At 64.5% G+C, this 57,328-nt stretch carries 45 protein-coding genes and 1 pseudogene (1 of these 46 running past the window's edge); 24 read left to right on the top strand and 22 right to left on the bottom strand.

What is annotated here, in order from left to right:
• The 6 genes from ccoO (ACIPZ5_RS18915) to ccoN (ACIPZ5_RS18890) form a co-directional block, all read right to left on the bottom strand.
• Positions 1-212 carry the 5' end (the start) of a cytochrome-c oxidase, cbb3-type subunit II gene (gene ccoO / locus ACIPZ5_RS18915; RefSeq protein WP_054884105.1) on the bottom strand. It extends 397 nt beyond the left edge of the window, so the window shows 212 of its 609 coding nt (coding positions 1-212); the start codon lies at positions 210-212; the stop codon falls past the left edge of the window.
• Complete coding sequence (ccoN, locus tag ACIPZ5_RS18910) at positions 212-1,654, bottom strand: cytochrome-c oxidase, cbb3-type subunit I (RefSeq protein WP_085677877.1); 1,443 nt, start codon at positions 1,652-1,654, stop codon at positions 212-214. The genes ccoO (ACIPZ5_RS18915) and ccoN (ACIPZ5_RS18910) overlap by 1 nt, the downstream gene beginning before the upstream one ends.
• Positions 1,655-2,145: 491 nt before the next feature.
• Positions 2,146-3,087 (bottom strand): cytochrome-c oxidase, cbb3-type subunit III, encoded by a 942-nt coding sequence (gene ccoP / locus ACIPZ5_RS18905; protein ID WP_343595927.1) that lies wholly within the window; start codon positions 3,085-3,087, stop codon positions 2,146-2,148.
• Complete coding sequence (locus ACIPZ5_RS18900; protein WP_054884102.1) at positions 3,084-3,290, bottom strand: CcoQ/FixQ family Cbb3-type cytochrome c oxidase assembly chaperone; 207 nt, start codon at positions 3,288-3,290, stop codon at positions 3,084-3,086. The genes ccoP and ACIPZ5_RS18900 overlap by 4 nt, the downstream gene beginning before the upstream one ends.
• A gap of 5 nt (positions 3,291-3,295) precedes the next feature.
• Positions 3,296-3,904, bottom strand: a complete 609-nt coding sequence (gene ccoO / locus ACIPZ5_RS18895; protein ID WP_054884101.1) for a cytochrome-c oxidase, cbb3-type subunit II — start codon at positions 3,902-3,904, stop codon at positions 3,296-3,298.
• A gap of 13 nt (positions 3,905-3,917) precedes the next feature.
• Positions 3,918-5,342, bottom strand: coding sequence for a cytochrome-c oxidase, cbb3-type subunit I (ccoN, locus tag ACIPZ5_RS18890; RefSeq protein WP_261943296.1), 1,425 nt, complete (start codon positions 5,340-5,342; stop codon positions 3,918-3,920).
• Positions 5,343-5,393: 51 nt separating this feature from the next.
• On the opposite strand from ccoN (ACIPZ5_RS18890), the gene ACIPZ5_RS18885 reads away from it, so the two are divergent.
• Positions 5,394-6,086, top strand: a complete 693-nt coding sequence (locus tag ACIPZ5_RS18885; RefSeq protein WP_343595910.1) for an alpha/beta family hydrolase — start codon at positions 5,394-5,396, stop codon at positions 6,084-6,086.
• Between the two features lie 113 nt (positions 6,087-6,199).
• Here the strand turns inward: ACIPZ5_RS18885 and ACIPZ5_RS18880 are convergent, their stop codons facing one another.
• Both ACIPZ5_RS18880 and ACIPZ5_RS18875 read right to left on the bottom strand, forming a co-directional pair.
• Positions 6,200-6,484, bottom strand: coding sequence for a pyrimidine/purine nucleoside phosphorylase (locus ACIPZ5_RS18880; RefSeq protein ID WP_013973489.1), 285 nt, complete (start codon positions 6,482-6,484; stop codon positions 6,200-6,202).
• Between the two features lie 75 nt (positions 6,485-6,559).
• Positions 6,560-7,111, bottom strand: coding sequence for an exonuclease domain-containing protein (locus tag ACIPZ5_RS18875; protein WP_060508201.1), 552 nt, complete (start codon positions 7,109-7,111; stop codon positions 6,560-6,562).
• A gap of 163 nt (positions 7,112-7,274) precedes the next feature.
• Between ACIPZ5_RS18875 and ACIPZ5_RS18870 the strand changes: the two genes are divergently transcribed.
• Both ACIPZ5_RS18870 and ACIPZ5_RS18865 read left to right on the top strand, forming a co-directional pair.
• Complete coding sequence (locus tag ACIPZ5_RS18870; RefSeq protein WP_400810148.1) at positions 7,275-8,075, top strand: substrate-binding periplasmic protein; 801 nt, start codon at positions 7,275-7,277, stop codon at positions 8,073-8,075.
• 64 nt (positions 8,076-8,139) lie between these two features.
• Positions 8,140-9,153 carry a GNAT family N-acetyltransferase gene (locus tag ACIPZ5_RS18865; protein WP_400810090.1) on the top strand — a complete coding sequence of 338 codons (1,014 nt, stop codon included), beginning with the start codon at positions 8,140-8,142 and terminating at the stop codon, positions 9,151-9,153.
• Positions 9,154-9,257: 104 nt separating this feature from the next.
• Here ACIPZ5_RS18865 and ACIPZ5_RS18860 read toward each other — a convergent pair whose 3' ends face one another.
• Positions 9,258-9,788: an RNA polymerase factor sigma-70 gene (locus ACIPZ5_RS18860; protein WP_343595901.1), complete on the bottom strand. Its 531-nt coding sequence runs from the start codon at positions 9,786-9,788 to the stop codon at positions 9,258-9,260.
• A gap of 299 nt (positions 9,789-10,087) precedes the next feature.
• On the opposite strand from ACIPZ5_RS18860, the gene ACIPZ5_RS18855 reads away from it, so the two are divergent.
• Entirely contained in the window at positions 10,088-23,029 is a 12,942-nt protein-coding gene (locus ACIPZ5_RS18855) for a non-ribosomal peptide synthetase (protein ID WP_400810088.1), read from the top strand.
• Positions 23,030-23,161: 132 nt separating this feature from the next.
• On the opposite strand, the gene dsbG is transcribed toward ACIPZ5_RS18855, so the two are convergent.
• The 3 genes from dsbG to dsbD are packed head-to-tail and all read right to left on the bottom strand — an operon-like array spanning position 23,162 to position 26,470.
• Complete coding sequence (dsbG, locus tag ACIPZ5_RS18850) at positions 23,162-23,920, bottom strand: thiol:disulfide interchange protein DsbG (protein ID WP_343595897.1); 759 nt, start codon at positions 23,918-23,920, stop codon at positions 23,162-23,164.
• Position 23,921: 1 nt separating this feature from the next.
• The gene (locus tag ACIPZ5_RS18845) at positions 23,922-24,758 is read right to left on the bottom strand and encodes a TlpA family protein disulfide reductase (RefSeq protein WP_261943302.1); all 837 of its coding nucleotides are present in this window, start codon (positions 24,756-24,758) and stop codon (positions 23,922-23,924) included.
• Positions 24,758-26,470 (bottom strand): protein-disulfide reductase DsbD, encoded by a 1,713-nt coding sequence (dsbD, locus tag ACIPZ5_RS18840; protein ID WP_400810085.1) that lies wholly within the window; start codon positions 26,468-26,470, stop codon positions 24,758-24,760. Before dsbD ends, ACIPZ5_RS18845 begins: the two co-directional genes overlap by 1 nt.
• Positions 26,471-26,752: 282 nt before the next feature.
• Between dsbD and ACIPZ5_RS18835 the strand changes: the two genes are divergently transcribed.
• The 5 genes from ACIPZ5_RS18835 to ACIPZ5_RS18815 are packed head-to-tail and all read left to right on the top strand — an operon-like array spanning position 26,753 to position 32,865.
• Positions 26,753-29,584 (top strand): xanthine dehydrogenase family protein molybdopterin-binding subunit, encoded by a 2,832-nt coding sequence (locus tag ACIPZ5_RS18835; RefSeq protein WP_261943304.1) that lies wholly within the window; start codon positions 26,753-26,755, stop codon positions 29,582-29,584.
• Positions 29,577-30,113, top strand: a complete 537-nt coding sequence (locus ACIPZ5_RS18830; RefSeq protein ID WP_400810083.1) for a (2Fe-2S)-binding protein — start codon at positions 29,577-29,579, stop codon at positions 30,111-30,113. Before ACIPZ5_RS18835 ends, ACIPZ5_RS18830 begins: the two co-directional genes overlap by 8 nt.
• A gap of 2 nt (positions 30,114-30,115) precedes the next feature.
• A complete protein-coding gene (locus ACIPZ5_RS18825) occupies positions 30,116-31,327 on the top strand; it encodes a cytochrome c (RefSeq protein ID WP_261943306.1) in 1,212 nt (403 codons plus the stop codon).
• A gap of 3 nt (positions 31,328-31,330) precedes the next feature.
• Positions 31,331-32,302 carry an XdhC family protein gene (locus tag ACIPZ5_RS18820; protein WP_400810081.1) on the top strand — a complete coding sequence of 324 codons (972 nt, stop codon included), beginning with the start codon at positions 31,331-31,333 and terminating at the stop codon, positions 32,300-32,302.
• Positions 32,299-32,865 (top strand): nucleotidyltransferase family protein, encoded by a 567-nt coding sequence (locus tag ACIPZ5_RS18815; RefSeq protein WP_343595885.1) that lies wholly within the window; start codon positions 32,299-32,301, stop codon positions 32,863-32,865. Before ACIPZ5_RS18820 ends, ACIPZ5_RS18815 begins: the two co-directional genes overlap by 4 nt.
• 9 nt (positions 32,866-32,874) lie before the next feature.
• Here ACIPZ5_RS18815 and ACIPZ5_RS18810 read toward each other — a convergent pair whose 3' ends face one another.
• From ACIPZ5_RS18810 to ACIPZ5_RS18795, 4 genes and pseudogenes are all read right to left on the bottom strand, one after another.
• Positions 32,875-33,498 carry a GAD-like domain-containing protein gene (locus ACIPZ5_RS18810; RefSeq protein ID WP_400810079.1) on the bottom strand — a complete coding sequence of 208 codons (624 nt, stop codon included), beginning with the start codon at positions 33,496-33,498 and terminating at the stop codon, positions 32,875-32,877.
• A 36-nt stretch (positions 33,499-33,534) separates the two neighbouring features.
• Positions 33,535-34,152 (bottom strand): GAD-like domain-containing protein, encoded by a 618-nt coding sequence (locus ACIPZ5_RS18805; protein WP_400810078.1) that lies wholly within the window; start codon positions 34,150-34,152, stop codon positions 33,535-33,537.
• A 30-nt stretch (positions 34,153-34,182) separates the two neighbouring features.
• Positions 34,183-34,815 carry a GAD-like domain-containing protein gene (locus tag ACIPZ5_RS18800; RefSeq protein ID WP_400810076.1) on the bottom strand — a complete coding sequence of 211 codons (633 nt, stop codon included), beginning with the start codon at positions 34,813-34,815 and terminating at the stop codon, positions 34,183-34,185.
• A gap of 51 nt (positions 34,816-34,866) precedes the next feature.
• A pseudogene (locus ACIPZ5_RS18795) lies at positions 34,867-35,217 on the bottom strand (DUF6861 domain-containing protein); the annotation flags it as partial.
• A gap of 306 nt (positions 35,218-35,523) precedes the next feature.
• On the opposite strand from ACIPZ5_RS18795, the gene ACIPZ5_RS18790 reads away from it, so the two are divergent.
• The 3 genes from ACIPZ5_RS18790 (at position 35,524) to ACIPZ5_RS18780 (ending at position 39,134) form a co-directional block, all read left to right on the top strand.
• A complete protein-coding gene (locus tag ACIPZ5_RS18790) occupies positions 35,524-36,207 on the top strand; it encodes a response regulator transcription factor (RefSeq protein ID WP_085675894.1) in 684 nt (227 codons plus the stop codon).
• Positions 36,204-37,526: an ATP-binding protein gene (locus ACIPZ5_RS18785; RefSeq protein WP_343600015.1), complete on the top strand. Its 1,323-nt coding sequence runs from the start codon at positions 36,204-36,206 to the stop codon at positions 37,524-37,526. Before ACIPZ5_RS18790 ends, ACIPZ5_RS18785 begins: the two co-directional genes overlap by 4 nt.
• A 216-nt stretch (positions 37,527-37,742) precedes the next feature.
• Positions 37,743-39,134: an aspartate aminotransferase family protein gene (locus tag ACIPZ5_RS18780; protein WP_343600017.1), complete on the top strand. Its 1,392-nt coding sequence runs from the start codon at positions 37,743-37,745 to the stop codon at positions 39,132-39,134.
• Positions 39,135-39,173: 39 nt separating this feature from the next.
• Here ACIPZ5_RS18780 and ACIPZ5_RS18775 read toward each other — a convergent pair whose 3' ends face one another.
• From ACIPZ5_RS18775 to ACIPZ5_RS18760, 4 genes are read right to left on the bottom strand one after another with little or no spacing between them, the layout of a single operon-like run.
• A complete protein-coding gene (locus tag ACIPZ5_RS18775; RefSeq protein ID WP_400810075.1) occupies positions 39,174-40,064 on the bottom strand; it encodes a siderophore-interacting protein in 891 nt (296 codons plus the stop codon).
• Between the two features lie 55 nt (positions 40,065-40,119).
• A complete protein-coding gene (locus ACIPZ5_RS18770) occupies positions 40,120-41,535 on the bottom strand; it encodes an efflux transporter outer membrane subunit (protein WP_400810073.1) in 1,416 nt (471 codons plus the stop codon).
• A 3-nt stretch (positions 41,536-41,538) separates the two neighbouring features.
• Positions 41,539-43,503 (bottom strand): MacB family efflux pump subunit, encoded by a 1,965-nt coding sequence (locus ACIPZ5_RS18765; RefSeq protein WP_400810071.1) that lies wholly within the window; start codon positions 43,501-43,503, stop codon positions 41,539-41,541.
• The gene (locus ACIPZ5_RS18760; protein WP_400810069.1) at positions 43,504-44,670 is read right to left on the bottom strand and encodes an efflux RND transporter periplasmic adaptor subunit; all 1,167 of its coding nucleotides are present in this window, start codon (positions 44,668-44,670) and stop codon (positions 43,504-43,506) included.
• 204 nt (positions 44,671-44,874) lie between these two features.
• On the opposite strand from ACIPZ5_RS18760, the gene ACIPZ5_RS18755 reads away from it, so the two are divergent.
• From ACIPZ5_RS18755 to ACIPZ5_RS18745, 3 genes are all read left to right on the top strand, one after another.
• Positions 44,875-45,351 carry a sigma-70 family RNA polymerase sigma factor gene (locus ACIPZ5_RS18755; RefSeq protein ID WP_343600025.1) on the top strand — a complete coding sequence of 159 codons (477 nt, stop codon included), beginning with the start codon at positions 44,875-44,877 and terminating at the stop codon, positions 45,349-45,351.
• A 171-nt stretch (positions 45,352-45,522) separates the two neighbouring features.
• The gene (locus ACIPZ5_RS18750; RefSeq protein ID WP_343600027.1) at positions 45,523-46,002 is read left to right on the top strand and encodes a histidine kinase; all 480 of its coding nucleotides are present in this window, start codon (positions 45,523-45,525) and stop codon (positions 46,000-46,002) included.
• Between the two features lie 70 nt (positions 46,003-46,072).
• Complete coding sequence (locus ACIPZ5_RS18745) at positions 46,073-47,398, top strand: MFS transporter (protein WP_261943319.1); 1,326 nt, start codon at positions 46,073-46,075, stop codon at positions 47,396-47,398.
• A 70-nt stretch (positions 47,399-47,468) separates the two neighbouring features.
• Here ACIPZ5_RS18745 and ACIPZ5_RS18740 read toward each other — a convergent pair whose 3' ends face one another.
• Positions 47,469-49,151: an electron transfer flavoprotein-ubiquinone oxidoreductase gene (locus ACIPZ5_RS18740; RefSeq protein WP_261943320.1), complete on the bottom strand. Its 1,683-nt coding sequence runs from the start codon at positions 49,149-49,151 to the stop codon at positions 47,469-47,471.
• A 531-nt stretch (positions 49,152-49,682) separates the two neighbouring features.
• Between ACIPZ5_RS18740 and ACIPZ5_RS18735 the strand changes: the two genes are divergently transcribed.
• From ACIPZ5_RS18735 to ACIPZ5_RS18695, 9 genes are all read left to right on the top strand, one after another.
• Complete coding sequence (locus ACIPZ5_RS18735) at positions 49,683-50,432, top strand: electron transfer flavoprotein subunit beta/FixA family protein (protein ID WP_051099306.1); 750 nt, start codon at positions 49,683-49,685, stop codon at positions 50,430-50,432.
• Positions 50,433-51,362 (top strand): electron transfer flavoprotein subunit alpha/FixB family protein, encoded by a 930-nt coding sequence (locus ACIPZ5_RS18730; RefSeq protein WP_261943321.1) that lies wholly within the window; start codon positions 50,433-50,435, stop codon positions 51,360-51,362. It begins immediately after the preceding gene.
• A gap of 79 nt (positions 51,363-51,441) precedes the next feature.
• The gene (locus ACIPZ5_RS18725; RefSeq protein ID WP_343600036.1) at positions 51,442-52,263 is read left to right on the top strand and encodes a transporter substrate-binding domain-containing protein; all 822 of its coding nucleotides are present in this window, start codon (positions 51,442-51,444) and stop codon (positions 52,261-52,263) included.
• Between the two features lie 9 nt (positions 52,264-52,272).
• Positions 52,273-52,626 (top strand): DUF4398 domain-containing protein, encoded by a 354-nt coding sequence (locus tag ACIPZ5_RS18720; RefSeq protein ID WP_261943323.1) that lies wholly within the window; start codon positions 52,273-52,275, stop codon positions 52,624-52,626.
• On the top strand, positions 52,623-53,435 hold the full coding sequence (locus ACIPZ5_RS18715; protein ID WP_343600038.1) for an OmpA family protein: 813 nt from the start codon (positions 52,623-52,625) through the stop codon (positions 53,433-53,435). Before ACIPZ5_RS18720 ends, ACIPZ5_RS18715 begins: the two co-directional genes overlap by 4 nt.
• A 192-nt stretch (positions 53,436-53,627) precedes the next feature.
• On the top strand, positions 53,628-55,070 hold the full coding sequence (locus ACIPZ5_RS18710) for a PLP-dependent aminotransferase family protein (protein WP_027921315.1): 1,443 nt from the start codon (positions 53,628-53,630) through the stop codon (positions 55,068-55,070).
• A 67-nt stretch (positions 55,071-55,137) separates the two neighbouring features.
• Complete coding sequence (locus ACIPZ5_RS18705) at positions 55,138-55,605, top strand: hypothetical protein (RefSeq protein WP_400810065.1); 468 nt, start codon at positions 55,138-55,140, stop codon at positions 55,603-55,605.
• Positions 55,606-55,729: 124 nt separating this feature from the next.
• The gene (locus tag ACIPZ5_RS18700) at positions 55,730-55,984 is read left to right on the top strand and encodes a YkgJ family cysteine cluster protein (RefSeq protein ID WP_159411396.1); all 255 of its coding nucleotides are present in this window, start codon (positions 55,730-55,732) and stop codon (positions 55,982-55,984) included.
• Between the two features lie 33 nt (positions 55,985-56,017).
• A complete protein-coding gene (locus tag ACIPZ5_RS18695; protein WP_261943326.1) occupies positions 56,018-56,623 on the top strand; it encodes an START domain-containing protein in 606 nt (201 codons plus the stop codon).
• A 65-nt stretch (positions 56,624-56,688) separates the two neighbouring features.
• Here the strand turns inward: ACIPZ5_RS18695 and ACIPZ5_RS18690 are convergent.
• The coding region (locus ACIPZ5_RS18690) for a citrate/2-methylcitrate synthase (RefSeq protein ID WP_400810063.1) at positions 56,689-57,328 on the bottom strand (640 nt) is incomplete at its 5' end.

Below are 57,328 nucleotides of genomic sequence, written 5' to 3'. Positions count from 1 at the left end.
ATCTGCGAGTGGCAGCCCACGCAGCCTTCGCGGATGTAGATGTCGCGGCCTTCGACTTCCAGCGCGGTGCGCGGCTTCATGCCTTCGACCGGTTTGTTGGTGACGTCCTGGAAAAACAGCGGGACGATCTGGGTCAGGCCACCGACGCTCACGGCGATGACCATGAAGAAGGCCAGCAGGCCTATGTTCTTCTCGACGGCTTCATGCTTCATCAGTGCGCTCCCACGACGACGATCTTGGCGGCTTCCTCGGCCTGTGCCGGGTTGGCGGCACGTACGGTACGGAACACGTTGTAGGCCATCAGCAGCATGCCGGTGGCGAAGAACGCACCGCCCAGGGCGCGGACGATATAGCCAGGGTGGCTGGCCTGCAGGGCTTCGACGAAGGAGTAGGTGAGCGTGCCGTCATCGTTGATGGCGCGCCACATCAGGCCCTGGGTGATGCCGTTGACCCACATCGAGGCGATGTACAGCACGGTGCCGATGGTCGCCAGCCAGAAGTGCGCGTTGATCAGGCCAACGCTGTGCATCTGCTCGCGGCCGTAGAGTTTCGGGATCATGTGGTAGACCGCGCCGATGGAGATCATCGCCACCCAGCCGAGGGCACCGGCGTGCACGTGGCCGATGGTCCAGTCGGTGTAGTGCGACAGCGAGTTCACGGTCTTGATGGCCATCATCGGGCCTTCGAAGGTGGACATGCCGTAGAACGCCAGCGACACCACCAGGAAGCGCAGGATCGGGTCGGTGCGCAGTTTGTGCCAGGCACCGGACAGGGTCATCATGCCGTTGATCATGCCGCCCCAGCTCGGTGCCAGGAGGATGATCGACATGACCATGCCCAGCGACTGCGCCCAGTCAGGCAGGGCGGTGTAGTGCAGGTGGTGCGGGCCGGCCCAGATGTACAGGGTGATCAGCGCCCAGAAGTGGACGATCGACAGGCGATAGGAGTAGATCGGCCGCTCGGCCTGCTTGGGCACGAAGTAGTACATCATCCCCAGGAAGCCGGTGGTCAGGAAGAAGCCCACCGCGTTGTGGCCGTACCACCACTGGATCATTGCGTCGGTGGCGCCGGCGTAGGCCGAGTACGACTTGAACAGGCTTACCGGCAGCGAGATGTGGTTGACGATGTGCAGCATCGCGGTGACCACGATGAAGGCGCCGTAGAACCAGTTGCCGACATAGATGTGCTTGGTCTTGCGCTTGACGATGGTGCCGAAGAACACCAGCCCGTAGGTGACCCAGACGATTGCCAGCAGGATTGCCAGCGGCCACTCGAGCTCGGCGTATTCCTTGGTGGTGGTGAAGCCCATCGGCAGGGTGATCAGCGCGCCGACGATCACCGCCTGCCAGCCCCAGAAGGTGAAGGCGGCCATGCTGTCGGAGATCAGCCGGGTCTGGCAGGTGCGCTGCACCACGTAGTAGCTGGTGCCGAACAGCGCACAGCCACCGAAGGCGAAGATGACCAGGTTGGTGTGCAGGGGGCGCAGGCGGCCGAAGCTGGTCCAGGGCAGGTCCAGGTTCAGTTGCGGCCACACCAGCTGCGAGGCGATGAAGACGCCCAGGCCCATGCCAAGGATCCCCCAGACCACCGTCATGATGGCGAACTGGCGGACGACCTTATAGTTATAAGCAGTCGGACTGATTGCTGTGCTCATTCTAAGGTTCCACGGTTTTGGTGTTCTTGTTGGTCGAAAAATCGGCGCCAGTATCGATAACCACTGGGGTTAATGGCAACGCAAGGATCCTTGCGCCGACCCGTGTCCGGGCCCTTTCGCCGGTGTCCCGCGGCGATAGGGTCGGGACGATTGTACACAAATAAATATTTGTAATGTGTACCGTTTTTCATCTTTTTCTGATCGATCGGTCAAGCTTTTTTTGGGGGCGGCATCAGGCTGTGCGCCGCGTCTGCTTCGGTCCTTTGGGAGCGAAGCCCACTGTGGCAACAAGCTTAGTTCTGTTCGGAGGGGGTGCAAGGGAGGGGAAGAGCGGGGGAAGGTGTGGGTGTTGCGGTGGTGCGGGGGTAAGGCATGGGTTTTGCGGTGGGGCGGATATCGAGCGCCGCCCGCGCGGCGCATCGCGGATAAATCCGCGATGCGCCGCGCGGGCGGCGCTCGATCTCACAGGCGCCGAATCTCTCTCGGCGAACTCACTGGGCGGTCCCCGCTTCAGCGGCTCCTCCCTGCGACAGGCTGTACACATAGGCTGCCAGCAGGTGCACCTTGTCATTGCCCTGGATATCCGCCTGGGCTGGCATCTGCCCCTGGCGGCCATAGCGAATGGTCTGTTGCAACTGGGCAAAGCTCGATCCGTAGATGAACGCCTGCGGATGGGTCAGGTTCGGCGCGCCCATGGCTGGGGTGCCCTTGCCCTCAGGCCCGTGGCAGGCCACGCAGTTGCCAGCGAAGATCTCCTTGCCCTTGACCGGGTCGGCCTTGACCCCTTCCGGCAGGCTGCGGCCATCGAGGTTGGTCAGCACGAAGGCGGCGACATCCGCCACGCCCTGTTCCCCGATCACTTCGGCCCACGCCGGCATCACGCCGTGGCGGCCGTTCATGATCGACGCCTTGATGGTTTCCGGCTCGCCGCCCCAGCGCCAGTCCTGGTCGGTCAGGTTAGGGAAGCCGTAGGCACCCTTGGCGTCGGAGCCATGGCACACCGAGCAGTTGGAGGCGAACAGGCGGCCGCCCATTTTCAGCGCTTGCGGGTCCTTGGCCACTTCCTCCACCGGCATGGCGGCGTACTTGGCAAAGATCGGGCCGAATTTGGCGTCGGCCTTTTCCATCTCCTTCTGCCACTCGTTGGCACCGGTCCAGCCATTCTCGTAGCCAGGCAGGATGCCTTTCCAGTTACCCAGGCCCGGGTACAGCACCAGATAACCGGCACCGAACACCAGGGTGCCGACGAACAGCCAGAACCACCATTTTGGCAGCGGGTTGTCGTACTCCTCGATGCCATCGAAGCTGTGCCCCATGGTCTGGTCGGTGGTGCTGTTGCTCTGGCCCTTGCGGGTCGACAGCAACAGCCAGGCCAGGCCGATCAGGCTGCCGAGGGTCAGTACGCTGATGTAGGTACTCCAGAAGGTGGTCATTGCGCTTTGCTCCTCACAGCCGCAGTCATGGCAGCAGGTTCCTGCCCGGCGGGGGGCAGGCGGTCGTCGACGAAGGGCAGCAGGCGCGCTTCGGCGAAATCATGGTCGCGGCGACGGTTGAACACCCACAGCGACAGGCCGATGAAGGCGATCATCACCACCAGGGTGCCCAGGCCGCGGATCATGCCGATGTCCATTTCCATGGCACTTACCTCTTGTTCTTGATGGCGGTGCCGAGCACCTGCAGATAGGCGACCAGGGCGTCCATCTCGGTCTTGCCCTTGACCGCGTCACGGGCGCCGGCGATGTCCTCGTCGGTATATGGCACGCCCAGAGTGCGCAGGGTGCGCATCTTGGTGTCGGTGTGGCTGTTGTCGACCTTTTCAGCGACCAGCCAGGGGTAGGACGGCATCTTCGATTCCGGTACCACGTTGCGCGGGTTGTACAGGTGCGCGCGGTGCCAGTCGTCGGAGTAACGGCCGCCGACCCGGGCCAGGTCCGGGCCGGTGCGCTTGGAGCCCCACAGGAACGGGTGGTCCCAGACGCTTTCGCCCGCGACCGAGTAGTGGCCGTAGCGCTCGGTTTCGGCGCGGAACGGGCGGATCATCTGCGAGTGGCAACCCACGCAGCCTTCGCGGATGTAGATGTCGCGGCCTTCCAGTTGCAGCGCGGTGTAGGGCTTCATGCCTTCGACCGGCTTGTTGGTGACGTCCTGGAAGAACAGCGGAACGATCTGGGTCAGGCCGCCGATGCTCACGGCAAACACCATCAGCAGGGCCAGCAGGCCGACGTTTTTCTCGATGACTTCATGTTTCATCAGGCAGGTCTCCTCAAGCCAGCTGGGCGTTCGCAGGGGCAGCGTCAAGCGCCGGCGAACGCACGGTGCGCCAGGTGTTCCAGGCCATCAGGAACATGCCGCTGAGGAAGATCGCGCCACCGACGAAGCGCACGATGAAGCCTGGGTGGCTGGCCACCAGGGTTTCCACGAACGAGTAGGTGAGCGTGCCGTCGCTGTTGACCGCACGCCACATCAGGCCCTGGGCGATGCCGTTGACCCACATCGAGGCGATGTACAGCACGGTGCCGATGGTCGCCAGCCAGAAGTGCGCGTTGATCAGGCCAAGGCTGTGCATCTGCTGCTTGCCGAACACTTTCGGGATGGTGTGGTACAGCGCGCCGATCGAAATCATCGCTACCCAGCCGAGGGCACCGGCGTGCACGTGGCCGATGGTCCAGTCGGTGTAGTGGGAGAGGGCGTTGACCGTCTTGATGGCCATCATCGGGCCTTCGAAGGTGGACATGCCGTAGAACGCCAGCGACACCACCAAAAAGCGCAGGATCGGGTCGCTGCGCAGTTTGTGCCAGGCACCAGACAGGGTCATCATGCCGTTGATCATGCCGCCCCAGCTCGGTGCCAGCAGGATCAGCGACATCACCATGCCCAACGATTGCGCCCAGTCCGGCAGGGCGGTGTAGTGCAGGTGGTGCGGGCCGGCCCAGATGTACAGGGTGATCAGCGCCCAGAAGTGGACGATCGACAGGCGATAGGAATACACCGGGCGTTCGGCCTGCTTGGGCACGTAGTAGTACATCATCCCCAGGAAGCCGGCGGTGAGGAAGAAACCTACCGCGTTGTGCCCGTACCACCACTGCACCATGGCGTCGGTGGCGCCGGCATAGACCGAGTACGATTTGGTCAGGCTGACCGGCAGCTCCAGGTTGTTGACGATGTGCAACAGCGCCACGGTGAGGATGAAGGCGCCGAAGAACCAGTTACCCACGTAGATGTGCTTGGTGTTGCGCTTCATCAGCGTGCCGAAGAACACGATGGCGTAGCACACCCAGACGATGGTGATGAGGATGTCGATCGGCCATTCCAGCTCGGCGTATTCCTTGGAGCTGGTGTAGCCCAGCGGCAAGGTGATGGCCGCCAGCAGGATCACCAATTGCCAGCCCCAGAAGGTGAACGCGGCCAGGCCCGGTGCGAACAGGGTGGTCTGGCAGGTGCGTTGCACCGAATAATAGGAGGTGGCGAACAGCGCGCAGCCGCCGAAGGCAAAGATCACCGCATTGGTATGCAGGGGTCGCAGGCGGCCGAAGCTGGTCCAGGGGAGGTCGAAGTTGAGGGAAGGCCAGGCGAGCTGGGCGGCGATGAAGACGCCGAGCCCCATCCCGACGATTCCCCACACCACCGTCATGATGGCGAATTGGCGGACCACCTTGTAGTTATAGGCGGTACTGCTGGTTGTGTTCATGTATGGGTTCCCATCCACGGTTATTTTGGCAGGCTTTACAGCGAGGCAAGCATGAGTAATGGGCAAAGTGCCGGTATTGACGGGGATCAATGGGCGCAAGTCGGAAATGTCCCAGGCTTGCGCTGCGATCCTCCGCGAAACGGGGGCGAGGGCGGTGCGCCCGCGTGCCTGATCCTGGCCCATGGCGCGGGGGCGCCGATGGACAGCGATTTCATGAACGAAATGGCGCAAAGGCTGGCGGCGCTTGGGGTGGCGGTGGTTCGCTTCGAGTTCCCCTACATGGCCGAGCGGCGTAACGGCGGCGGCAAGCGGCCGCCCAATCCGCAGAAGGTGCTGCTCGAATGCTGGCGCGAGGTGTACCGGCAGGTGCGACCTTTGGTCACGGGTAGGCTGGCCATTGGCGGCAAGTCGATGGGCGGGCGCATGGCCAGTCTGCTGGCCGATGAACTGGGCGCGGATGCGCTAGTGTGCCTGGGGTATCCGTTCTATGCGGTGGGCAAGCCTGAAAAGCCCAGGGTCGAGCACCTGGCAGGGCTGAAGACGCGTACGTTGATCGTGCAGGGTGAGCGGGATGCGCTGGGGAATCGTGAGGCTGTCGAGAAGTATGCGCTGTCACCGGCGATCGAGGTGAGCTGGCTGGTGGCGGGGGATCATGACCTGAAGCCGCTGAAGGCTTCGGGGTTCAGCCATGAGCAGCATCTGCAGGCTGCGGCTGAAAAGGTCGCGAATTTCCTGAAGGTTTAGTGCTGGATTTTTCGCGGGTAAACCCGCTCCCACAGGTTCACCACTGCCCTCGAGTGTGGTGCTTAACCTGTGGGTGCGGGTTTACCCGCGAAGAGGCCGGAGTAGGCCAGCGCTTAGTCGCGGTACTCGCAAAGGTAGGCGGTATCCACCTTCACCTGCAGCTGGAACTTGCTGTCGGCCGGTACGTTGAACTTGTCGCCAGCGTTGAAGGTTTCCCAGTTGTCGCTACCTGGCAGCTTGACGGTCAGGGCGCCGGACACCACGTGCATGATCTCGCGCTTGGCGGTGCCGAACTCGTATTCGCCAGGGGCCATCACGCCCACAGTGGCAGGGCCTTCTTCGCCAGCAAAGGCGATCGACTTGACGGTGCCGTTGAAGTACTCGTTGACCTGGAACATGGGCGACTCCTGAAAGAATGGGGGTGAAAAAGGGCTGGCCAGTATGCCCAAGCCCATTCGCCCCGTCATCTGCTTTCAAGTGCCGTTCGCAGGCAGGCTCAAGGGCAGCAGGCGTGCGGTGTTGCGCGCATCTTCCAGGGCCCGGTGCTGCTGCCCGCAGAAGTGCATGCCGGCCAGCTGCAGTGCACCATTGAGCCCGGCCGGGCGCTGCAGGTGGCGGGCCTTGGCAAAGCGCTGCTTGAGGTTGATGTGCGGCAGCTCGCGCAGCAGGCTGTCGACCGCATGCTGGCGCCACTCCTGCAGCAGCTGCTGGCGGTCGTAGTCGCCCCAGCTGACCCAGGCCTGCAGCTGCCCGCGATGGTGCCCCAGCCAGCGCTCGAAATGCGCCCACACCTCGGGGAACGCCGCGGCACTGTCGACACTGGCCTGGCTGATGTGCGTAAGCTCCCGGCAGAACGGTGTCAGCTGTGGCCGCCGCCGGGGCCGCACGAAACGCTGGAAGTGGTCAACTTCACGGCCTTCGCGGGTCACCAGGCTGGCGCCGATTTCAATGATTTCCATCTCCGTGACCGGCCAGCCACCGTCATCGGTGGTGGCTTCCAGGTCGATCACCAACCAGTGGCCCATACCAGGCTCCCTCGCCATATATGCCAGAGCAGCGTAGCCAATGTCTGGCCACACGGCATCCCCTGGCAAAATGCCCTCACTTTGGCATAACCAGCAGTTGTGCCGTATCGGGAAAACGCCTAGCTTAGGCGCATCCAGGTATGAACCGTGATGAGTGTCCGCTTTGACTCCAGCGCCCGGCCTGAAGGTAATGTCCACCCTGTTGATGCTGGCTGCAACCTGGCTGGCGGTGCCAGCGTGGGCCGCCGAGGCCATCGACGTGAAGATCGGCGCTGCGCATTTCCCGCCTTATACCGTGCGCCCGGAGCAGGGCGCCGACACCGGTTTGCTGCCACAGCTGGTCGAGGCCTTGAACCGCCTGCAGCAGGACTACCACTTCGTCCTGGTGCCCACCTCCATTCAGCGGCGCTTTGGTGATTTCCAGCAAGGTCGCACCGACATGGCGATCTTCGAGAACCCCGAGTGGGGCTGGCAGCAGATCCCCCACCAGACGGTGGACATGGGTCTGGAGGATGCCGAAGTGTTCGTCGCCAGGAAGGTCGATGGCCTTGACCAGCACTACTTCGATAGCCTGGGTGGCAAGCGCCTGGCGTTGTTCAACGGTTATCACTACGCCTTCGCCAACTTCAACCCCGACCCCACCTACCTGCGCAAGATGTACAACGCGACGCTGACCTACTCCCATGACAGCAACCTGCTGATGGTCCAGGCCGGCCGCTCTGACATCGCCCTGGTGACGCGCTCGTACTTGAGCGACTTCCAGGCCCGCAACCCCGACAGCGTCAACCAGTTGATCGCGTCGCAGCGCGTCGACCAGGTCTATCACCACTATGCCTTGCTACGCCCCGATGCCCCGATCAGCGATCGCCAGTTCGCCAGGTTGATGCGTAACCTGCGCGACACCGGTGAACTGACGCGCATCTTCCAGCCCTACCAGATCACGGTCGCCGCGCCGAACGACTAAATTCCCCTGTCATGGGCACGTCATCAGCATTGAGCCTTTCTTTCATTTGCCGTGAGCCAAGACCATGCCGTTCGATGCCGCTTCGCAGCCCCTGTCTTTCCCACGCTGGCGCAACCTCGATGCCGAGGAGGGCGACAACTGGCTGAGCCTGACCCTTGAAGGCCGCCCACTGATCCAGGTGCGCCTGGTGCCAGGTGATACGCTGCAAGTCCATGTGCAGACCCTGTGTTCGCAGCGCCCGCAACAGGCCTTGTGGGCTGCCTGCTACTGGCTGCTGTCGCGTGACCCGGCGCGTCAGCGCCTGGCTGTGCATCTGTCGGCAAGCGTGCCCGAGGCGTTGGCCAGTGGTTTGTTGCTGGCCAGCGAAGCCGCGGGCGTCTACCTGTGCGAACGCGCGTTGTTCTGGCAGCTGCCGCAGCCGTGGCTGGGCGCCTCGGCCAGCGCTGCCTACCCGCAGCAGATGAAGTTCAGCAACGGCAAGCGCCACCCGCGCCGGGCACCCAAGCCACGTGGCGAGGTGTATCGCCGGTTCGATGCGCGCCTGGGCGCCTGGGTTTCGCTGCGGACCCTGGAAATCGACCAGGACCTCGAGCGCTTCAACCGCTGGCAGAACAACCCGCGGGTAGAGAAATTCTGGCAGGAGGCGGGCTCGCTGGAGCAGCACCGCGAGTACCTGGCCAAGCTTGAAGCCGACCCCCATGCCTTGACCCTGATTGGTTGTTTCGATGACCAGCCGTTTGCCTACTTCGAAGCGTACTGGGCCAAGGAGGACCGCATCGCGCCGTTCTACCAGGCTGACGACTACGACCGTGGCATCCATATGCTGGTGGGGGAGGAGGCGCACCGTGGCCCGCACAAGGTCGCCAGCTGGCTGTCGGCGCTGGTGCACTATCTGTTTCTGGACGACCCGCGCACCCAGCGGGTGGTGGCTGAGCCGCGCGCCGACAACGGCAAGATGATCGGCTACATGCACGACCAGTGCTTCCATTGCGACAAGGAATTCGATTTCCCGCACAAGCGCGCGGCGCTGATGATTCTGGGGCGGGAGCGGTTCTTCGAACGCTGCAAGCTGGTCTGAGACTGCGTCGCCTGCTTCGCGGGCAAGCCCGCTCCCACAGGCTTCAGAGCCTGTGCTGTCACGGTGGGAGCGGGCTTGCCCGCGAAAAGAGCGACGCCGCTCTGTCAGGCCTGGCGGTTTGCTGTCTTGCGGCAATGCACCAAAGCATCGCGAATCATGAAGTTGACCAGGGTCGGCGACACCCCCAGTTCCTTGGCGATGTCCTTCTGCGGCACACCATGCAGGCGGTACATCTCGAAGGCATAGCGGGTGCGCTGGGGCAGTTCGTTGAGCGCCTCGGCGATATGCTCGAGTGCCGCCAGGTTGATGTGCGTGGCCTCGGGCGAAGCGTTCGGAATGACCACGTTCAGGCCTTCCTCTTCGCTGCCGGAGTACTTCAGCTCCATCGCCTGCTTGCGGTAATGGTCGATGGCCAGGTTGCGCACGATCTGGAACAGGTAGCTGAGCTGCGCCTTGAACGACGAGGTGATCTGTGGGGCGGCGCTGAGCCGGAAGAAGGCGTCCTGTACCACATCCTCGGCGCGTGAGCGGCAGCCGGTGATGCGCGCCGCGATCTTGACCAGGATGTTGCGGTTGTCGACGAACGCCTGGAGTAATGGTGAATCGCACTTACTTGTGGATAGTTGTTCCGCCATGGAAATCACCTTGTCTCGAAGGGGAAAGGGAGCACCCCTTGAGGGGAAGCTTCCTACGACGTGCGACAAACTATTCAGAATGATAATGATTGTCAAATACGAAAGTTAATGAGTTTCTATTAGCTTCGGTTCTAAGCCAGCGAGCGTGACGCAGTTCACCCTCCGCCGCCATTCACGCCCCTTCGCCCCGCTAATTTCCTGCCGTGCCCATCCGTTCCCCTGTGTACATCCGGCCGCTGCCCGCCGACCTTGCGCGGGGCAGCCAGCCCGACTCAACCAGACACTGGCAGGAACCCCCCATGACGGACGCCTTCGAACTCCCGCTCTCGCTGGTCCAGGCCCTGGCGCAACGCGCCGCGCTGACCCCGGACCGCATCGCCCTGCGCTTTCTGGCCGATGCCCCCGGCGAGCAGGCCGTGCTCAGCTATCGCGACCTGGATGCGCGTGCGCGCACCATCGCTGCGGCATTGCAGGCCCGTGCCGGGTTCGGCGAGCGGGCCGTGCTGCTGTTCCCCAGCGGCCCGGACTATGTGGCGGCGTTCTTCGGTTGCCTGTACGCCGGCATCATTGCCGTGCCGGCGTATCCACCAGAGTCGTCACGCCGCCATCACCAGGAGCGCCTGCTGTCGATCATCGACGACGCCGAGCCGCGCCTGCTGCTGACCGTCGCGTCGCTGCACGACAGCCTGCAGGGTCTTGAGGCCCTGAGCGGCGACAACGCCCCCGAATTACTGGCGGTAGATGCGCTTGATCCGGTATTGGCCGCCAGCTGGCGCGAGCCGGCGTTGAAAGGGCACGACATCGCCTTTCTGCAATACACCTCTGGCTCCACAGCACTGCCCAAGGGCGTGCAGGTCAGCCACGGCAACCTGGTGGCCAACGAGCAGTTGATCCGCTCGGGCTTTGGCATCGACCTCAACCCCGACGACGTGATCGTCAGCTGGCTGCCGCTGTACCACGACATGGGCCTGATCGGTGGGCTGCTGCAGCCGATCTTCAGCGGCGTACCCTGCGTGCTGATGTCGCCGGGTTACTTCCTCGCCCGGCCGCTGCGCTGGTTGCAGGCGATCAGCGAGTACGGCGGCACCATCAGCGGCGGGCCAGATTTCGCCTACCGGCTGTGCAGCGAACGGGTCAGCGAGGCGGCCCTGGCGGGGCTCGACCTGAGCCGCTGGCGTGTGGCCTATTCCGGCTCCGAGCCGATCCGCCAGGACAGCCTCGCCACCTTCGCCGACACGTTCGCGGCCTGCGGCTTCCAGCCGGGCAGTTTCTTTGCCAGCTATGGCCTGGCCGAAGCCACCTTGTTCGTCAGTGGCAGCCGCCGTGGCCAGGGCATCGGCGCGCTGGAGCTGGACGCCGAGGCGCTCGCCGCCAACCGTGCCGAAGCCGGCAAGGGCAGTGTGCTGATGAGCTGCGGCTACCCGCAGCCTGGCCATGCGCTGCGCATCGTCGAGCCACAGCACCTGGAAGTACTGGGCGACAACCAGGTCGGCGAGATCTGGGCCGGCGGCCCGAGCATCGCCCTGGGTTACTGGCGCAACCCTGAGGCCACGGCGCGCACCTTCGTCGAAAGGGATGGCCAGACCTGGCTGCGTACCGGCGACCTGGGGTTCATGCGTGATGGTGAAGTGTTCGTTACCGGGCGCCTGAAGGACATGCTGATCGTCCGCGGCCAGAACCTTTACCCGCAAGACCTGGAAAAGACCTTGGAGCGGGAGGTCGAAGTGCTGCGCAAGGGCCGGGTGGCCGTGTTCGCGGTCGACGACCAGGGCGAGGAGGGCATCGGCGTGGCGGTGGAAATCAGCCGCAACGTGCAGAAGGCGGTCAAACCCGAGGACCTGATCAAGACCCTGCGCCAGGTGATCGCCGATGCCTGTCGCCAGGCGCCGGCCGTGGTCCTGCTGCTCAACCCGGGCGCGTTGCCGAAGACCTCCAGTGGCAAGCTGCAGCGTTCGGCCTGCCGCCTGCGCATGCACGACGGCAGCCTCGATTGCTATGCGCGCTTCCCCATGGCTGCCGGGCCGGTTGCAGAGCCTGCAACGGCTGATGATCTGCAGGCACGCATCGCCAGTATCTGGCGCGAGGTCCTCAAGGTCGAGGCGGTTGCCGCTGACGATCATTTCCTGCTGCTGGGCGGCAATTCCATCGCTGCCACCCAGGTCACCGCCCGTCTGGCTGACGAGCTGGCTATCGAGCTGAGCCTGCGTACCCTGTTCGAGGCACCGACGCTGGCCGAGTACAGCGCTTGCGTGGCAGCCATCCTGGCGGAAGGCGCCGGGGCAACCCGCGCTATCACGGCCCTGAACCGTGGCCAGGCCTTGCCGCAGTCGCTGGCTCAGAACCGCCTGTGGCTGACCTGGCAATTGCAGCCACAGTCTGCGGCCTACAACATTCCTGCGGGCCTGCACCTGCGCGGCGAGCTGGACGAGGCCGCGCTCGAAGCCGCATTTCAAGCATTGGTAGCACGCCACGAATCGCTGCGCACGGTATTCAGTGAAGTCGACGGGCAGGCGTTGCAGCATGTGTTGCCGCAGCTGCCGTTCAGCCTGCAGCGCCTGGACTTCGAAGGGCTGGCGCCTGACCACGTGCGCCAGCGTCGCGAGGACGAGGCCCAGCAGCCTTTCGACCTGACTCAGGGCCCTCTGCTGCGCGTGACCCTGGTGCGCCTGGATGATGAAGACCATCAACTGTGGGTGACCTTGCATCACATCGTCGCCGATGGCTGGTCGCTGAACATCCTCCTCGACGAGTTCGCCAAACTGTATGCCGCCCGTTGCCAGGGCCTGGACGCCAAGCTGGCGCCGCTGACACTGGGTTACGCCGACTACGGCACCTGGCAGCGGCAATGGCTGGCCGAGGGCGAGAGTGCGCGCCAGCTGGCGTACTGGAAGACCGCGTTGGGCGACACTTCGCCGGTGCTCGACCTGTACCCGGACCAGCCGCGCTCAAGCCTCCATCAAAACCGTGCCGCACGCCTGAGCGTGAAAGTGCCGGCCAGGTTGGGCGATGCCCTCAAGGGCCTGGCCCGCGAACAGCAGGCCAGCCTGTTCATGGTCCTGCTGGCGGCCTGGCAAGGCCTGTTGCACCGCTACACCGGCCAGGCTGACATTCGCGTCGGCGTGCCCAACGCCAACCGCCCGCGCCAGGAAACCCAGGGCATGGTCGGCTTCTTCATCAACACCCAGGTGCTGCGTGCGCAATTGGACGGCCGCCTGCCTTTCGCCCAACTGCTGGCCCAGGTGCGCGAAGCGACCCTCGGCGCCCAGGCCAACCAGGACCTGCCGTTCGAGCAACTGCTCGAAGCCCTGCCAGAAGCCCGCGAGCAGGGCTTGTTCCAGGTCATGTTCAACCACCAGCAGCGTGATCTTTCGGCGTTGCGCCGCCTGCCGGGCCTGCTCGCCGAAGAGCTGCCGTGGCACAGCCGCGAAGCCAAGTTCGACCTGCAGCTGCACAGCGAGGAAGACCATCAGGGCCGCCTGAGCCTGGCTTTCGACTACGTCGCCGAGCTGTTCGAGGCCGACACGGTGAAGCGCCTGGCCCAGCACCTGCTGGCGCTGCTCGAGCAAGTCTGTGCAGAGCCGCAACTGCCGTTGGGCGACGTCCAGCTGCTGGATGAGCAGGCTCGTCAGCAACTGCTGGCATGGGGTGAGGCACCTGCGCCCGCCCCGCAACAGCTGCTGGTCGAGCAGCTCAACGAACAGGCCCGGCTGACCCCGGAGCGCACAGCCCTGGTGTGGCAGGGCGGCGGCCTCAGCTACGCCGAGCTGCATCAGCAGGCCAACCGCCTGGCGCACTACCTGCGCGACAAAGGTGTCGGCCCCGACACCTGCGTGGCCATCGCCGTCGAGCGTTCGCCGCAGCTGCTGGTCGGCTTGCTGGCCATCCTCAAGGCTGGCGGTGCCTATGTGCCACTGGATGTCGACTATCCGACCGAGCGCCTGGCCTACATGCTGGGCGACTGCCAGGCCAGCCTGCTGCTCAGCCACAGCAGCCTGCTTGGCACGCTGCCGCAGGTTGACGGCGTCAGTGCCATCGCCCTCGACCAGTTGCACCTGGACAGCTGGCCAAGCCAGGCGCCGGGCCTGCACCTGCACGGCGACAACCTGGCCTACGTGATCTACACCTCCGGCTCCACTGGCCGGCCGAAGGGTGTAGGTAACACCCATGCTGCACTGGCCGAGCGCCTGCAGTGGATGCAGGCCCGCTACGCGCTGGATGAAAACGACGTACTGATGCAGAAAGCGCCGATCAGCTTCGACGTGTCGGTGTGGGAGTGCTTCTGGCCGCTGATCACTGGTTGCAAGCTGGTGCTGGCCGGCCCCGGCGAGCACCGCGACCCGCAGCGCATCGCCGCGCTGGTGCAGGCGCATGGCGTGACCACGCTGCACTTCGTACCGCCGCTGCTGCAGGTATTCGTGCAGGAACCATTGGCCGCCGGCTGCAGCAGCCTGCGCCGGCTGTTCTCCGGGGGCGAGGCGCTGCCTTCGAACCTGCGTGACCGTGTGTTGCAGTTGCTGCCGCAAGTGCAGTTGCACAACCGCTACGGGCCGACCGAAACCGCCATCAACGTCACCCACTGGCATTGCCAGGCAGCCGATGGCGAGCGTTCGCCGATCGGTCGCCCATTGGGCAACGTGCTCTGCCGGGTACTGGACGATGGGCTTGAACTGGCTGCACCTGGGGTGCCGGGCGAGCTGTATCTGGGCGGTGCCGGCGTGGCCCGTGGTTACCTGGGCCGCCCAGGCCTGACCGCCGAGCGTTTCGTGCCCCAGGCCGACGGCAATGGCGCGCGCCTGTACCGCAGTGGTGACCGCGCCCGCTGGCAGGTGCAGAACACCGCCCTGGAATACCTCGGTCGCCTCGATCAGCAGGTCAAGGTGCGTGGCTTTCGCGTGGAGCCGGAAGAAGTGCAGGCCTGCCTGCTGGCCCAGCCGGGTGTCGAACAGGCAGTGGTGCTGATCCACCACGACGCGGTCGGCGCGCAACTGGTCGGCTACTATAGCGGCAGCGCACCGTCCGATGCCTTGCTGGCGGCGTTGGCCGGGCAACTACCGGCGTACATGGTGCCGTCCCAATTGATCGGCCTGGCGCAGATGCCGCTGGGCCCGAGTGGCAAGATCGACCGCAAGGCGCTGCCCGTACCGGTCTGGCAACAGCGTGCCCACGTCGAGCCACATACCGCGCTGCAGCAGCAGGTTGCGGCCATCTGGCGCGAGGTGCTGAACCTGCCGCAGGTGGGCCTGCACGACGATTTCTTCGCCCTCGGCGGCCACTCGCTGCTGGCTACCCAGATTGTCTCGCGCACCCGCCAGGCGTGCGATGTCGAGCTGCCGCTCAAGGCGTTGTTCGAAGCCAGCGAGCTGGCTGCGTTCTGTGAGGAAATCACCCGTATCCGCGCTGCCGGTGAGTGCAACCGGCAAGGCCAGATCGCCCTGGTCGACCGTCGTCAGGCCGTGCCGCTGTCGTACTCCCAGCAGCGCATGTGGTTCCTCTGGCAGATGGAGCCGGATAGCCCAGCCTACAATGTTGGCGGCATGGCGCGTTTGCGTGGAGCCCTGCATGTGGATGCCTTCGAACGCGCCCTGCAGGCGCTGATCATGCGCCACGAGACCCTGCGTACCACCTTCCCGAGTATCGAGGGTGTGCCGTACCAGTGCGTGGCCGGCGACAGCGGGCTGCACCTGGATTGGCAGGACTTCACGGCGCTGCCGGCGGGTACCCGTCAGCAGCGCCTGCAGCAACTGGCTGACGACCAGGCCCACCAGCCGTTCGACCTGGAGCGCGGCCCGCTGCTGCGCGCCTGCCTGGCCAAGACCGAAGACCGCGAACACTACTTCGTGCTGACCCTGCACCACATCGTCACCGAGGGCTGGGCCATGGACATCTTCGCCCGCGAGCTGGGTGAGCTCTACGAAGCCTTCGTCGATGAGCGCGAATCGCCACTGGCGCCGCTGCCGGTGCAATACCTGGACTACAGCGTATGGCAGCGGCAATGGCTGGAAAGCGGCGAGGGCGCACGCCAGCTGGCCTACTGGAAAGAGCGCCTCGGCGATGAGCACCCCGTGCTGGCGCTGCCCACCGACCGCCCGCGCCCGGCCGTGCAGAGCCACCGTGGCGAGCTGTACCGCTTCGACCTCGACCCGGCGCTGGTCGCCCGCGTGCATGCCTTCAACCATCAGCGTGGGCTTACCCTGTTCATGACCATGACCGCCACGCTGGCCGCGTTGCTACACCGCTATAGCGGCCAGCGCGACCTGCGCATTGGCGCGCCGGTGGCCAACCGCATCCGCCCGGAAAGCGAAGGCCTGATCGGCGCCTTCCTCAACACCCAGGTGCTGCGTTGCGAGCTGGACGGGCAAATGACCGTCGCCGCCTTGCTCGACCAGGTGCGCCAGGCCGCCATTGAAGGCCAGTCGCACCAGGACTTGCCGTTCGACCAGTTGGTCGAGGCCCTGCAGCCGCCGCGCAGCAGCGCCTACAACCCGCTGTTCCAGGTGATGTGCAACGTGCAGCGCTGGGCCTTCCAGCAGAGCCGCACGCTCGCTGGCATGCAGGTGGATTACCTGGTCAACGACGCCAGCGCCACCAAGTTCGACCTGTACCTCGAGGTCACCGACCTCGACGGCCGCCTGGGCTGCTGCCTGACCTACAGCCGCGACCTGTTCGATGAGCCGCGCATCGCGCGCATGGCCGAGCACTGGCAGCAGTTGCTGGTCGGCCTGCTCGACAACCCGCAGCAGCGCCTGTGCGAGCTGCCGATGCTGGCCGATGCCGAGCAGCAGGTACTGATCGGGCAGTTGCAGGGCGAACAGGACTTCGCCATCGACCAGACCCTTCACGGTCTGTTCGCTGCCCAGGCTGCACGCACGCCTAACGCCGGTGCGCTGACCTTCGCCGGCCAGCACATGACCTACGCCGAGCTCGACCAGCAGGCCAACCGCCTGGCCCGCGCCCTGCGCGAACGCGGGGTCGGCCCGCAGGTGCGGGTGGGCTTGGCGCTGGAGCGCTCGCTGGAAATGGTGGTCGGCTTGCTGGCCATTCTCAAGGCCGGTGGCGCCTATGTGCCGCTCGACCCGGAGTACCCGCTCGACCGCCTGCTTTACATGATCGAGGACAGCCGCATCGGCCTGCTGCTGAGCCAGCGCACCCTGCTCGCAACCCTGGGTGAATTGCCTGATGGTGTGGCCCGCTGGAGCCTGGAAGACGATGCCGCGAGCCTGTCGGCCTACAGCGATGCGCCCCTGGACAACCTCAACCTGCCGCAGCATCAGGCCTACCTGATCTACACCTCCGGTTCCACCGGCAAGCCCAAGGGCGTGGTGGTCAGCCACGGTGAAATCGGCATGCACTGCCAGGCGGTGATCGACGCCTTTGGCATGCGCAGCGATGACTGCGAGCTGCACTTCTATTCGATCAACTTCGACGCGGCCAGCGAACGTTTGCTGGTGCCGCTGCTGTGCGGCGCCCGCGTGGTCCTGCGTGCCCAGGGCCAATGGGGTGCGGAGGAAATCTGCCAGCTGGTGCGCGAGCAGCAGGTGAGCGTTCTCGGCTTCACCCCGAGCTATGGCAGCCAGCTGGCCCAGTACCTCGCCGCACAGGGCCAGCAGCTGCCGGTGCGGTTGGTGATCACCGGCGGCGAATCGCTGACTGGCGAGCACTTGCAGCGCATCCGCCAGGCGTTTGCCCCGCAGCAGTTCTTCAACGCCTACGGCCCCACCGAAACCGTGGTCATGCCGTTGGCCTGCCTGGCGCCGCAGGTCATGCCCGCCGACGCTGGCAGCGTGCCGATCGGCCGGGTGATCGGGGCCCGCACCGCCTACATCCTTGACGAGGACCTGGCCTTGCTGCCGCAAGGGGGGATCGGCGAGCTGTACGTCGGCGGTGCCGGCCTGGCCCAGGGTTACCACGACCGCCCGGGCCTCAGCGCCGAGCGCTTTGTCGCCGACCCGTTCAGCCAGGGCGGCGGGCGCCTGTACCGCACCGGCGACCTGGTGCGCCTGCGTGCCGATGGCCTGGTGGAATACGTCGGCCGTGCCGACCAACAGGTGAAGATCCGAGGTTTTCGTATCGAGCTGGGCGAAATCGAAAGCCACCTGCAGGCGCATGCCGATGTCGACGAGGCCGTGGTCCTGGCCCTTGACCTGCCGGGTGGCAAGCAACTGGTAGGTTACCTGGTGTGCAAGCAGGCCACTGGCGACAGCGATGCGCAATCCAGGCTGCGCGAAGCGGTCAAGGCCGATGCGCGTCAGCACCTGCCGGATTACATGGTGCCAGCGCACCTGGTGCTGCTCGAACGCCTGCCATTGATGGGCAACGGCAAGCTCGACCGCCGTGCACTGCCGGCACCGGACCTGGAGCAGGCCCGCGAGCATTACCAGGCCCCGGCCAATGAGCTGGAGGAGCAACTGGCGCAGGCCTGGCGCGAAGTGCTCAACGTTCACCGCGTGGGTGTGCAGGACAATTTCTTCGAACTGGGCGGCGACTCGATCCTGTCGATTCAGGTGGTCAGCCGTGCGCGCCAGCTGGGCCTGCAGTTCACCCCGCGTGACCTGTTCCAGCACCAGACCATCCAGACCCTGGCTGCCGTGGCCAGCCGCAGTGCGGCGCCGAGCAGCATCGAGCAGGGCCCGCGCGAGGGGCGTAGCGGCCTCACGCCGATTCAGCACTGGTTCTTCGACAGTGACGTGACCCAGTCGCAGCACTGGAACCAGGCGGTGCTGCTGGAAGCGCGCCAGCCTCTTGACCGTGCCACCCTTGAACAGGCCCTGGCCGGGCTGGTGGCGCATCACGACAGCCTGCGCCTGCGCTTCACCCAAGGCCACGCTGCATTCGCCGCGCAGCCTGCAGAGCAGTTGCTGTGGACGGCCACGGTCGCCGACTTCGCCGACTGCCAGGCGCTGTACACCGACGTGCAACGCAGCCTTGACCTGGAACGGGGCCCGTTGCTGCGTGCCTTGCTGGTGAGCGACGGGCAGGGCGCCCAGCGCCTGCTGCTGGCGATCCACCACCTGGTGGTCGATGGTGTGTCCTGGCGTGTGCTGCTCGAAGACCTGCAGGCGCTGTATCGCGGTCAGCCACTGCCGGCCAAGACCCACGCCATGGCCGACTGGGCCGCGCGCCTGGCCAGCTACGCCGGCAGCGATTCGCTGCGCGACGAACTGGGCTGGTGGCAAGACCAGCTCGGCAGCGTGCGCCATGAGCTGCCGTGCGATCACCCGCAGGGTGGCAACCTGCATCGGCATGCTGAAACCCTGGCCATCGGCCTGGACGTGGAGCAGACCCGGCAGTTGCTGCAACAGGCACCGGCGGCCTACCACACCCAGGTCAACGACCTGCTGCTGACAGCGCTGGCTCGCACCCTGTGCCGCTGGAGCGGTGATCAGGAAGTGCTGGTGCAGCTTGAAGGCCACGGTCGCGACGGCCTGTTCGAGGACATGGACCTGACCCGCAGCGTTGGCTGGTTCACCAACGCCTACCCGCTGCGCCTTAACCCGCAAGCCGGCAACGACGATGCCGCGCGTGCCACTTCGCTCAAGCGCATCAAGGAACAACTGCGTCAGGTGCCGCACAAGGGCCTGGGCTATGGTGTGCTGCGCTACCTGGGCGATGCTGCCAGCCGCGAGAGCATGGCGGCACTGCCGCAGGCGCGCATCACCTTCAACTACCTGGGCCAGTTCGACCAGCAGTTCGACGAGGCCGCCTTGTTCCTGCCGCTGGATGCACCGGCTGGCCAGGCCCACGACCTGGATGCGCCGTTGCCGAACTGGCTCAGCGTCGATGGCCAGGTCTACGGGGGGACCCTGCAACTGCGTTGGACCTACAGCCGCGAACGCTATGACGCGCAGACCATCGGGCAGTTGGCCGAGGCGTACCGCGAGGAACTGCTGGCCCTGGTCAGTCACTGCCTGGCCGATGGCAACGGCAGCTTCACGCCGTCGGACTTCCCGCTGGCGCACCTGACCCAGGCGCAGATCGACGCACTGCCGGTCCCCGCTGCCCGGATCGAAGACGTCTACCCGCTGACGCCGATGCAGGAGGGCATGCTGTTGCACACCCTGCTGGAGCCGGGCACCGGCCTTTACTACATGCAGGACCGCTACCGCATCAACAGCGCGCTCGACCCCGAGCGTTTCGCCCAGGCCTGGCAGGCCGTGGTGGCGCGTCACGAGGCCCTGCGCGCCTCGTTCAGCTGGAACGCTGGCGAGACGATGCTGCAGATCATCCACAAACCGGGTAACACGCCGGTGGACTACCAGGACTGGCGCGGCCTTGATGAAGCGGCCCAGGAGATGCGCCTGCAAGCCCTGCACAAGCAAGAGCGGGAAGCGGGCTTTGCCCTCCTGCAGGAGGCACCGTTCCACCTGCGCCTGGTGCGCGTCGATGACCAGCGCTACTGGTTCATGATGAGCAACCACCACATCCTCATCGATGCCTGGTGCCGTTCGTTGCTGATGAACGACTTCTTCGAGATCTACCAGGCCCTGGGCGAAGGCCGCCAGGCCCAGTTGCCTGTACCGCCGCGCTACCGTGACTACATCGGCTGGCTGCAGCGCCAGGACATGGGCGAAGCGCGCCGCTGGTGGCAGGCCAACCTGGCCGGTTTCGAACGCGCCACCGCGCTGCCCAGCGACCGCCCGCTGCGCAACGACCACGCTGGCGACGGCATGGTGGTGGGTGACTGCTACACCCGCCTGGAGGTGGGCGACGGCGTGCGTCTGCGCGAACTGGCCCAGGCCCACCAGCTGACCATCAACACTTTTGCCCAGGCGGCCTGGGCGCTGGTGCTGGCGCGCTACAGCGGCGATCGCGATGTGGCCTTCGGCGTGACCGTGGCCGGGCGCCCGGTGAGCCTGCCGCAGATGCAGCGCACGGTGGGCCTGTTCATCAACAGTATCGCCCTGCGCGTGCAGCTGCCCGAGCCGGGCCAGTGCCACAGCGTGCGCCAGTGGTTGCAGGGCCTGCTGGAACGCAACATGGAGCTGCGCGAGTACGAGTACCTGCCGCTGGTGGCAATCCAGGAATGCAGCGAACTGCCCAAGGGCCAGCCGCTGTTCAACAGTCTGTTCGTATTCGAGAACGCACCGGTGGAAACCGCGGTACTCGACCACGCCCAGCACCTCAATGCCAGCTCGGACTCCGGCCGCACCCACACCAACTTCCCGCTGACGGCGGTGTGCTACCCAGGGGATGACCTGGGCCTGCACCTGTCCTTCGACCAGCGCTACTTCGACTACCCGACCGTCGAGCGCCTGCTGGCCGAGTTCAAGCGCCTGCTGCTGGCACTGGTGCAAGGCTTTGAAGGTGAGGTGAGCGAGTTGCCGTTGCTGGGCGCGGACGAACAGCGCTTCCTGCTCGACGACTGCAACCGTACGGGGCACGCCTACCCGCTGGAGCAGAGCTACGTGGCGCTGTTCGAAGCGCAGGTCGCTGCCCACCCCGAGCGCACCGTCGCCCGCTGCCTGGAAGCATCGTATGACTATGCAGGGCTGAACCTGGCGGCCAACCGCCTGGGCCATGCCCTGGTCGCAGCGGGTGTGGCCATCGACCAGCCGGTTGCCTTGTTGGCCGAGCGGGGCTTGCCGTTGCTGGGCATGATCGTCGGCAGCTTCAAGGCTGGCGCCGGCTACCTGCCGCTGGACCCGGGCCTGCCGTCGGCGCGGCTGCAGCGTATCGTCGAACTGAGCCGCACGCCGGTGCTGGTGTGCAGCGCGGCCTGTGCCGAGCAGGGGCGACAGTTGCTCGATGAGCTGGCCGGTGTGGCTCGGCCACAGTTGCTGGTGTGGGAGGAGGTGCAGGGCAGCAGCATCGCCAGCCACAACCCAGGCATCCACAGCGGGCCGGACAACCTGGCCTATGTGATCTACACCTCCGGCTCCACCGGGCTGCCCAAGGGCGTGATGGTTGAGCAGCGCGGGATGCTCAACAACCAGCTGAGCAAGGTGCCGTACCTGGCCCTGAGCGAGCACGACGTGATCGCCCAGACTGCCTCGCAGAGCTTCGACATTTCGGTCTGGCAGTTCCTCGCCGCGCCGTTGTTCGGCGCCAAAGTGGAGATCGTGCCGAACGCCATCGCCCATGACCCACAAGGTTTGCTGGCGCATGTGCAAGCCACTGGTATCAGTGTGCTGGAAAGCGTGCCGTCGCTGATCCAGGGCATGCTGGCCAACGATCATCAGGCGCTTGATGGCCTGCGCTGGATGTTGCCGACCGGTGAGGCGATGCCGCCGGAGCTTGCTGCGCAATGGCTGCAGCGTTATCCGCAGGTCGGCCTGGTGAATGCCTACGGGCCGGCGGAGTGCTCGGATGACGTGGCTTTCTTCCGCGTCGACTTGGCGTCGACCCGCGGCAGCTACCTGCCGATCGGCACGCCGACCGACAACAACCGGCTGTACCTGTATGGCAAAGATCAGGCCCTGGTACCGCTGGGTGCGGTGGGTGAGCTGTGTGTGGCCGGTACCGGCGTCGGTCGCGGCTATGTTGGCGACCCGGTGCGCACGGCACTGGCCTTCATCCCGCACCCGCACGGGGCGCCGGGCGAACGCCTGTACCGCACCGGCGACCTGGCACGGCAGCGCCCGGACGGGGTACTGGAGTATGTCGGGCGCATCGATCATCAGGTGAAGATCCGCGGCTACCGTATCGAACTGGGCGAGATCGAGGCGCGTCTGCACGAGCAGGCCGAGCTTCGCGATGCGGCGGTGGGGGTGCAGGAAAGCGCCAATGGCAAGCACCTGGTTGGCTACCTGGTGGCACACCAGGGTGTGGTTGCCGATGCCGCGTTGTTGGAGCAGATCAAGCAGCGCCTGCGAGCCGAGTTGCCGGAGTACATGGTGCCGCTGCACTGGGGCTGGTTCGCCAGCCTGCCGCACAACGCCAACGGCAAGCTTGACCGCAAGGCGCTGCCGGCCATCGAGATCGGTGGGCAGCACAGCCAGGCCTACCTGGCGCCGCGGGATGAGCTGGAAGCGGTGCTGGCGGGTATCTGGGGCGATGTGCTCAAGGCCGAACGGGTCGGGGTGCATGACAACTTCTTCGAGCTGGGCGGGCATTCGCTGCTGGCCACGCAGATCGCTTCGCGGGTGCAGAAGCAGCTGCAATTGAACGTGCCGTTGCGGGCGATGTTCGAGTGCAGCACGGTGGAGGAGTTGGCCGAGTATGTGCGTGGGTTGCAGGGCAGTGAGCTGGATGAGGGCAAGGCGGATCGGCTCAGTGACCTGATGGCTGAGCTGGAAGGGCTTTAGACCGTACGGGGGCGCTTTGCGCCCCATTCGCGGGCAAGCCCGCTCCCACAGAAACCTCGCTGGATCAAGCCTTGCGGAGTACCTGTGGGAGCGGGCTTGCCCGCGAAGAGCCCGGAACTGACAAACCAGGTATCAGCGCTTGCCGAGAATCTTGCCAAGCAGCTCTGGCCGCGGTGCGCCTTGCTGGCTCTGCAGGTTGCCCTGCTCATCCTGATAGAAGATCGCCGGGGTCGCCTGCAGCCCCATCTCCTCCATCAGAGCCATGTTCGCCGCCAGCTTCTGCTGCACGGCATCCGGCACCTTGTCCAGCGGCTTCAGGCTGCTTGCCTTGCCCGCTTTCTCGTGCTCATGCAACGCCTTGGCCGGGTCCTTGGCGGCCAACAGTGCCGCCGACTTGCCCGGGCTGTCTTCGCGGATGATGCCGACCATGATATGGCGCAACTGCACCTTGCCCGACTCCACCCAGGGCCGCGCCTGTTCCCAGAACATGTTGCAGTACGGGCAGTTGGGGTCGCTGAACAGGTACACCTTGCGCGGCGCACTGTCCTTGCCATCGGCGATCCAGGCGGTTTTCTCCATTTTCGCCCAGATCTCCTTGCTCATCGGCGCGTACACCAACTTCTGCAGCGGCTCGGCGCTGAGGTCCTTGCCCTGTTCGTCGAACAGGCTGCCGACCAGCACGTGCTTGCCGTCCGGGGTCAGGTACAGGGCCAGGGCATTGTTCTGGTATTCGGCGGCGTAGCCGCGCAGGCCGTTGGGCGCATCGAAGCTGCCCTTGATCTCGGCGCCCTTGGCTTGCAGTTGCTGGATCGCCTTGGGCAGTTCTTCGGCCTGCACCAGCGGGGCGGCCAGCAGGGCCAGGGACAGGGGTAGCAGGGCAGTCAATCGCATGTCAGTTTCCTTGTGCGGCAGGGGCGGGCGCCTTGGCCCGCGCGAAAGGTTCCAGGGCATGGCGCAGGCTGGCCCGCGACAGCTCGCCGAGGTGGCTGCCGATCAGGCGGCCGTCGGCGTCGTAGAACAAGGTGGTGGGCAGGGCCATCGAGCCAACCCGCTGGGCCAGCACGCCGGTGCCGTCGAAAAGCACGTGGGTCAGGCTCAGACCAGTGGTGGCCAGGAAGGTGGTGACGTTCTCGGGCGTTTCGCCCTGGTTGACGAAGATGAAGGTCACGTGGGGGTACTCGCCCTGGGCCTGCTGCAGCACTGGCATTTCCCGGCGGCATGGCGGGCACCAGGTGGCCCAGATATTGATCACCAGCGGCTTGCCACGGTAGCTGTGCAACGCCACGGACTGGCCAGCGGCATTGCGCAGGCTCAGTTCGGGCAAGGCGGTGCCCTTGCTGTACAGGTGGCTGCCCAGGCTGCTCAGGCCCCAGAACAGCGCACCGCTGAACAGTGCCCAGCCCAGCGGGCGACGCAAGGCAGGCTGGCGCCAGCCCTGCCAGAGGGTGGCGAGGACGATGCCGACCAGGCCCGACCAGAGCAGGAAACCGCCGTCACGGATGTCGATGACCTGCAGCAGGTCGTCGCGGTACATCGGCCAGTAGGCCAGTACGAAACCCAGGCGGGCGCACAGCAGGCCGATCAGGAACAGGTTGAACAGCGCCGATTCCGGGCTTTCGCCGCCCCGCCGGGCGACCCACCAGCCAACCAGGCAGGCCACGCCGAGGGCGGCGAGCATCAGCAGGTGGTTGAGCGCCATGGTCAGTGGGCCGAGGGTTACCGTCAGCATCAGCCTTGGCTCCGGGTCTGGGTCCAGTGTTGCAGGAACGCAGCGGCATCCACCTCACCCGTGATGCGCCGTGCGCGACGTTCTTCGCCTTCCGGGCCGAGCCAGATGATGCTGGGTGGGCCAGGTACCTGGTAGCGCTGCAGCAGGGCGCGGCTGGCCGCGGAGTCGGCGGTCACGTCCAGGCGCAGCAGGTGTACGCCGGCCAGGCTCGCTTGGATGTCGGGTCGGGAGAACACCTGCTTTTCCATGACCTTGCACGACACGCACCAGTCGGCGTAGTAGTCGACCATGACCCACTGGCCGCGGGCCTTCGCGGCATCGAGCTCGCGTTGCAAGGCTTCAGGGCTGCTGACCGTGACGAAGTGCTCGTCGGCCTTTTGCACCGCGGCGGGTGCTGGACCGCCAGCGAACGGCCGCAACGGTTGCCACAGGTCATCACCACCTGCAGCCGCGCCGACCAGCAGCAAACCACCCCACAATGCGCCCAGCAAGGGTACCGCGCGCAGTGCTGGCAAGCGCTGCAGCGCCGGCCAGCTGGCCCAGCCCAGGGCAATCAGCCAGGCGCCGCTCAGGGCCAGTACCACAGGCGCGGCAAGCAGGCTGCGCACCGTGTACAGGGCCATGGCCAGGAACACGAAACCAAAAACACCCTTGACCCGGTTCATCCAGGCCCCAGGGCGCGGCAGGTAGCGGTTGCCCAGGGTCACCAGCAACAGCAGCGGCACGCCCATGCCCAGGCCGAGGCTGAACAGCACCAGTGCGCCTTGCAGCACATCGCCACTCTGCGCGATGTACAGCAGTGCACCCGCCAGTGGCGCCGTCATGCACGGGCCGAGCAGCAGGCCGGACAGCGCGCCGAGCAACGCTGCACCGTACAGGTTGCCGCCTTGGGTGCCTTGGCCGGCGCGGTCCAGGCGATCGCGCAGGGCTGCCGGCAGCTGTAGCTCGAAGGCGCCGAACATCGGCAGGGCGAGGAGGATGAACAAGCCGGCCAGGCTGCCCAGCAGCCAGGGTTGCTGCAGCCACGCCTGCAGGCTGGCGCCCAGTAGTGCCGCGACCACGCCCAGGGCCGCGTACACCAGCGCCATGCTCAGCACATAGACCCCGGCCAGCAGCCAGCCACGCCGGGCACTGGCACCGTTGCCCAGGACCAGGCCGGCAAGGATCGGCAGCATTGGCAACGAGCAGGGGGTGAAGGCCAGCAACAGGCCCAGGCCGAAGAACGCCAGCAGGCTCCAGGCCAGGCTGGCGCTCTGCAGGCCGCTGGCCAGGGCCTGGTCGCTGGCTTGCTCGGCGGCCGGCGTCACGCTGCCACCCAGGTCGATGGCGGTGGTTTGCGGCGGGTAGCACAGGCCGGCGTCGGCGCAGCCCTGCCAGCCCAGGCGCAACTGGCCTTGGGCATTGGCCGGGATCAGCAATTCCAGCTGGTCGCGGTACACCGCGCTGTCACCGAAGAACTCGTCGTGGTGGTTCAGTGCCGGCGGCAGTTGCGGCTGTTGGTCGGGGGGCAAACCGTCGAACTTGAGGCGCTTCTGGTACAGGTAGTAACCCTGTTTGATCTGGAAGAACAGGCGCATCTGGCCGTCGGCCTGGCGGTCGTGGGTCAGCACGAACGCCTGGTTGACCGGCAGGAAGTCGGGTTTGACGTCGAACGGGTTGGCCTGCAACGGGCCGGCCAGGAGGAACGTCAGGAAGAGCAGAACGATGCGCATGTCTTCGCCTTGGCAGTACGGAATGGTGGCCATGCTGGCTGTGGTCGATTAACCCAAGGTTAACCGTTCCTGCCGAAGCGGGTGCTGCGCTGCCGCGTGTCGGCCCTCGACACACCGCGACATATTGTCGGCTTGACTTTGCTTATGCCCATACTCTTGTTGTAAAGTTGACGCAGGAGTCAGTTTTTTCTGGCTCACGCGTCAAGGTTCTCACCCTTCCGAGTTCCCCGCACAAGAATCAGAAAAAGATGGGCAGATACTCTTCTGCCCTGAGGATCAAGCATGTCCAACCGTGATATTTCCCGGCGCGCCTTCTTGCAAGGCGGCCTGATCGCTGGTGTCGGCGTGACCATGGCGCCACTTGGCAGCCAGGCATTTGCCGCCCTGATGGAGGAGCGCGTCACCACCTCGCCGCAAAAGTGGATGAACCATGACGGCAAGGCGCGTTTTCGCAACGACGCACTGTCCAAGGTCTGTGGCAACAAGGTCTTCGCCCGCGACATCCGCGCCAAGGACATGCCCGGCTGGCCGACCCAGCAAGGCCACGCGCTGCTGCTCAAGGCGACCAAGGTCGACCGCATCTATGCCGGCCATGACCTCAGCCTGCTCGGCGCCGACCTGCAGCCAGACCGTATCGTCACCGCCGCCGACCTGGCCAAGGACGGTATCGCCTGGCCCGAGGCCCATTCGCCCGACCCGCTGCTGCCGCCCGGCCAGGTGCCGATGTTCATCGGCCACCCGGTGGCGATCCTGATCTGGCACGACTTCGAGCGCTTCCGCCAGGCCAAGCGCAAGCTGCAGTTCAACGACAAGGCGATCACCTACGGCGCCCAGGCACCTCTGTACCAGCGTGACCCCTATGGCAGCTTCCGCTTCGTGCGTGTGGGCGGCGCTACGCCTTTCGATGACGATGAGTTCTCCAGCCTGAAGAACTCCATGCTGTTCCCCACCATCCTCAACCGCAAACCGGTGTGGTCGAAGCAGCCCAACCAGCACGGCGACCTGACCGAGCAGGGCCTGTTCTACGCCAAGCGCATGGGCGAGCAACTGGACAACCCGCCCGAGGACTGGTTGGTCTTCGACGAGCGCTACAAGACGCCGTCGATCGAGCCCGCCGCGCTGGAACCGGACAACGGCAACGGCTGGTACGACCCGGCGACCGGCACGCTTCACTTCGTGGTCGCGACCCAGTGCCCGTTCGAAGCGGCCCAGGAATGCGTGCACATGATCAAGCCGTCGCGCTTCGCCCTGAACACGCTGAACATGCACCCGGGCTACACCGTGGGTTACGGCTCCAAAGACAACAACATCTTCGTCTTCTACGCCGCCGTGGCCGCGCTGTATGGCGAGGGTGTGCCGGTGCGCCTGGCCAACGACCGCTACGAGCAGTTCCAGAGTGGCATCAAGCGCCATGCCTTCGACATCCGCTACCAGCTGGCCGTGGACAAGAAAGACAACCGCTTCAAGATCTTCCGCGCCGACATGAGCTGCGACGGCGGCGGGCGCATCAACTACAGCCCGTCGGTGGCCGCCGTGGGCGCCACCGCGGCGCAGTCGATCTACTACATGCCGCAGAACGACCTGTCGGTGACCGCTTACTTCTCCCGAGGTGTCGAGGCGGGGTCCATGCGCGGCTACGGCACCCTGCAGACCATGGCCGCCACCGAAATGATGGTCGATGAAATCGCCGGTCGCCTGGGCGTCGACGCCATCGACCTGCGCCGCGCCAACGCGCTGAAGTCGGGCATGAAGAACACCCAGGGTGCGGTCCCGGCCGGTGCCCTGCGCCTTTACGAGATCCTCGACAAGGCGGCCGTGCATGACTGGTGGCGCAACCGTGATGCACGCAAGCAACAGATGGACGCCAAGGACCCGGACCACTGGTACGGCGTCGGTTTTGCCATCTGCCAGAAGGACTTCGGCACCGGCTCCGAGGCGCCGATGGCCAGCATCGAGTTCAGCGCCGATGGCCGCATCAGCCTGCGCCACATCGGCACCGAACTGGGCACGGGCATGTCCACGTCCCAGGCGCTGGTGGTCAGCGACTTCCTCGGCCGCTCGGCCGACGAGGTGAAGACGGCGGTCACCGAATGGCCGGAGTTGCAGCTGACCACCAGCGGCAACCCGTACCTGATCAGCCAGCCCGAACAGGACGCCGCGCTGCGCAACCCGCGCTGGGTCGGCAAGCTGGCTTCGCCGTCGTCGGCGACCAACTCGGCGTTCTACTTCAGCCACGCCACCCGTGAAGCGGCCCGCGTGCTCTTCAACCACGGCCTGTGGCCGGCGGCCATGGCCATCTGGAGCCAGGGCCCGCACGGCGGCCAGGCCAACCCGCTGGTGGTGCGCCGCGAGAACGCGGTGTGGGTCAACGGCGAGCTGACCGGCAACGGCCTGGCGCCGATCCCGTTCGCCCAGCTGGCGCAGAAGGCTCACGAGATGGGCCTGGTCACCGGCGTCAGCGTCCACGGCTTCAACCGCTGGAGCTGGGCCGAGGCCGACTTCGTCATCGACGGCGTGCGCGAGCGCTTCCCGCTCGATGCCGTGGCGGTGAAGTACGGCGATGGCGCGGTGAATGCCAAGAAAGCGCAGATGAGTAGCCATGGCTACCACCTGCTCGACCGGCAGAACGCCGCGTACCCGGATACCCAACTGAACAACGCCATGGTCACCTACTACAGCCCGGTGGCGACCATAGTCGAGGTCAAGGTCAACAAGGGCACTCACGAAGTGCAGGTGCTCAACCATCACAGCTGGGTCGAGTGTGGCCGTGTGCTGGTGCCGGAACTGGTCAAAGGCCAGCTCGAAGGCGGTATCGCCATGGGCATCGGCCATGCACTGACCGAGGAAATGCCGTTGCACGAGGGTGGGCCCGGGGAGGGCGACTGGAACTTCAACCGCTACCGCCTGCCCCATGCGCGCGATGTGGCAGTGTGGAAGCAGACCAGCGAAATCCTCCCGCCGCTGTCACCGACCGATCCATCCAAGGGCATCGCCGAAGTGGTGATGATCCCGGTCGTCGGTGCCATCGGCAACGCCGTGGCGCATGCCATTGGCAAGCGCGTGCGCGATCTCCCCATCACCCCAGCCCGTATCAAGGAGGCCCTCAATGGCTAACCGTCCACTGCAACTGACCCTCAACGGTCAACCGGTCGGCCCGGTCGAGGTCCCTGATGACCTGGCGATGATCGACTACCTGCACGAACACCAGAACCTCACAGGTTCCCGCCTGGGCTGCGGCCAGGGCATCTGCCACGCCTGCGTGGTGATCGTCGACAACCCCGATGGCACCAGCGAGGAAGTGCGCACCTGCATCACCGGCGCGCATTACTTCGAGGGCAAGAAGGTCCGTACCATCGAGGGCCATGCCAAACAGGACGAGGCTGGCAACCTGACGCTGAACCCGATCCAGCAGAAGTTCGTCGACCTGTTCGCCTTCCAGTGCAGCTATTGCGCACCGGGCTTCGTCAACGCCGCCACGGTGCTGGTTGAAACCGCCCAGCGCCAGCCGTTGAAGAAGAGCGAAGTGGAAGAGCGCATCGAGGCCAGCCTCGGCCACCACATCTGCCGCTGCACCGGGTACGTGCGTTACTACGACGCCACCCGCACGGTGCTCAATGACCTCGGCCTGGTCAAGGAGGGTTGAGCATGGGCTTCGTTCGCAGCACTCTCGCGCTGGCCCTGGGCCTTGCCGTCGTTTCGCAGGCACTGGCGGCCGACGAGGCGCAGGTCAAGCGGGGTGAATACCTGGCCCGTGCGGCCGACTGCATGGCCTGCCACACGGCCGAAGGCGGCGCACCGTTTGCCGGTGGCCTGCCGATCCATTCACCGTTCGGCACCATCTATGGCAGCAACATCACCCCTGACAAGCAGCACGGCATTGGCAGCTACACGGCCGACGAGTTCTTCGCTGCCGTCACCGAGGGCAAGCGCAAGGATGGCGCCAACCTCTATCCGGCCATGCCTTACACCTCGTACCACCTGATCAAGCGGGAAGACTCGGACGCGATCCTGGCCTACCTGATGACCATCCCGCCGATCAACCGCCCGGCGCCGGAAACCAAATTGAGTTTCCCGTTCAACGTGCGCCTGGGCTTGACTGGCTGGAACATGCTGTACGGCAAGAGCGTGCAGTTGCAGCCAACCGAAGGCAAGAGCCCGGCCTGGCAGCGTGGGCAGTACATGGTCGAGGTCATGGGCCACTGTGGCGAGTGCCATACGCCGCGCAACCCGATCGGTGCACTGCAACAGGACAAGCGCCTGACTGGTGGCCTTCTGGCCGGCTACCTGGCGCCGAGCCTGCTGGCCCAGGATCTGGCCGACCGTGGCTGGACCCAGCCGGACCTGACCACCTTCCTCAAGCATGGCATCAGCGCCCAGGGCAGCATGTTCAACGAGATGTTCCCGGTGGTGCACCACAGCACCCAGCATCTTGAAGACGCCGACCTGGCAGCCATGGCCACGTACCTGCTGGGTGACCAGCCGCCGAAGGCCAAGGTGATCGAGGCGGTGCCCCTGGAGCAGCTTACCGAGAGCGCCAAGCGTGGCCGCCAGCAGTACCTGAACGTCTGCGCCGGCTGCCACGGTGTGGACGGTGAGGGCAAGCCGCACATTGCCGTGGCCATGCAGGGCAATACCGTGTTGCGCCAGGATGACTCACGCAACCTGGCCAAGGCGATCCTCGACGGCATCCGTGAACAGCAGTTCACCGGCTTCGAGCGCATGCAGCCGATGCCGGGCTTTGCCGACAAGCTCGACGACCAGCAAGTGACAGACATGCTCAACTACCTGCGCCAGGCCTGGGGTGGACTGCCCGGCGACCTGACCGTACAGCAGCTCGCCGAGCTGAAGGCAGAGTAAACCGTGCAGCATCTCGATCTCCAGGTGATCAGCCAGGCCTTGCAGTGGTCGTGCAACGGCCAGCGGGTGTGGTTGTGCACGGTCCTCGCCACCTACGGCTCGGCGCCTCGTGCGCCGGGCTCGCTGCTGGCGGTCAACGCCAGCGGCCAGTGGCTGGGGTCGCTGTCGGGCGGCTGCGTCGAAGATGACTTCCTCGAACGCGTGGCACGGGGTGAATTCCCCGAGCCGATTGCCATCGTGCGCTATGGCGATGGCAGCGACACGCGTTCGAGCATTCGCCTGCCTTGTGGTGGTGTGCTCGAAGTGCTGGTGGAAAACCTGCCGGCCGACTGCGCAGTGCAGGCTCATTTGCGTGAGCTGGAAGGCGCACTGCGCGGGCAGCGCCGGCTGCTGCGCGAAGTGCGCCTGCCGCAAGGTGATCGCCAGCTCAGCGATGACCACGCCCAGGGGCCGCGCGTGGAGCGTGCAAGCGGCTGCGTGCGCTTGCGTGTCGGCGCTGCCCAGCGCCTGCTGCTGGCCGGGTACTCCAGCGTTGCGCACTTCTGTGCCGAGTTCGGTAAAGGGATGGGCTTTGAAGTCATTCTCTGCGACCCACGTGACGAGGTGCTCGAGGGTGTGGTGCTGGACGGCATCGAGGTGCGCCGTGAGCTGCCGTCGGAATTCATCGCCAATGGTGGTTGCCATGCCGACACAGCGGTGGTTGCATTGACCCATGATCCGAAAATCGATGACCTGGCCATGCTTGAAGCGGTGCGTACCGAAGCGTTCTACATCGGCGTGATGGGCTCGAAGGCCACCTCCGACAAACGTCGCGAACGCTTGCGCCGCATAGGCGGCCTGGGCTACGACGAGCTGGCGCGTATCCACGCGCCGATCGGCCTCAACCTGGGCAGCAAGACCCCGGCCGAGATTGCCCTGGCAGTGCTTGCCGATATCCTGCGCCTGCGCAACGGTATTGAGCGGGCTGCGCTGTGAGTGTGGTGGCGCTGGTATTGGCGGCCGGCAGCAGCGTGCGTTTCGGTGCTGACAAGCGGCGGGCGCTGATGGCCGATGGTCGTAGCTTGCTGGCGCACAGTGTCGAACGTGCCTGCGCGGTGTTCGATGACGTGCGGGTGGTGTTGCGTGACGGCGAGCGGGGCGAGGAGCTGGGGTTGCCATCGGTATGCCGGGTCATCGCCAGCGCGGATTACACGCAGGGTATGGGCCATAGCCTGGCGGCGGGCGCTGCTTCGCTGGTCGATAGCAAGGCGCAGGCAGTGGCGATTCTGCTGGGTGACATGCCCTGGGTGGAACTCGGGACCCTTGGTTTGCTTGCACGCGAGGCCAGTGGGTCGACGATAGTCCTGCCTTGTCATGCCGGGCAGCAGGGCCATCCGGTGCTGTTCGGGCGTGATTTCTGGCCAGCGCTAGCGCAGCTGACGGGCGATGAAGGGGCGCGTTCGGTGGTCAGGGCCAATCCGGGCAGTTGCGTCAGGCTGGCAGTCGACGATGCCGGGGTGCTGCGGGATATCGATACGCCCGATGCACTGCGCCAATGAGCGTCGGCTTTATTCATCTTCTTCATCATCGAATGCATAAGGTTGTAGTTCGCTCAGCTGGGAAAGCAGAATCAGATGCACGTCGGCCTTGAGTCGCTGGAGATTGGCCAGGCTTGCAGGCCCGCCCAGCATCAATGCCGGGACGAAGCCATACATCTCGTCTGGCGCCAACGTCCCTAGTGTTTCCCTGGCCGATTCGAACAGGCCCAGGTCGATCCCTTCAGTCATGACCCACATAAGCAGCCCTTGGATCTTCGCGTCACGCTCTTCGTCGGTCGAGCTGCATGCGCCTTCGATGTATTGGGATGCGTAGGCAGTGATGGTCAGGACTGAGCCGGTTTCTTCGCCCCACAGATACAGCTCGCCGAAAGCGCTGCGCGCGATGAGGTGGTAGGTGTCCTGGGTTTCGAAGTGAGTGCCGGCGAGCCAGTAAGCTACGACATCTTCGTATTCCTGCGGGTTGACCATCCAGAACAGGCCACCGCCGTAGCCGCACCAGCCGTGGTCTTGCCAGTAGGTCAGGAGTTGGTTGGGGAGTTTGCCTTTGTAATGGGCAAGAGCGGATGGGGGGACGGATTGATGGGCGATGGGGTCGTTGAAGGTTTCTAGGAAGATGGAGAAGAGTACGTTCATTTTTTAGATCCTTTTATCGCTGATGGGTAAGTCTTTTCAAAAGTCGGAAAAGCTGTAGGGTTCGAAAGCGCAAAGCTGAGACAGCAGCACCAGGTGTTCGATAGCTTTCAATTTTTCAAGATTCTCGAGTCGAGTGGGGCCTCCAAATACTAGAGCCGGAACAAAGCCGTACATTTCGTCCGGGCCCAGTATGCCGAGATTGTTTTTAGCAGGCTCAAACATGTCACCGAAGTCATTGGAGTCCAAACATCTACTGGCAAAAAAATTCTGCACCCGTCTGTTCATGTCAGTCGTTGTCAATTCATATTTTCTTCCAATGTAACGGCCTACATGCGGTACAATTTTTAGTGAGAATCCCGTTTTCTCACCAAACAGGTAAAGGTCACCAAATGCTCCGCGGGCTATGAGGTGAAATCGGTCGTACGCTTCCAACCCTGCGCTGTTGAGCATGGACGCGACCACGCTTTCATAATCTTGGGGGTTTACGGTCCAGAACATTCCATCACCGTATCCACACCATCCATGTTCGCTCCAGTACTGCAGAAGTCTGTCCGGTAGTTTTCCCTTATAGCGTTCAATGGCGGATGTGGGCACCTCCTGCCTGTGCATGGGTTGACCGACTTCTTCAATGAAAACAGAAAATGCTTCGTCCATGTAATGGCCTCCGGTATATGTTAGTGATGGCTAATGCCCGGGTGGAAAGTCCCCTGTCGACACATAGGGGCGAAGATCTGAAAGTTGTGCCAGAAAACTTAGATGTTCCACTGATTTTACCTTTTCAAGGTGGTTGAATGACCCTGATCCGCCCAACATGATGGCGGGGGTGAAGCCGTACATTTCATCCGCGGTAAGCGCGCCTAGCTTCTCATAAGCGGGGTCGAACATATCTCCGTAGTTGTTGGAATCAAAGCTGATTGATAGAAGAAAAGCGGGGAACCCTTTGTCTAGGTCTACACCGGTGTAAATTGATGTTCGGGTTACGTAACTTGACAGGATGCTGGTTATTTTAAGTGAGGCGCCTGTATTCTCGCCCCAGAAATACATGTCTCCGAACGCACTGCGTGCTATGAGGTGATATTTGTCGCGCTTCGAGTGCTCAGTGCCGTTTAGCCAGGTGTCGACTACGCACTCGTACTCTGCGGGGTTCACCAACCAAAAAATACCTTTGCCAAACCCGCTCCATCCATATTGGCTCCAGTGTTCTAGAAGCTGATGAGGTAGTTTTCCTTTGTATTGCTCAATAACGGTATTCGGCACGATTTGTCGGCAGGTTGGTAGGCCGATTTTCTCTACTAATCTAGCGAATAATCTATCCATTTATATTCCCGGTGCTTAGCATCTGTGCAGCTTTACATTTGCAACCCCGCCGGGAAATGCACCGACGCCGCCGGCGAAGGCACCGATGCCGGCACCGAGCAGGCCGCCAGTGAGGGCGCTGCCGGCGACGATCATCGCCATCTGCTCGGCGACGCCGAGCAGGTCGTTGAGGATGCTTTTGATGTCGAGGTCGGCGAAGCGCTGGCGCAGCAGTTCGCCCGCTACCCATTCGGCTTTGTAGAAAGCGCGCCGCACGCTGTCGACACGGCGCAGGTTGAGGGCCAGTGACGGCACTTCTTCGTTGAGGTAGGTACGGAAATGGGCGCCTCCCTGATAGCCCATTTCATCGGTGATGCGTGACTCGATATCGTGCCAGGTGGGCACGATGTGCCAGAGCAGCATGAGGCGTCTCCCTGCCAGTTTTGTGCAGGGGAATCACAACATGGGGTGGGGGTAGGACGTTCCTGAGTCAGTTGTAGGAAAAGTCGATTCGATGCTGGTGGGGACGTTGGGGATTGGGTTGATGCTGCGAGGGGTACGGCTGGAGGGATTTGGCGCCCTTGAGATCGAGCGCCGCCCGCGCGGCGCTCGATCTCAAGGGCGCTGCAAGGCTTTCGACGTACCCCATCACCCCCACAAAAAGGTCCATAATCCCCCCTTAATCCCCCCATAGTGCAATGCCAGCCACACCACTCCGGGAGCCCCACCATGCACGTTCTGCTCTGCGAGGACGACGACCTGATCGCCAGCGGCATCTGCGCCGGCCTCACCGCCCAGGGCCTGACTGTCGACCGCGTGGCCAATGCCGCCAGTGCCCGGGCCCTGCTGCAGGCGGCACAGTTCGACGTGATGATCCTCGACCTCGGCCTGCCCGACGAAGATGGCCTCAAACTGCTGCGCCGCCTGCGCCAGCAGGGTGTGGATCTGCCGGTGCTGGTACTCACCGCACGCGATGCGGTCACCGACCGGGTCGATGGCCTGCAGGCGGGCGCCGACGACTACCTGCTCAAACCCTTCGACCTGCGCGAACTGGCTGCGCGCCTGCATACCCTGCTGCGCCGGGTAGCGGGGCGGGCGGTCAACGTGATCGAGCATGGCCCGCTGCGCTACGACCCGAGCAGCTGCGAAGCGACCCTGGCCGGCCAGCCTGTGGACCTGTCGCGGCGTGAACAGGCGCTGCTCCAGGCCTTGCTGCAGAACCCCGGCCGGGTGCTGTCCAGCGAACAGCTCAAAGACTGCGTGTACGGCTTCAGCGATGAGGTCGAAAGCAACGCGCTGAACGTGCATATCCACCACCTGCGGCGCAAGCTCGGCAACAGCATCGTCGAGACCGTGCGTGGCCTGGGCTATCGCCTGGGGCCTGCACAGGCGCCGCAAGAGGCTGCGTCATGAGCCTGCGGGTACGCCTGAGCCTGATCCTCGGCAGCGCCTTCATCATCATCTGGGCACTGGCGGCGGCGTGGATGTTGCGCGACCTGCGCCAGCAGATGATGTTCTCCCTCGACCAGCGTCTGGTGGCCTCGGCACGCATGGTCGCTGGGCTGATCGACCAGTTGCCGCAACCGCTGGCGGCCAAGGGCGAGGATGCGCATTTTTCCGCCGATCAGTTGAGCGTGCCCGATGGCATGGCCTGCCAGGTGAGTTCCCTGCGCGGCGAGATCCTCGCCAGCAACCACAAGCATGACGGCGCCATGGACGACCAGCGCAGCGGCTTCCGCGACCAGACCATCGATGGCGCGCTGTGGCGCACCTTCACCTACAGCCACGGTGACGTGCGCATCACCACCGCCGACCGGCACATGGAGCGCGAGGCACTGAACCAGTCGATTCTGCTGGCGGCCTCGGCACCGGTGCTGATGGCCCTGCTCGGCAGCCTCGGCCTGCTGTGGATCGGCTTGGGCAAAGGCCTGGAGCCACTCAATCGCATGCGTGATGCACTGCGCCGACGGCGTGCCGACAGTGTCGAGCCGTTGCAGGTGGCCGGTTTGCCCAGCGAACTGCAACCGTTGCTCGAGACCCAGAACCAGCTGTTCCTGCGTATTGCCCAGACCATCGAGCGCGAACGGCGCCTGACCGACGATGCCGCCCACGAACTGCGCAGCCCGTTGACGGCCATCAAGACCCACCTGCAGGTGGCGCGCATGACCGACGGCGCAGTGCGCGAGCAGGCGCTGGAGCATGCCGAGCAAGGCGCCGATCGCATGCACCGGACCCTGGAGCAGCTGCTGATGCTGGCGCGGGTCGAGGGCAGCCTGTCGTTCGAGGACGGTGTGCAGTGCAGCGCCGAGCAGGTTGCCCGCCAGGCGGTGCAGGATGCTGGCGGCGGTGACAACCGGCGCATCGTCCTGCGCCTGCCCGAAGAGGCGACGCAGATCTACCTGGGCATGCCTGCGCCGCTGGCGGTGGCGGCGTTGCGCAACCTGCTCGACAACGCCTTGCGCCACGGTGGCGATACCGAGGTGGAGCTGGAGGTGCAGATGGCCGACGGGCAGGTGGGGTTCATGGTGCGTGACCATGGGCCGGGCATTGCCGAAGCCGACCTGCAGCACCTGACCGAGCGCTTCTGGCGCAATGGCCAGAGCGGTGGGTGTGGGTTGGGGCTGGCGATCGTACAGGCGATCGTGCAGCGCTGTGCCGGCAGCCTCAGGTTTGACAGTCGCAGTGATGGGTTGCGGGTGGTGCTGCAGGTGCCAGCCCGTTCGGCCAGCTGATCTTTACTGCCTGTACCGGCCCTTTCGCGGGGCAAGCCCGCTCCCACAGGATCAGCACAGATTTCAAGTAATGTGGCGTACCTGTGGGAGCGGGCTTGCCCCGCGAAAGGGCCAGCACAGGCTAACGAAATTCCTGTAACAACCGCTAAATCCTCCCCGCACTCAAGCGTTTTCCAAGCGATGACTGCCCATTCGCTTGCTTGCGAGGATTCACCCATGTCCACCGCTACCAGCCTTGCCCAGCTACCGCCGGCCAGTGCGCCGCAACCGTTGTACGAATTCAGTGACTCGCCCTTGCTGCAGCGTCAGCAGCAACAGGAATCCAACGCCCGCAGCTACCCCCGGCGCATCCCGCTGGCGCTCAAGCGTGCCCGCGGTATCCACGTCGAGGACGTCGAAGGCCGCCAGTTCATCGACTGCCTGGCTGGCGCAGGGACCCTGGCCCTGGGCCACAACCACCCCGTGGTGATCGAAGCCATCCAGCGCGTGCTGGCCGACGAACTGCCGCTGCATACCCTGGACCTGACCACGCCGGTCAAGGACCGCTTCGTCCAGGACCTGTTCGGCATCCTGCCCGAAGCCCTGCGCCGCGAGGCCAAGGTGCAGTTCTGCGGGCCGACCGGCACCGACGCTGTGGAGGCGGCGCTCAAGCTGGTGCGCGGTGCCACCGGGCGCAGCACCGTGCTGGCCTTCCACGGCGCCTACCACGGCATGAGCCAGGGCGCGCTGAGCCTGATGGGCAGCCACGGTCCCAAGCAGCCGCTGGGCGCGCTGCTGAGCAATGGCGTGCAGTTCATGCCATACCCTTACGACTACCGTTGCCCGTTCGGCCTGGGCGGTGAAGCCGGGGTCAAGGCCAACCTGCACTACCTTGAAAACCTGCTGCTGGACCCGGAAAGCGGCGTGCCGCTGCCGGCAGCGGTGATCCTTGAAGTGGTACAGGGCGAGGGCGGGGTGATCCCGGCCGATATCGCATGGCTCAAGGGCGTGCGGCGTATCACCGAGCAGGCTGGCGTGGCGCTGATCGTCGACGAGATCCAGAGCGGCTTCGCCCGTACCGGGCGGATGTTCGCCTTCGAGCATGCCGGCATCGTGCCGGACGTGGTCACGTTGTCCAAGGCCATTGGTGGCAGCCTGCCGCTGGCGGTGGTGGTGTACCGCGACTGGCTGGATACCTGGAAGCCAGGCGCCCATGCCGGCACCTTCCGCGGCAATCAGATGGCCATGGCTGCCGGTTCGGCGGTGATCAACTACCTGGTCGAGCATCGCCTGGCCGAACATGCCGAGGCCATGGGCCTGCGCTTGCGTGATCACCTGCAGCGGCTGCAACGGGATTATCCGCAATTGGGCGATATCCGTGGCCGTGGCTTGATGCTCGGCGTGGAACTGGTCGATCCGCAGGGGCAGCCCGATGCGCTGGGCCACCCGCCTGCCAATCGGCTGCTGGCCCCCAAGGTTCAGCGCGAATGCCTCAAGCGTGGCCTGATCCTCGAACTGGGCGGGCGCCATGGCGCCGTGGTGCGCTTCCTGCCGCCGCTGATCATCAGCGCACAGCAGATCGACGAGGTCGCGCAGCGCTTTGCCGAGGCAGTGGCCGCAGCCGTTTGAATCCGAAAGGGCCGCGTTGCGGCCCTTTCGCTTGTCCTGCTAGTCGCAGGTTTCACCCTGGCGCCAATACCCCATTGTCATCAGGCGGTCGCGCTGCAGCCCGCGCTGCTTGGTCAGGTACCGGCGAATATCCAGCACCGTCGCCGACTCCCCGGCCACCCAGGCATAGAACGCGCTTTCCAGCGGCAGGTTCGCCAGTTCGCGCACGGCGTGCTGCATGGCCTGGCCATGGTCACAGCGCAACAGCTCGCGGGGCAGCCAGTGCAGGCGAGTTTTGGCGCTGTGGCGCAGGGGCAGGCAATCAGCCTCGTGCGGGACTTCGATGAAGGCTTCCACGGCCAGTTCGGGCTGGTGCTCTGCCAGCGTTTCGAGAATGCCAGCGATGGCGGGCAGTGCCGTTTCGTCGCCGATCAGCAGGGCATGGCGGGTACCTTGCGGCGGCTTCCACTCATAGCCGCCGGGATCACCGGCGTAGGCCAGGTTCGGCGCCACCATCAGCAGCCGATCGCCCTCCTGGGCATGGGTCGCCCAGGCCGAGGCTGGCCCATTGACCCCGTGCAGCACGAAGTCCACGTCGACTTCCAGGGCATCCGCGCGCAAGGCGCGGATGGTGTAGGTGCGCATGGCTGGGCGTTGTTCGGCGGGCAGCGCGCTGTGGGCGGTCTTCCAGTGCACGTCGTGGGGCAGGGTCGGCAATGAACCATCGGCAGCGGGGAACAGCAGCTTCACGCGCTGATCGGGCGCCAGAGTGTGCATGAGCGCGACATCCGGGCCGGTGAACACCAGGCGTGCGAACGATGGGCTGAGGTTGATGCGCCGGGCGAGCACCAGGTCGAACGCGCGGTAGGCCCGGGCGCCTGGGGCTTGGCCCTGGATCAGGCGGCGCAGGCCTTGTTGCCAGGCCTGGAGCATGCTGGCGGAGCGGGGCATGGGGAAATCCTCTTGCAAGCGGCTTTCCCTATGAACGAGTTGCGCGTGCGGCGAATTAACCGTTGTCCGCGTTCGCTACCTGCCAGCCACCGCCCAACGCCTTGTACAACGCCACGCTGCCCTGCAGGCGCGCCAGGCGCAACTGAGCCTGCTGGTCCTGGGCGAGATAGAGCGTGCGCTGGGTTTGCAGCACGCTCAGCAGGGTTTCGGCCCCGGCTGCGTAGCGCCGCTGGGCCAGGTCGAAGGCCAGGCGCGCCTGTTCGACTTCCTGGTCCTGCCAATGGCGCTGCTGTTCGACGCCACGGATCGCATTGAGGGCCTTCTCGACATCGGCGAAGCCGGCCAGGATGCTGCTCCGGTAGCTTTCCAGCAGCTCGTCCTGCTCGGCTTCGGCCAACTGCTGTGCCGCTCGCAGCCGGCCATTGTTGAAGATCGGTGCGACCAGGCCGGCGGTCAGGGTGTAATAAGTGCTGTCGAAGACCTCGGCGAGGGTGCGTGCGCCGGTGCCGAGGTTGGCGCCCAAGGTCACTTTTGGCAGCAGGGCGGCCCTGGCCACCTGAACATTGGCGTTGGCGGCAGCCAGGCGTGCTTCGGCGGCGGCGATGTCCGGGCGGCGGGTCAGCAGTTCGCTGGGTACGCCGCTGCCAATGCGCGGCCAGTTCACGGCTTGTAGCGCTTCGCGCGTGGCGGGCAGGGCCTGGACCGGGTCGCCCAGCAGGGTGGCCAGGGTCACGCGGTTGTCCTGCCACTGCTGTTCGAGCAGCGGCACTTGCCGCTCCTGGGCCGCCACCAGGCTGCGCTGCTGGGCCAGTTCCAGACGTGTCGCAGAGCCGGCGCGCTGACGTGTTTCGACCAGGGCGAGGACATCGCGGGCATTACGCAGGTTGAGGCGGGCAATGCGCAGTTGTTCTTCCAGGGCCAGGCCCTGCAGGTAACTGTTGGCCACGCTGCTGACCAGTGTCAGTTCCACCGTCTGGCGGTCGAAGCGGCTGGCGGCGAGGCTGTGCAGGGCGCTTGAGCGGGCCGCGCGCAGGCCACCCCAGAAGTCGATCTCGTAGCTGGCGACCAGCTGCATGCCGAATGAGGTGCTGGTCGGTTCGTACTTGCTGACATCGAGCTGGTCATAGCCCTCGCCATGCAGCAGGCGCTGGCGGCTGCCGTCTAGCTCGAAGCTGAGCTCCGGCAGCAGCGGCGCCCCGGCGATGACCGCCCGGGCCTGGGCCTGGCGCACGCGCGCCGTGGCGGCGGCAAGGTCGTGGGCATTGTGCCGGGCGCGTGCGACCAGGCGGTCCAGCTCGGCACTGTCGAAGGCGTGCCACCACTGGGCCGACGGCAGGCTGGCAGAGGCCTGGGCGGTTGCGCCTTGCCAGGCTGAGGGGGCGGCGATGCCGCTGGGTGGCGCCGGTGGCAGGCTGCAGGCGGCGAGGCCCAGGCACAGGGACAACAGGCTGATGCGGCTTGGCAGGGTCATGGGCTATTCGCTGGTGAGGGCTTTGACCGGGTCGAGTCGGGCGGCTTTGCGGGCCGGCATGAAGCCGAACACGATGCCGGTGAGAACGGCGCAGCAGAACGCACCGAGCATGGCGGGCAGGGTGAAGGCCACGGCAACCTTGCCCAGCATCAATGCGCCGCCGATCAGCAGGGCCAGTCCGATGCCGGCCATGCCGCCCACCATCGACAGCATCACTGCTTCGCTGAGGAACTGGCGCAGGATGTCGTGCTGACGTGCACCGGTGGCCATGCGGATGCCGATTTCGCGGGTGCGCTCGCGCACGGTCATGAGCATGATGTTCATCACTCCGATGCCACCGACCAGCAGCGAGATCGCGGCAATTGCCCCGAGCATCAGCGACAGGCTGTTCTGGGTGCGTGCCTCGGCCTGGATCAGCGCGGCCGAGTTGGTCAGTTCGAAATCGTCACGGCCCTGGTGGCGCTGGCGCAGCAGGTGCGCGACGGCGGCTTCGGTTTCATCGACCCGCGCGGCGTCGACGGCAGCGACGGTGATGTAGTCGGGGTCGCGCTGGCCGAACAGGCGGATCGCCGCTGCCGAGTAGGGCACGACGATGCGCCCGTCGGCATCCTGGTCGCCGGAGCTCGCGCCTTTGCCGGCAAGTACGCCAATGACCTGGAAGGGCACATTGCCGATCAGGATGTACTGGCCGAGCGGGTCGCGCTCAGGGTCGAGCATCTTCTCCCGGACTTTCTGGCCGATCACTGCCACCGCCGCGCCACTGGCTTCGTCGGCGTCGGTGAAGAACGCCCCTTCGACGGCCGGCCAGTTGAAGATCAGCGGGAACTGGTTGTTGTTGCCGCCCACATAGAAGCGCTGGCTGTTGTTGCCGTGGCGCACCATCAGCTTTTCGCCCAGCACCGGCATGATCTGCCTGACCTGCGGCAGTTGGCCGATGGCGGCCACGTCATCGAGGGTAATGCTGCCGGCAGGTTGGCCCAGCGTGGCGGGCTTGCCGTTGAGGTAGAGGATGTTCGAACCGAAGGCGGCCATCTGCGCCATCACCTGGCGTTTGCTGCCTTCGCCGACGGCCAGCATGACCACCACCGAGGCGACCCCGATGATGATGCCGAGCAGGGTCAGGGCGGTGCGAAAGCGGTTCACCCACATCACCCGCCAGGCGGCTTGCAGGGCTTCGAGCAGTTCGCCTTTCCAGGCCCCGCGCAGGGTCGCGCCGCAGTCCAGGCGCTGGCGCAGGTCGTCGGCCTGCAGGCCTTGAGCTGCAGCAGCAGGCGCTTGCCCGGTTGCGCTATCGCTGATCACCTGGCCATCGCGGACTTCGATTACCCGCTGTGCCCGCGCCGCCACCTTGTGGTCGTGGGTGATCAGGATGATCACATGGCCCTGGCTGGCCAGTTCGTCGAGCAGCGCCATGACTTCGGTGCCGCTGTGGCTGTCGAGGGCACCCGTGGGTTCGTCGGCGAGGATGATATGGCCGCCGTTCATCAGCGCCCGGGCGATCGACACCCGTTGCTGCTGGCCACCCGAGAGTTGGTGCGGGCGGTTCGCGCTGCGGCTGGCCAGGCCCAGGCGGGCGAGCAGGGCGGCGGCGCGGGCATGCCGTTCGCCGGCGGGCGTGCCGGCATAGATGGCCGGCATTTCGACGTTTTCCTGGGCCGAGCCGGAAGGGATCAGATGGTAGCCCTGGAACACGAAGCCAAAGGCCTCGCGGCGCAACCAGGCCAATTCATCGTTACCCAGGGTGGCGACGTTCTTGCCGGCGAAGCGGTAGCTGCCTGAAGTCGGGCGGTCCAGGCAGCCGAGTATGTTCATCAAGGTCGATTTGCCCGAGCCGGAGGCCCCGACGATGGCGACGAACTCCCCAGGGTGGATGCTCAGGCTGATGCCGCGCAATACATCGACCTGGGGGCTGTCCTGGCCGCCGTAGGATTTGCGGATATCGACCAGCTCGATCAGCGGCGCGCTCATTCAGCCCCCACTGGCGCTGGGGGCGCCCATCAGCAGCTGTTCGCCTTCGCTGAGCCCGTCCAGCACCTGGACGCGCAGGCGGTCGCTCAGGCCCGTGCGCACTTGGCGCTGCACCACCTTACCGTGCGGGTCGAGCACCCGTGCCATGTATTGGCCGCCGTTGTCGTCCAGTGCGGCAAGTGGCACGGTCAGCACCTGGCTGGCCTGGCCGGCGACGAAGAACACCTGGGTGGTCATGTCGGCCATCAGGGCACCATCCGGGTTGTCGACATCCAGCAGCACGGTGTACTGCACCACCTGATTACCGGTGCTGCCGGCGCTGGCAGGGCTGCCGCCACCCTGGCTGGCCTGCTCGAGCGGCTTGGGCGGGATCGGCAGAATCTGCCGCACGGTGCTGCTCCAGCGGCGCTTGCCGCCGGCCAGCGTGGTGAAGTAGGCCGTCATGCCCGGCTTGACCTTGCCGATGTCGGCTTCGGACACCTGGGCCCACACGGTCATCGGCGACAGCTTGGCGATGCGCAGGATCAGCGGGGTACGTTGCTGGGCGTTGAGGGTCTGGCCTTCGCGGGCGTCGACGGCCACCACCGTGCCGTCCATCGGCGCATAGATGCGCGTGTAGCCCAATTCCGCCTCGTCGCTGCGCAGGCTGGCCTGGGCCTGACGGATCTGGGCCTGGAACATGTCGATACGCGCCTGGGTGACCTTGAGCTGGGCGGCAGCGGCCTGTACGTCTTCATCCCGGGTGGCGCCGGCAGCGGCAAGATCACGTTGGCGCTTGAGTTGCTGGCTGGCCAGCACGAACTGCGCACGCTGCTCGGCGAGCTGGGCCTTGAGGTTGTCGATCGAGAAGCGCCCGGCATCCAACCGGGCCTGCTGGGTGGAGGGGTCGATCTCGACCAGCAGTTGGCCCTTGCGCACCCGGTCGCCCGCTTCCACGTGCAAGGTACGGATCTGCCCCGAGGCCTGGGCGCCCACATCCACGTAACGCCGGGGTTGCAAGGTGCCCAGGGCTGTCACGCTGCTTTCGATGTCTGCCCGCGTGACCGTGACGGTACCGAGCGGTTGCGCGCCGAAGGGCAGGGTTTGCCAGGCCAGCAGGCAGCCCAGGCTCAGCAGGCCCACGCCGGCGAAGGTGAGCCGGCGGCGGGGGGAGGATAAACGGCTCATGCGGACTTCCAGCCTGGGTAGTGGTCACGCGCTGCCAATCGTGGTGCGCACCGAAGTCCCAGATAAACGAAGGCTGGCCAGGCGGATTTAGCCTGATCGAGTGGGTGGCAGGTCTGTTGCTGAGAATAGTTATAATTTGTACTATCACAGCCCGGTGTCACTCAGGCCCGCACGTGGGTTGCAAGGACGATTTCAGGTGCTGTTGTGGAACATTACTATCGCGAACTGGTGAGCTTCCTTAGTGCGCGCCTGGGCAATCGCCAGGCTGCGGAGGACGTTGCCCACGATGCCTATCTGCGGGTGCTGGAGCGTACCGAAGGCGGGCAGATCGAGCATCCGCGAGCGTTTCTCTACCGTACCGCGCTCAACCTGGTGATCGACCGGCACCGGCGCCACCAGGTGCGCCAGGCCGAATCGCTGGATGCGTTGGACGCCGATGGGCGCTTTATCAGCGCAGAACTGCAGCACGACATGCAACTCGACCAGCGCCTGGCCATGATGCAAAAGGCCCTGGATGAACTGAGCAAGGTGTGCCGGGACTGCTTTTTGTTGCGCAAACTCGATGGCCTGTCACATCAGCAGATTGCAGAACGCCTGGGTATCTCCCGCAGCCTGGTGGAAAAGCACATCGTCAACGCCATGAAGCATTGCCGTGTGCGCATGCGGCAGTGGGAGTCCTGAATCCAGGGTGAAGGGCGGGTGAAAATTCTGTGTGATGGCCACTTGATTTCTCCCGGTTTCCCAACAACTATCTAAATTGACCCCTCCAGGCGCAGCCCTGGTGGTTGCCTGTTGCTGGCGCAGTTTGGTCAGGGAACTGTCCCTCATTCACCTGACGGCCCAGGTCCGACAATGACAAACAAGACCCTGCGCATCCTGATTGCCGACGAGCACCCGCACCAGCGCCTGCAGCTGGAAAAACTGCTCAATGGCCTTGGCTATTACCGAATTGCCCCGGTCGAGTCCTTCGACGAGTTGCAGCGCCTGGTGCAGTGCGCCATGCAACCGTTCAACCTGCTGTTGGGCAACATCGAGCTGGCCAGCCATGCCGGTGTCGACCTGGCACGGTTCTGCCGGGTCAGTACGCAGATCCAGCACGCCCTGCTTTACCATTCGCAACACCTGAAAGTGCCTGTCGTGCCACAGACCGAGCGCCAGGCCGTCAGTGTGAGCCTGCCACAGGTGCCGGACAACGACGCGTTGCAATCCTTCATGGCGATCATCGACAGCCCTGTGCTGGTCGGCAAGATTTCCCTGCCTTCCGGGCTGGCGGGTGGCGCGGTGCATGCGCGCAAGCCGAGGAACTTCGGCCACACCGTCTTCAGCCGTTAGTGGCGTTGCTGGGGCAAGGCGGCGGGCATTTGCTATCCTCTTGCCCTTTGCCGATCTGCGGACCCCTGCCATGACTGCCATCGATACCGCTCGCCCGCCCCGGTTCAGCCGCGCCGACCACCGGACCCTGGGCCTGGCGGCATTGGGCGGCGCGTTGGAAATCTACGATTTCATCATCTTCGTGTTCTTTGCCCTGACCCTCAGCCAGCTGTTCTTCCCACCGCAAATGCCCGAGTGGCTGCGCCTGCTGCAGAGCTTCGGCATCTTCGTCACCGGCTACCTGGCGCGACCGCTGGGCGGCATCCTGATGGCCCATTTTGCCGACCACCTCGGGCGCAAGCGGGTGTTCAGCCTGAGCATTCTGATGATGGCCTTGCCGTGCCTGCTGATCGGGGTGATGCCGACCTATGCCGACATTGGCTATGCGGCACCGTTGATCCTGCTGGCGCTGCGCATCCTGCAGGGCGCCGCCGTGGGCGGCGAGGTGCCGAGCGCCTGGACCTTTGTCGCCGAGCACGCGCCAAGCGGGCGTCGTGGCTATGCCTTGGGCTTCCTGCAGGCGGGGCTGACCTTCGGCTACCTGCTGGGGGCACTGACGGCGACGCTGCTGGCGCATGTGTACACGGCGCAGGAGATTCTCGATTACGCCTGGCGCTACCCGTTCCTGCTGGGTGGGGTGTTTGGCGTGATTGGTGTGTGGCTGCGCCGCTGGCTCAGCGAGACGCCGGTGTTCCTGGCCTTGCGCGAGCGTCAGGAGCAGCCGGTGCGGTTTCCGCTGCGGCGGGTACTGGGCGAGCACCGTTCGGCGTTGATCCCGGCGGCACTGCTGACCTGCGTGCTGACTTCGGCGGTGGTGGTGCTGGTGGTGATTACCCCGACGGTGATGCAGCAGCGCTTTGGCATGACGGCGGGGCATACCTTCGCCCTGAGCAGCGTGGGCATCGTCTTTCTCAATATCGGCTGCGTGCTGGCCGGGTTGCTGGTCGACCGCCTGGGTGCCTGGCGTGCACTGATGATCTACAGCCTGCTGCTGCCCCTGGGTATCGGTGCGTTGTACGCCAGCCTGGTGGGGCAGTGGGGCATGACCTGGCTGGCCTATGCGCTGGCAGGGTTGGCCTGTGGCGTGGTGGGGGTGGTGCCGTCGGTGATGGTTGGACTGTTCCCGGCCGAGATCCGCGTTTCGGGGATTTCCTTCACGTACAACGTGGCTTACGCACTGTGGGCCAGCACCACGCCGCTGGCGCTGATTGCGCTGATGCCTTGGAGCCCGTGGGTGTGTGTCGGCTTTTGCCTGATCATGGGTACGGTGGGGCTGCTGACCGCGTTGTACTTCGGGCGTCGTGAGCCGTTGGCGTTTGCCGGCGAGCCGATGCCGGTCATGTGTGCTGACAAGTAGCTGCCGCCGATACAGAAAAGCCCCCGGCTCTCACGAACCGGGGGCTTTTTGTTGCTGCAGGGGCAGCGGCTTACATGTTCGGGTAGTTCGGCCCGCCAGCGCCTTCAGGGGTGACCCAGGTGATGTTCTGGGCCGGGTCCTTGATGTCGCAGGTCTTGCAGTGCACGCAGTTCTGCGCGTTGATCTGGAAGCGCTTGCTGCCGTCTTCCTGGCTGACCACTTCATACACGCCTGCCGGGCAGTAGCGCTGGGCCGGCTCATCGTACAGCGGCAGGTTGCTGGCGATCGGCACGTTCGGGTCGGTCAGCTTCAGGTGGCAGGGTTGTTCCTCTTCGTGGTTGGTGCTGGAGAGGAATACCGAGCTGAGCTTGTCGAAGCTGAGCTTGCCGTCCGGTTTCGGGTAGTCGATCTTCTTCGACTCGGCGGCGAGCTTGAGGCAGGCGTAGTCAGGCTTGGTGTCGTGCAGGGTGAATGGCAGCTTGCCGCCGAACCAGTTCTGGTCGACATAGTTGAAGGCCGCGCCCAGCAGCGGGCCGAACTTGTGCATGGCCGGGCCGAAGTTGCGGCTGGCGAACAGTTCTTCATAGAGCCAGCTGGCCTTGAAGGCACTGACATAGCCGTTGAGCTGGTCACCGCCCTCGCTGCCGGCGATCAGTGCATCGGCGACGGCTTCGGCGGCGAGCATGCCGGACTTCATCGCCGTATGGCTGCCTTTGATCTTGGCGAAGTTCAGGGTGCCGAGGTCGCAGCCGATCAGCGCGCCGCCGTTGAAGACCATCTTCGGCAGCGAGTTGAAGCCGCCTTTGCAGATGGCGCGGGCACCGTAGCTGATGCGCTTGCCACCTTCGAGGTACTGGCTCATCACCGGGTGGTGCTTGAGACGCTGGAACTCGTCGAACGGCGACAGGTAAGGGTTGGCGTAGGAGAGGTCGACGATCAGGCCGACCACCACCTGGTTGTTTTCCAGGTGATAGAGGAACGAGCCGCCGGTGTTGTCCTTGGCCATCACGTCCAGCGGCCAGCCAGCGGTGTGCACCACCAGGCCTTGCTCGTGCTTGGCCGGGTCGATTTCCCAGATTTCCTTGAGGCCGATGCCGTAGTGCTGGACGTCGGACTCGTTGTCGAGGTCGAAGCGCTTGATCAGCTGCTTGCCGATGTGGCCACGGCAGCCTTCGGCGAACAGGGTGTACTTGGCACGCAGCTCCATGCCCGGGGTGTACAGGCCGTCCTTCGGGTTGCCTTCGCGGTCGACACCCAGGTCGCCGGTGATGATGCCGCGGACCACGCCGTTTTCATCGAACAGCGCTTCCTGGGCGGCGAAGCCAGGGTAGATTTCCACGCCCAGGTTTTCGGCCTGCTGGGCCAGCCAGCGGCACAGGTTGCCCAGCGAGATGATGTAGTTACCCTGGTTGTGCATGGTCTTGGGCACGAACAGGTCCGGGACCTTGGTCGAGCTGCCGGCGTCCTTGAGCACGTAGATATCGTCGCGCTTCACTTCGGTGTTCAGCGGTGCGCCGAGCGCTTTCCAGTCGGGGAACAGCTCGTTCAGGGCGCGGGGTTCGAACACCGCACCGGAAAGAATATGAGCACCCACTTCGGAGCCTTTTTCCACCACGCAGACGCTGATCTCGCTACCGGCTTCGGCGGCCTTCTGCTTTAGTCGGCAGGCGGCGGACAGGCCTGCGGGGCCTGCACCGACGATGACCACGTCGAATTCCATGTATTCGCGTTCCACAGGTTCTCTCCTACTCATCAAGGCTCGTGCTGTTGCTTTGTCTTATGGGTGCTTGCGTGCAGCGGCGCTTCACTGGCGCGAAACTGTAGCTACGCAATGGACGGACTACACCGTTTTGTCTTGGCGCGCATTATATCTACACCACTTGGCGGGTCCAATACAAACGTTTGTTTGAATTTGCCGGAGCCCAGTAAAATCACAGGAACGCAGCTGGAAGGTGACCGATTTGCCGTATTGACCGGATTGGGTGTTACGGTCAAGATACGAGCGGTTTTACGTTCGCCGTAGGCTTGCAGCCGGGCGCAGGTACACCTCTAAAGACCAGGTGTGGAGCAGGGTTGTCGGTATGAAAACCGGTTTGTAGTGGAGTTTACACGCCACGACAGAAAATGACCCGTGGGTATTTGCCGCAACAGTCGCGACAAGACTGTTCGGTCACCATGAACCTTGCTCCTTCCGGTACGTTTTTAGAGGTGCCCTTGTACCCACGCGCATCGCCGGGCTCTGCCCCAGGCGACTATCTATTCACCGGAGAGTAACGAGGAATCCATGAAGGTTCTTGTAGCTGTCAAACGAGTGGTCGACTACAACGTCAAGGTTCGCGTCAAGGCGGACAACTCCGGCGTCGACCTTGCTAACGTCAAGATGTCCATGAACCCCTTCTGCGAAATCGCCGTGGAAGAAGCCGTACGCCTGAAGGAAAAGGGCGTCGCGACTGAGATCGTTGTCGTCTCCGTCGGCCCGACCACTGCCCAGGAGCAGCTGCGTACTGCCCTGGCCCTGGGTGCCGATCGCGCCATCCTGGTCGAAGCCGCTGACGAGCTGAACTCCCTGGCCGTGGCCAAGGCGCTGAAGGCCGTTGTCGACAAGGAGCAGCCACAGCTGGTGATCCTTGGCAAGCAGGCCATCGACAGTGACAACAACCAGACCGGCCAGATGCTGGCTGCGCTGACCGGCTACGCCCAAGGCACCTTCGCCTCCAAGGTTGAAGTGGCTGGCGACAAGCTGAACGTCACCCGTGAAATCGACGGCGGCCTGCAGACCGTTGCACTGAACCTGCCAGCCATCGTCACCACCGACCTGCGCCTGAACGAGCCACGCTACGCGTCGCTGCCGAACATCATGAAGGCCAAGAAGAAGCCGCTGGAGACCGTTACTCCAGACGCGCTGGGCGTTTCCCTCGCCTCCACCAACAAGACCCTGAAGGTTGAAGCCCCGGCTGCCCGCAGCGCTGGCATCAAGGTCAAATCGGTGGCCGAACTGGTCGAGAAGCTGAAGAACGAAGCGAAGGTAATCTAAATGACTATCCTGGTTGTCGCTGAATACGAAAACGGTGCCGTAGCCCCGGCCACCCTGAACACTGTCGCCGCTGCCGCCAAGATCGGTGGTGATGTGCACGTGCTGGTCGCTGGCCAGAACGTCGGTGGCGTCGCCGAATCCGCCGCCAAGATCGCTGGCGTGGCCAAGGTGCTGGTTGCCGATAACGCCGCCTATGCCCACGTGCTGCCGGAAAACGTCGCGCCGCTGATCGTCGAACTGGCCAAGGGCTACAGCCACGTGCTGGCCCCAGCCACTACCAACGGCAAGAACATCCTGCCGCGCGTTGCCGCGCTGCTGGACGTCGACCAGATCTCCGAGATCATCTCGGTCGAATCGGCCGACACCTTCAAGCGCCCGATCTACGCAGGTAACGCCATTGCCACCGTGCAATCGAGCGCAGCCATCAAGGTCATCACCGTGCGTACCACCGGTTTCGACGCCGTGGCTGCCGAAGGTGGCTCGGCTGCCGTGGAAGCAGTAGCGGCTGCGCATAACGCCGGCATCTCGGCCTTTGTTGGCGAAGAACTGGCCAAGTCCGACCGCCCAGAGCTGACCGCTGCCAAGATCGTCGTTTCCGGCGGCCGTGGCATGGGTAACGGTGACAACTTCAAGCACCTGTACAGCCTGGCCGACAAGCTCGGCGCTGCCGTCGGTGCCTCGCGCGCCGCGGTCGACGCCGGCTTCGTACCGAACGACATGCAGGTCGGCCAGACCGGCAAGATCGTTGCGCCACAGCTGTACATCGCCGTCGGTATCTCCGGCGCGATCCAGCACCTGGCCGGCATGAAGGATTCCAAGGTGATCGTCGCGATCAACAAGGATGAAGAAGCGCCGATCTTCCAGGTGGCTGATTACGGCCTGGTTGCCGACCTGTTCGAAGCCGTTCCAGAGCTGGAAAAGCTGGTCTGATCCGCCGGCTTCACTTATAAAGAAGCCCGGCCCTCGCACTGAGGGCCGGGCTTTTTTGTTGCCGGACAAGGAGTAAGGGATGGTGTTGCGCGAAGCGGGCAGGGTGCTGGCATGCATGGTGGCGCTGCTGTCGCCGGTGGTGATGGCGGCAGGCAAGTGCGAACGACTCGTGGCAACTGGCAGCCCGGATGCACCCCCGTACTCCTGGCAGGACCCGAACGACCCGAAACACCTGATTGGCGCCAATGTCGACCTGTTGCGCCAGGTGCTTGGCGAGCTGGGGTTGAAAGTCGAGGTACTCAGCGCCGGTCGGCGCGATCAGGCGCTGGAAGAGGTGCGTAGCGGGCGCATGGACCTGCTGCTCGATACGCCCATGCAAGTGGAGCAGCTGACCGCGCTGGATTACATTCATCCGCCTTTGCAGCTCAATGAATACCTGGTCTGGACACGCCATGATGCCACGCTGGAGTATGACGGCCCGGCCGACCTGGCCAAGTATCAGGGTGGCTTGTCCGAACGGGCACGCCTGACCCCGGCGTTCACCGCCTTTGCCAAGACGCAGCTCAAGCTGGTGCCGACGCAGAATCTCACCCAGGCCTTTCAGAAACTGGTGCTGGGCCAGGTCGATTATGTATTGGCCGGGCGCTACTCAGGCATGGCCATGACCCAGAGCCTGGGCATGAGCAATAACCTCATCGCTCGCGGCTTGCCGGTGGACCGCCCAGGCCTGTACCTGGCCGTGTCGCACAATTCGGCCTGCAATGACGCGTGGTTGCGTGGGCAATTGGCGAAAAAGCTGACAGAATTGCCGGTCTCCGGTGCGTCCGAAGCCGTGCTGCAACGTAATGTCGAGCGCTGGAAAGCGCAGATGCAAGTGCAGGCGGGCGCCCCAAAACATTAGGAAGAGTGCGTGAGAACCCAATCCCTGATTCTAGCCGTGGCCATGCTCGGCCTGGCTGGCTGCGCCAACGACCCGGCGCCCAATGAGCAGATGCGAATTTCCGAGCAGGCGCTGGAGCAGGCCAAGGCAGTCGGTGCCACCGACCAGGTCGAGGCACTGAAGCTGGCCGAAGACAAGTTCGCCCGTGCCAAGACCAACATGCTGACCGAGGACTACCGTGACGCGCGCATGCGCGCCGAACAGGCCGAGCTGGACGCGCGCCTGGCCGAGGCGCAGGTGCTGAACCAGAAGAGCGAAGAGCAGCTTCAACTGCTGCAGTCGCGGGTCAAGCGCCTGCGCAAGCAACTGGAGGTGCAGCCATGATGCGCCTCAATGGGAAAACCGCGCTGGCATTGCTGGTGCTGACGGCCGGCTTGCAGGGTTGTGCCAGCCAGCGCAGTTCGGCGGCGCTGGATGACGCGACCGTGGCCTTCCAGAAGGTCAAGGACGATGCCGATGTGCTGCGCAGTGCTCCGCGTGATGTGATCCGTGCCGGTGAGTCGCTGTCCCGCGCCGAGCGCCTGTCCAGCTACATCGGCACGGGCAGCGACGTGCGCCATTATGCCTACCTGAGTCAGCGCTACAGCGAGATTGCCAACGAGCACGCCAAGCTGGCGCTGAACGAGGAGCGTCGGGCCAAGCTCGACCTCGAACGCCAGCGTCTGCAGTTGGCCCTGCGAGAGGCCAAGTTGGCCAGTGTGCAGCAGCAGGGTAAATGGGTGGAGAACCAGATCGCCGCGTTGGCTTCGGAGCAGGCTGACCGAGGCCTGGTGATGACCCTGAGTGATGTGCTGTTCGATACCGGCAGTGCCGACCTGAAGAACTCGGCCAGCCGCACCGTGCTCAAGCTGGTGCAGTTCCTCCAGCTCAATCCGCGTCGCGTGGTGCGGATCGAAGGCTATACCGACAGCACCGGTACGCCTGAGGACAACCTCAAGCTGTCGCGCGATCGTGCCCAGTCAGTGGCCGACATGCTGGTCGATCTGGGGATCGATGAGAAGCGCCTGCAGGTCGAAGGCTACGGCGATCAGTATCCGATCGAGGCCAATGCTTCGGAGCGGGGCAGGGCGCAGAACCGGCGGGTGGAAATCGTCTTCTCGGACGACAAAGGCAAGCTCGCGGCGCCTCGCTGAGAATTGCCGTACGGGGCCGCTTTGCGGCCCGTTCGCGGGCAACGCAGGCTTGATTGTTTAGACAGATGTCACACAACTGTAATGTTGACTACCTTGCCATCTGTCCCAGTACACTTTGCAACTGTTACGGTATGCTCTACCGTCAGTGAGTCGTACAAGAATTACAAGCCGCCTGCGCGTCGAGATACCGCCATGACCAACCTGCTGTTGTACCAGCGTATCGCCCAGCAACTGGCCGATGACATCCGTCGCGGTGTCTACCAGCCAGGCGAGCGCGTACCGTCCGTGCGCAAGATGAGCGCCCAGCTCAACGTCAGCCATGCCACGGTGTTGCAGGCCTACGCCAATCTCGAGGACCAGGGCCTGATCCGTGCCCGGCCGCAGTCGGGCTACTACGTGCACCAGACGCCTGCCCTGACCGCGCAGACGCCGGATATCGCCCGGGTCGAGCGCCCTGGCCTGGTGACCCGTGCCAGCATCATCCAGCAGGTGTTGACCGAGGCGCGCCGCGATGGCGTGTTCCCATTCGGTGCCGCCGTGCCGCATGTCGACTACCTGCCCGTGCGCGCGCTGCACCAGCAGATCGCCAAGGTCACTCGCTTTCACAGCCCGCGTGCCTTCAGCTACATGTTCAGCCCCGGTTTCGAGCCGCTGCGCCGGCAGATTGCGATCCGCATGCGCGATGCCGGCGTGCTGGTCGACCCGCGTGAGGTAATCGTCACCCATGGCTGTGTCGATGCCTTGCAGATGTCACTGCGGGTGCTGACACGCCCGGGTGACCTGATCGCGGCCGAGTCCCCGACCTATTATGGGCTCCTGCAGTTGGCCGATCTGCTGGGGTTGAAGGTGATCGAGATCCCCAGCGATCCGTCCACTGGCATCAGCCTCGAGGCCCTGCAACTGGCTGCCAATCAGTGGTCGATCAAGGCGTTGGTGCTGACCACGCGCTTGAGCAACCCGCTGGGCGGCACCGTGCCGGAAGAGCGGCAAAAGCAGTTGCTGCGCCTGGCGTCGGACTTTGATATCCAGATCGTCGAAGACGATATCTATGGCGAGTTGATGTTCGAGCAGGGCAAGACCAAGGCGCTCAAGGCCTTCGACCGGCTGGACCGGGTCATCTACTGTTCGAGCTTTTCCAAGACGCTCTCGCCTGGGGTGCGGGTTGGCTGGATGGTCGCGGGGCGTTACCAGGATGAAATCCAGCGTCTGCAGACCTTCACCACCCACTCGGCGTGCAGCGTCACGCAGATGGGCGTGGCGGCGTACCTGGAGAACGGTGGTTACGACCGGCACCTGCGCTATATCCGCCAGGAGTATCGCAAGAACCTCAGTGCCTACCAGCTGGCGGTGCAGCAGCACTTCCCGGAGGGTACCCAGATGACCCGGCCAACCGGCGGCTTCATTCTCTGGGTCAGCCTGCCAGGGCGGGTCAATACCCAGGAGCTGCATGTGCGTGCGCTGGAGCAGGGTATCAGTATCGCGCCCGGTCTGATCTTCAGTAACACCGAGCAGTTCAACCATTGCATCAGGCTTAACTGCGGCATTCCCTGGAACAAGGAGGCCGAACGGGCGGTCATCACGCTCGGGCTGTTGGCCCAGCAATTGTGCCGAGAATCGCAGCCCTCACTTTTGTAGGCTTGCCAGCAGCGGGCGGAACAGAGAGCATACGCACTTTTCCAATCCCGCCTGTCCGTCGATGTCCATGAATTTGTTGCGAAGCGCTGCCCTGATGATCTGTATTGCCCCGTTCTGCCTGCCTTATGGTGTGGTTCAGGCTGCCCAGCCTGCTGCCACCCAGGTGCAGGCGGGGCATGACAAGGCTGCAAGCAAGGCGCCCGCAAAACCGGCAGCAAAGGCCAAGCCGGCCGCCAGCAAGACCAAAGCCAAACCCAGGCCGGTCAGCAAGGCGGTCACGCAACCATTGCCCAAAGCCAAGCTGGACCTGAGTCTGCCAAGCGACATGGTCAAGAATCTCGAGCCTGAGGTCGGCGATTCATCGACCCGTCGCAAACCTTTGCTGCCCGCGATGTTCACGGAAAAGCCGGAAACCAGCGACAGCCCGTTCCAGCTCAATGGTCGCCTGATCAGCAACGAGATGCAGCTGCAGCTGCGTAACGAAAGCCGCCACGATGTTGAAGGTGCGGCAATCGATTTCCAGTTCCGCAACTGAGCAGCTCCAACTGACTGCCGGGTCACGGCAGATTTCATCGGGCCAGCAATTTCAAACGCATGTTTGAGCGGTTACTATCCAGGGACGTTCGTCCCGTTTTGCTCCAGGGAGTCCTGATTTAGCCATGAAGTGTCGTGAGGGTTGTGGTGCCTGCTGCATCGCCCCGTCCATCAGCTCGGCGATGCCGCGCATGCCTCAGGGCAAGCCGGCGGGCGAGCGCTGCCTCCATCTGACTGCGGAGAATCTCTGCGACCTGTTCGGCAAGCCCGAAAGGCCTGCGGTGTGTGGCGGTTTCAAGGCGGATATCGAGGTGTGTGGCAATGACCGCGACGAGGCCATCAGGATTCTTGGCTGGTGGGAGCAGATAACGGCGGCGTGAAAGGCTGGATCTTCGACAACAAGGATAAACATGATGAGATCGTTCAAGCGTATTGCACTGCTGTGTGGCATGGGTGTTCTGTTGGCGCCGGCTGCCTGGGCCGAGAACTGGCAGGTGGCCAAGGACGAAGAGGGGATCAAGGTCTCGCTCAGTGAGGTGCCGGGCTCCAAGTACAAGGCCTACCAAGGCGTGACCCTGATCAAGGCGCCGCTGGCCAAGGTTCAGGCGCTGCAGGAAGACGTGGTGGGAGCCTGTGCCTGGATTCACGAGTGCAAATCGCAGAAGCTGCTCAAGCACGAAGGTGAACAGAGCTGGACCTACACCCAGTTCAATACGCCGTGGCCGGTGACGCCGCGTGATTCCGTGTTGCATGTCACTACCGTCAAGGGCGCTGACGGCAGCTTGACCCGCAATCTGGTCGAAGAGCCGACCTACATTCCGGAAGAAAAGGGCTTTGTGCGGGTGGCAAAGGTGCAGGGCTTCTGGAAGCTGGTGCCCAAGGGTGATAGCACCGAGGTGACCTACCAGGTGCACACGGAGCCAGGTGGTAGCGTGCCAGCCATGGTGGCCAACAAGTTCGTAGTCGAGGCGCCGTTCAATACCCTCAAGGGGTTGCGTGAGCGGGCCGAGAAGAACTGAGTTCGGCTCAGCGGCAATAAAAAAGGCTGCCCGAGGGCAGCCTTTTTGCATTCGGCGCGCAGCGCTTACTTGCGGTCCTTCAGCTCGACGATGTCGCGCTGCAGCTCGCCGGTGTACAGCTGGCGAGGGCGGCCGATCTTGTACGGGCTGGAGAGCATTTCTTTCCAGTGCGAGATCCAGCCGACAGTACGTGCCAAGGCGAAGATCACGGTGAACATGCTGGTCGGAATGCCGATCGCTTTCAGGATGATGCCCGAGTAGAAGTCGACGTTCGGGTACAGCGAGCGCTCGATGAAGTACGGATCGGTCAGGGCGATCTCTTCCAGGCGCATGGCCAGTTCCAGCTGAGGATCGTTCTTGATGCCCAGCTCGCCCAGGACTTCGTCGCAGGTCTTCTTCATCACGGTGGCGCGCGGGTCGCGGTTCTTGTAGACGCGGTGACCGAAGCCCATGAGTTTGAACGGATCGTTCTTGTCCTTGGCCTTGGCGATGTACTTGTCGATGTTCGAGACATCGCCAATTTCATCGAGCATGGTCAGGACGGCTTCGTTCGCACCGCCGTGGGCCGGGCCCCACAGTGCGGCGATACCGGCAGCGATACAGGCGAACGGGTTGGCACCCGAGGAGCCTGCCAGGCGCACGGTGGAGGTGGAGGCGTTCTGCTCGTGGTCGGCGTGGAGGATGAAGATCCGGTCCATTGCCTTG

The organism is Pseudomonas sp. NPDC089428, from assembly GCF_044749325.1.
Classification (GTDB): Bacteria; Pseudomonadota; Gammaproteobacteria; order Pseudomonadales; family Pseudomonadaceae; genus Aquipseudomonas.
This window is presented reverse-complemented; position numbering and strand designations above follow the sequence as displayed.

What these genes read in the sequence shown, in the direction of transcription:
- ccoP (WP_343595927.1), bottom strand. Translation starts at nt 3,087, where the DNA reads ATGACCACCTTCTGGAGTACCTACATCAGCGTACTGACCCTCGGCAGC.
- ccoN (WP_085677877.1), bottom strand. Translation starts at nt 1,654, where the DNA reads ATGAGCACAGCAATCAGTCCGACTGCTTATAACTATAAGGTCGTCCGC.
- ACIPZ5_RS18835 (WP_261943304.1), top strand. Translation starts at nt 26,753, where the DNA reads ATGTCCAACCGTGATATTTCCCGGCGCGCCTTCTTGCAAGGCGGCCTG.
- ACIPZ5_RS18805 (WP_400810078.1), bottom strand. Translation starts at nt 34,152, where the DNA reads ATGGACGAAGCATTTTCTGTTTTCATTGAAGAAGTCGGTCAACCCATG.
- ACIPZ5_RS18775 (WP_400810075.1), bottom strand. Translation starts at nt 40,064, where the DNA reads ATGCCCCGCTCCGCCAGCATGCTCCAGGCCTGGCAACAAGGCCTGCGC.
- dsbD (WP_400810085.1), bottom strand. Translation starts at nt 26,470, where the DNA reads ATGCGCATCGTTCTGCTCTTCCTGACGTTCCTCCTGGCCGGCCCGTTG.
- ACIPZ5_RS18900 (WP_054884102.1), bottom strand. Translation starts at nt 3,290, where the DNA reads ATGGAAATGGACATCGGCATGATCCGCGGCCTGGGCACCCTGGTGGTG.
- ACIPZ5_RS18770 (WP_400810073.1), bottom strand. Translation starts at nt 41,535, where the DNA reads ATGACCCTGCCAAGCCGCATCAGCCTGTTGTCCCTGTGCCTGGGCCTC.
- ACIPZ5_RS18705 (WP_400810065.1), top strand. Translation starts at nt 55,138, where the DNA reads ATGAATTTGTTGCGAAGCGCTGCCCTGATGATCTGTATTGCCCCGTTC.
- ACIPZ5_RS18760 (WP_400810069.1), bottom strand. Translation starts at nt 44,670, where the DNA reads ATGAGCCGTTTATCCTCCCCCCGCCGCCGGCTCACCTTCGCCGGCGTG.
- ACIPZ5_RS18725 (WP_343600036.1), top strand. Translation starts at nt 51,442, where the DNA reads ATGGTGTTGCGCGAAGCGGGCAGGGTGCTGGCATGCATGGTGGCGCTG.
- ACIPZ5_RS18885 (WP_343595910.1), top strand. Translation starts at nt 5,394, where the DNA reads ATGAGTAATGGGCAAAGTGCCGGTATTGACGGGGATCAATGGGCGCAA.
- ACIPZ5_RS18845 (WP_261943302.1), bottom strand. Translation starts at nt 24,758, where the DNA reads ATGCTGACGGTAACCCTCGGCCCACTGACCATGGCGCTCAACCACCTG.
- ACIPZ5_RS18810 (WP_400810079.1), bottom strand. Translation starts at nt 33,498, where the DNA reads ATGAACGTACTCTTCTCCATCTTCCTAGAAACCTTCAACGACCCCATC.
- ACIPZ5_RS18700 (WP_159411396.1), top strand. Translation starts at nt 55,730, where the DNA reads ATGAAGTGTCGTGAGGGTTGTGGTGCCTGCTGCATCGCCCCGTCCATC.
- ACIPZ5_RS18730 (WP_261943321.1), top strand. Translation starts at nt 50,433, where the DNA reads ATGACTATCCTGGTTGTCGCTGAATACGAAAACGGTGCCGTAGCCCCG.
- ACIPZ5_RS18710 (WP_027921315.1), top strand. Translation starts at nt 53,628, where the DNA reads ATGACCAACCTGCTGTTGTACCAGCGTATCGCCCAGCAACTGGCCGAT.
- ACIPZ5_RS18780 (WP_343600017.1), top strand. Translation starts at nt 37,743, where the DNA reads ATGTCCACCGCTACCAGCCTTGCCCAGCTACCGCCGGCCAGTGCGCCG.
- ACIPZ5_RS18735 (WP_051099306.1), top strand. Translation starts at nt 49,683, where the DNA reads ATGAAGGTTCTTGTAGCTGTCAAACGAGTGGTCGACTACAACGTCAAG.
- ACIPZ5_RS18745 (WP_261943319.1), top strand. Translation starts at nt 46,073, where the DNA reads ATGACTGCCATCGATACCGCTCGCCCGCCCCGGTTCAGCCGCGCCGAC.
- ACIPZ5_RS18880 (WP_013973489.1), bottom strand. Translation starts at nt 6,484, where the DNA reads ATGTTCCAGGTCAACGAGTACTTCAACGGCACCGTCAAGTCGATCGCC.
- ACIPZ5_RS18740 (WP_261943320.1), bottom strand. Translation starts at nt 49,151, where the DNA reads ATGAGTAGGAGAGAACCTGTGGAACGCGAATACATGGAATTCGACGTG.
- ACIPZ5_RS18785 (WP_343600015.1), top strand. Translation starts at nt 36,204, where the DNA reads ATGAGCCTGCGGGTACGCCTGAGCCTGATCCTCGGCAGCGCCTTCATC.
- ccoN (WP_261943296.1), bottom strand. Translation starts at nt 5,342, where the DNA reads ATGAACACAACCAGCAGTACCGCCTATAACTACAAGGTGGTCCGCCAA.
- ACIPZ5_RS18830 (WP_400810083.1), top strand. Translation starts at nt 29,577, where the DNA reads ATGGCTAACCGTCCACTGCAACTGACCCTCAACGGTCAACCGGTCGGC.
- ACIPZ5_RS18860 (WP_343595901.1), bottom strand. Translation starts at nt 9,788, where the DNA reads ATGGCGGAACAACTATCCACAAGTAAGTGCGATTCACCATTACTCCAG.
- ACIPZ5_RS18790 (WP_085675894.1), top strand. Translation starts at nt 35,524, where the DNA reads ATGCACGTTCTGCTCTGCGAGGACGACGACCTGATCGCCAGCGGCATC.
- ACIPZ5_RS18715 (WP_343600038.1), top strand. Translation starts at nt 52,623, where the DNA reads ATGATGCGCCTCAATGGGAAAACCGCGCTGGCATTGCTGGTGCTGACG.
- ACIPZ5_RS18865 (WP_400810090.1), top strand. Translation starts at nt 8,140, where the DNA reads ATGCCGTTCGATGCCGCTTCGCAGCCCCTGTCTTTCCCACGCTGGCGC.
- dsbG (WP_343595897.1), bottom strand. Translation starts at nt 23,920, where the DNA reads ATGCGATTGACTGCCCTGCTACCCCTGTCCCTGGCCCTGCTGGCCGCC.
- ACIPZ5_RS18855 (WP_400810088.1), top strand. Translation starts at nt 10,088, where the DNA reads ATGACGGACGCCTTCGAACTCCCGCTCTCGCTGGTCCAGGCCCTGGCG.
- ACIPZ5_RS18825 (WP_261943306.1), top strand. Translation starts at nt 30,116, where the DNA reads ATGGGCTTCGTTCGCAGCACTCTCGCGCTGGCCCTGGGCCTTGCCGTC.
- ACIPZ5_RS18800 (WP_400810076.1), bottom strand. Translation starts at nt 34,815, where the DNA reads ATGGATAGATTATTCGCTAGATTAGTAGAGAAAATCGGCCTACCAACC.
- ACIPZ5_RS18875 (WP_060508201.1), bottom strand. Translation starts at nt 7,111, where the DNA reads ATGGGCCACTGGTTGGTGATCGACCTGGAAGCCACCACCGATGACGGT.
- ccoO (WP_054884101.1), bottom strand. Translation starts at nt 3,904, where the DNA reads ATGAAACATGAAGTCATCGAGAAAAACGTCGGCCTGCTGGCCCTGCTG.
- ACIPZ5_RS18695 (WP_261943326.1), top strand. Translation starts at nt 56,018, where the DNA reads ATGAGATCGTTCAAGCGTATTGCACTGCTGTGTGGCATGGGTGTTCTG.
- ACIPZ5_RS18765 (WP_400810071.1), bottom strand. Translation starts at nt 43,503, where the DNA reads ATGAGCGCGCCGCTGATCGAGCTGGTCGATATCCGCAAATCCTACGGC.
- ACIPZ5_RS18750 (WP_343600027.1), top strand. Translation starts at nt 45,523, where the DNA reads ATGACAAACAAGACCCTGCGCATCCTGATTGCCGACGAGCACCCGCAC.